The sequence below is a fragment of the Paenibacillus nanensis genome (assembly GCF_003583765.1).
Classification (GTDB): Bacteria; Bacillota; Bacilli; order Paenibacillales; family Paenibacillaceae; genus Pristimantibacillus; species Pristimantibacillus nanensis.
On sequence record NZ_QXQA01000014.1, the window covers coordinates 57,672 to 115,342 of the forward strand.

At 53.6% G+C, this 57,671-nt stretch carries 50 protein-coding genes and 1 tRNA gene (2 of these 51 cut by a window edge); 49 read left to right on the plus strand and 2 right to left on the minus strand.

Annotated features, from left to right (window positions below; translation table 11 throughout):
• Positions 1-713, minus strand: partial view of a COG1470 family protein gene (locus D3P08_RS19715; protein ID WP_119601741.1) — the 5' portion only. It extends 448 nt beyond the left edge of the window; the window shows 713 of its 1,161 coding nt (coding positions 1-713); the start codon lies at positions 711-713; its stop codon lies off the left edge, out of view.
• A 176-nt stretch (positions 714-889) separates the two neighbouring features.
• Between D3P08_RS19715 and D3P08_RS19720 the strand changes: the two genes are divergently transcribed.
• Both D3P08_RS19720 and D3P08_RS19725 read left to right on the plus strand, forming a co-directional pair.
• Positions 890-1,513: an RNA polymerase sigma factor gene (locus tag D3P08_RS19720; RefSeq protein WP_240647661.1), complete on the plus strand. Its 624-nt coding sequence runs from the start codon at positions 890-892 to the stop codon at positions 1,511-1,513.
• Positions 1,507-2,307, plus strand: a complete 801-nt coding sequence (locus D3P08_RS19725) for an anti-sigma factor (protein WP_119601743.1) — start codon at positions 1,507-1,509, stop codon at positions 2,305-2,307. Before D3P08_RS19720 ends, D3P08_RS19725 begins: the two co-directional genes overlap by 7 nt.
• 455 nt (positions 2,308-2,762) lie before the next feature.
• On the opposite strand, the gene D3P08_RS19730 is transcribed toward D3P08_RS19725, so the two are convergent.
• Positions 2,763-2,839 (minus strand) — tRNA-Arg (locus tag D3P08_RS19730).
• Positions 2,840-3,011: 172 nt separating this feature from the next.
• On the opposite strand from D3P08_RS19730, the gene D3P08_RS19735 reads away from it, so the two are divergent.
• The 47 genes from D3P08_RS19735 to D3P08_RS19970 form a co-directional block, all read left to right on the plus strand.
• On the plus strand, positions 3,012-3,947 hold the full coding sequence (locus tag D3P08_RS19735; RefSeq protein WP_240647662.1) for a hypothetical protein: 936 nt from the start codon (positions 3,012-3,014) through the stop codon (positions 3,945-3,947).
• An 88-nt stretch (positions 3,948-4,035) separates the two neighbouring features.
• Entirely contained in the window at positions 4,036-5,325 is a 1,290-nt protein-coding gene (gene tig, locus D3P08_RS19740; protein WP_119601745.1) for a trigger factor, read from the plus strand.
• Positions 5,326-5,562: 237 nt separating this feature from the next.
• On the plus strand, positions 5,563-6,153 hold the full coding sequence (gene clpP, locus D3P08_RS19745; protein ID WP_119601747.1) for an ATP-dependent Clp endopeptidase proteolytic subunit ClpP: 591 nt from the start codon (positions 5,563-5,565) through the stop codon (positions 6,151-6,153).
• A 24-nt stretch (positions 6,154-6,177) separates the two neighbouring features.
• Positions 6,178-7,434 carry an ATP-dependent protease ATP-binding subunit ClpX gene (gene clpX / locus D3P08_RS19750; protein ID WP_119601749.1) on the plus strand — a complete coding sequence of 419 codons (1,257 nt, stop codon included), beginning with the start codon at positions 6,178-6,180 and terminating at the stop codon, positions 7,432-7,434.
• Between the two features lie 159 nt (positions 7,435-7,593).
• Entirely contained in the window at positions 7,594-8,703 is a 1,110-nt protein-coding gene (gene ispG, locus D3P08_RS19755; RefSeq protein ID WP_119601751.1) for a flavodoxin-dependent (E)-4-hydroxy-3-methylbut-2-enyl-diphosphate synthase, read from the plus strand.
• Between the two features lie 1,081 nt (positions 8,704-9,784).
• A complete protein-coding gene (gene lonB / locus D3P08_RS19760) occupies positions 9,785-11,488 on the plus strand; it encodes an ATP-dependent protease LonB (protein WP_119601753.1) in 1,704 nt (567 codons plus the stop codon).
• A gap of 37 nt (positions 11,489-11,525) precedes the next feature.
• Positions 11,526-13,907 (plus strand): endopeptidase La, encoded by a 2,382-nt coding sequence (gene lon / locus D3P08_RS19765; protein WP_119601755.1) that lies wholly within the window; start codon positions 11,526-11,528, stop codon positions 13,905-13,907.
• Positions 13,904-14,518 carry a ribosome biogenesis GTP-binding protein YihA/YsxC gene (gene yihA / locus D3P08_RS19770; protein WP_119601757.1) on the plus strand — a complete coding sequence of 205 codons (615 nt, stop codon included), beginning with the start codon at positions 13,904-13,906 and terminating at the stop codon, positions 14,516-14,518. The genes lon and yihA overlap by 4 nt, the downstream gene beginning before the upstream one ends.
• Positions 14,519-14,709: 191 nt before the next feature.
• Positions 14,710-15,300 carry a non-ribosomal peptide synthetase module gene (locus tag D3P08_RS19775; protein ID WP_119601931.1) on the plus strand — a complete coding sequence of 197 codons (591 nt, stop codon included), beginning with the start codon at positions 14,710-14,712 and terminating at the stop codon, positions 15,298-15,300.
• Positions 15,301-15,643: 343 nt separating this feature from the next.
• On the plus strand, positions 15,644-16,042 hold the full coding sequence (speD, locus tag D3P08_RS19780) for an adenosylmethionine decarboxylase (RefSeq protein ID WP_119601759.1): 399 nt from the start codon (positions 15,644-15,646) through the stop codon (positions 16,040-16,042).
• A 197-nt stretch (positions 16,043-16,239) separates the two neighbouring features.
• Positions 16,240-17,622, plus strand: coding sequence for a glutamyl-tRNA reductase (gene hemA, locus D3P08_RS19785; protein ID WP_119601761.1), 1,383 nt, complete (start codon positions 16,240-16,242; stop codon positions 17,620-17,622).
• An 11-nt stretch (positions 17,623-17,633) separates the two neighbouring features.
• Complete coding sequence (locus tag D3P08_RS19790) at positions 17,634-18,446, plus strand: cytochrome C assembly family protein (protein WP_119601763.1); 813 nt, start codon at positions 17,634-17,636, stop codon at positions 18,444-18,446.
• A 26-nt stretch (positions 18,447-18,472) separates the two neighbouring features.
• On the plus strand, positions 18,473-19,153 hold the full coding sequence (locus D3P08_RS19795) for a precorrin-2 dehydrogenase/sirohydrochlorin ferrochelatase family protein (protein WP_119601765.1): 681 nt from the start codon (positions 18,473-18,475) through the stop codon (positions 19,151-19,153).
• Positions 19,134-20,096: a hydroxymethylbilane synthase gene (hemC, locus tag D3P08_RS19800; RefSeq protein WP_119601767.1), complete on the plus strand. Its 963-nt coding sequence runs from the start codon at positions 19,134-19,136 to the stop codon at positions 20,094-20,096. The genes D3P08_RS19795 and hemC overlap by 20 nt, the downstream gene beginning before the upstream one ends.
• A gap of 3 nt (positions 20,097-20,099) precedes the next feature.
• A complete protein-coding gene (cobA, locus tag D3P08_RS19805; RefSeq protein ID WP_119601769.1) occupies positions 20,100-21,653 on the plus strand; it encodes a uroporphyrinogen-III C-methyltransferase in 1,554 nt (517 codons plus the stop codon).
• The gene (hemB, locus tag D3P08_RS19810; RefSeq protein ID WP_119601771.1) at positions 21,650-22,645 is read left to right on the plus strand and encodes a porphobilinogen synthase; all 996 of its coding nucleotides are present in this window, start codon (positions 21,650-21,652) and stop codon (positions 22,643-22,645) included. Before cobA ends, hemB begins: the two co-directional genes overlap by 4 nt.
• 5 nt (positions 22,646-22,650) lie before the next feature.
• Entirely contained in the window at positions 22,651-23,952 is a 1,302-nt protein-coding gene (gene hemL / locus D3P08_RS19815; protein WP_119601773.1) for a glutamate-1-semialdehyde 2,1-aminomutase, read from the plus strand.
• 29 nt (positions 23,953-23,981) lie between these two features.
• On the plus strand, positions 23,982-24,959 hold the full coding sequence (locus D3P08_RS19820) for an RluA family pseudouridine synthase (protein WP_119601775.1): 978 nt from the start codon (positions 23,982-23,984) through the stop codon (positions 24,957-24,959).
• A gap of 167 nt (positions 24,960-25,126) precedes the next feature.
• A complete protein-coding gene (locus tag D3P08_RS19825; RefSeq protein ID WP_119601777.1) occupies positions 25,127-26,587 on the plus strand; it encodes a LysM peptidoglycan-binding domain-containing protein in 1,461 nt (486 codons plus the stop codon).
• A gap of 1,512 nt (positions 26,588-28,099) precedes the next feature.
• The gene (locus D3P08_RS19835; RefSeq protein WP_119601781.1) at positions 28,100-30,742 is read left to right on the plus strand and encodes a valine--tRNA ligase; all 2,643 of its coding nucleotides are present in this window, start codon (positions 28,100-28,102) and stop codon (positions 30,740-30,742) included.
• Positions 30,743-30,771: 29 nt separating this feature from the next.
• Positions 30,772-32,160, plus strand: a complete 1,389-nt coding sequence (locus D3P08_RS19840; protein ID WP_119601783.1) for a bifunctional folylpolyglutamate synthase/dihydrofolate synthase — start codon at positions 30,772-30,774, stop codon at positions 32,158-32,160.
• Between the two features lie 7 nt (positions 32,161-32,167).
• Positions 32,168-33,568 (plus strand): UDP-N-acetylmuramate--L-alanine ligase, encoded by a 1,401-nt coding sequence (gene murC / locus D3P08_RS19845; RefSeq protein ID WP_119601785.1) that lies wholly within the window; start codon positions 32,168-32,170, stop codon positions 33,566-33,568.
• 141 nt (positions 33,569-33,709) lie between these two features.
• Positions 33,710-35,038 carry a hypothetical protein gene (locus tag D3P08_RS19850; protein WP_119601787.1) on the plus strand — a complete coding sequence of 443 codons (1,329 nt, stop codon included), beginning with the start codon at positions 33,710-33,712 and terminating at the stop codon, positions 35,036-35,038.
• 58 nt (positions 35,039-35,096) lie between these two features.
• Positions 35,097-35,342, plus strand: a complete 246-nt coding sequence (locus D3P08_RS19855; RefSeq protein ID WP_338068731.1) for a DUF4321 domain-containing protein — start codon at positions 35,097-35,099, stop codon at positions 35,340-35,342.
• 45 nt (positions 35,343-35,387) lie between these two features.
• Entirely contained in the window at positions 35,388-36,020 is a 633-nt protein-coding gene (locus D3P08_RS19860) for a Maf family protein (protein WP_119601789.1), read from the plus strand.
• Between the two features lie 53 nt (positions 36,021-36,073).
• Complete coding sequence (gene radC, locus D3P08_RS19865) at positions 36,074-36,763, plus strand: RadC family protein (protein WP_119601791.1); 690 nt, start codon at positions 36,074-36,076, stop codon at positions 36,761-36,763.
• Between the two features lie 41 nt (positions 36,764-36,804).
• Positions 36,805-37,836 carry a rod shape-determining protein gene (locus tag D3P08_RS19870; RefSeq protein ID WP_119601793.1) on the plus strand — a complete coding sequence of 344 codons (1,032 nt, stop codon included), beginning with the start codon at positions 36,805-36,807 and terminating at the stop codon, positions 37,834-37,836.
• Positions 37,837-37,894: 58 nt separating this feature from the next.
• Positions 37,895-38,758, plus strand: a complete 864-nt coding sequence (gene mreC / locus D3P08_RS19875; protein ID WP_162848539.1) for a rod shape-determining protein MreC — start codon at positions 37,895-37,897, stop codon at positions 38,756-38,758.
• Positions 38,755-39,279: a rod shape-determining protein MreD gene (gene mreD / locus D3P08_RS19880; protein ID WP_119601795.1), complete on the plus strand. Its 525-nt coding sequence runs from the start codon at positions 38,755-38,757 to the stop codon at positions 39,277-39,279. The genes mreC and mreD overlap by 4 nt, the downstream gene beginning before the upstream one ends.
• Positions 39,280-39,365: 86 nt before the next feature.
• Positions 39,366-40,010 carry a septum site-determining protein MinC gene (gene minC / locus D3P08_RS19885; RefSeq protein WP_119601934.1) on the plus strand — a complete coding sequence of 215 codons (645 nt, stop codon included), beginning with the start codon at positions 39,366-39,368 and terminating at the stop codon, positions 40,008-40,010.
• Positions 40,011-40,013: 3 nt separating this feature from the next.
• Positions 40,014-40,805 carry a septum site-determining protein MinD gene (gene minD, locus D3P08_RS19890; protein WP_119601797.1) on the plus strand — a complete coding sequence of 264 codons (792 nt, stop codon included), beginning with the start codon at positions 40,014-40,016 and terminating at the stop codon, positions 40,803-40,805.
• A 7-nt stretch (positions 40,806-40,812) separates the two neighbouring features.
• Positions 40,813-41,952, plus strand: a complete 1,140-nt coding sequence (locus D3P08_RS19895) for an FtsW/RodA/SpoVE family cell cycle protein (protein WP_119601799.1) — start codon at positions 40,813-40,815, stop codon at positions 41,950-41,952.
• A 229-nt stretch (positions 41,953-42,181) separates the two neighbouring features.
• Positions 42,182-43,132 carry a M23 family metallopeptidase gene (locus tag D3P08_RS19900; RefSeq protein ID WP_119601801.1) on the plus strand — a complete coding sequence of 317 codons (951 nt, stop codon included), beginning with the start codon at positions 42,182-42,184 and terminating at the stop codon, positions 43,130-43,132.
• Positions 43,125-44,006, plus strand: coding sequence for a M50 family metallopeptidase (locus D3P08_RS19905; protein ID WP_240647663.1), 882 nt, complete (start codon positions 43,125-43,127; stop codon positions 44,004-44,006). Before D3P08_RS19900 ends, D3P08_RS19905 begins: the two co-directional genes overlap by 8 nt.
• 41 nt (positions 44,007-44,047) lie before the next feature.
• On the plus strand, positions 44,048-45,295 hold the full coding sequence (locus D3P08_RS19910; protein ID WP_240647664.1) for an Rne/Rng family ribonuclease: 1,248 nt from the start codon (positions 44,048-44,050) through the stop codon (positions 45,293-45,295).
• 928 nt (positions 45,296-46,223) lie between these two features.
• Positions 46,224-46,535: a 50S ribosomal protein L21 gene (gene rplU, locus D3P08_RS19915; protein WP_119601803.1), complete on the plus strand. Its 312-nt coding sequence runs from the start codon at positions 46,224-46,226 to the stop codon at positions 46,533-46,535.
• A 12-nt stretch (positions 46,536-46,547) separates the two neighbouring features.
• Entirely contained in the window at positions 46,548-46,883 is a 336-nt protein-coding gene (locus tag D3P08_RS19920; protein WP_119601805.1) for a ribosomal-processing cysteine protease Prp, read from the plus strand.
• A gap of 45 nt (positions 46,884-46,928) precedes the next feature.
• A complete protein-coding gene (rpmA, locus tag D3P08_RS19925; protein WP_119601807.1) occupies positions 46,929-47,240 on the plus strand; it encodes a 50S ribosomal protein L27 in 312 nt (103 codons plus the stop codon).
• A gap of 124 nt (positions 47,241-47,364) precedes the next feature.
• Positions 47,365-48,102 (plus strand): Spo0B domain-containing protein, encoded by a 738-nt coding sequence (locus D3P08_RS19930; RefSeq protein ID WP_119601809.1) that lies wholly within the window; start codon positions 47,365-47,367, stop codon positions 48,100-48,102.
• Positions 48,103-48,115: 13 nt separating this feature from the next.
• Positions 48,116-49,441, plus strand: a complete 1,326-nt coding sequence (gene obgE, locus D3P08_RS19935; protein WP_119601811.1) for a GTPase ObgE — start codon at positions 48,116-48,118, stop codon at positions 49,439-49,441.
• 116 nt (positions 49,442-49,557) lie between these two features.
• Positions 49,558-49,995 carry an ACT domain-containing protein gene (locus tag D3P08_RS19940; protein WP_119601813.1) on the plus strand — a complete coding sequence of 146 codons (438 nt, stop codon included), beginning with the start codon at positions 49,558-49,560 and terminating at the stop codon, positions 49,993-49,995.
• A gap of 24 nt (positions 49,996-50,019) precedes the next feature.
• The gene (locus tag D3P08_RS19945) at positions 50,020-51,306 is read left to right on the plus strand and encodes a homoserine dehydrogenase (protein ID WP_119601815.1); all 1,287 of its coding nucleotides are present in this window, start codon (positions 50,020-50,022) and stop codon (positions 51,304-51,306) included.
• Positions 51,307-51,309: 3 nt separating this feature from the next.
• A complete protein-coding gene (gene thrB, locus D3P08_RS19950) occupies positions 51,310-52,308 on the plus strand; it encodes a homoserine kinase (RefSeq protein WP_119601817.1) in 999 nt (332 codons plus the stop codon).
• On the plus strand, positions 52,305-53,183 hold the full coding sequence (pheA, locus tag D3P08_RS19955; RefSeq protein ID WP_119601819.1) for a prephenate dehydratase: 879 nt from the start codon (positions 52,305-52,307) through the stop codon (positions 53,181-53,183). The genes thrB and pheA overlap by 4 nt, the downstream gene beginning before the upstream one ends.
• 68 nt (positions 53,184-53,251) lie before the next feature.
• Positions 53,252-54,133: a branched-chain-amino-acid transaminase gene (gene ilvE, locus D3P08_RS19960; RefSeq protein WP_119601821.1), complete on the plus strand. Its 882-nt coding sequence runs from the start codon at positions 53,252-53,254 to the stop codon at positions 54,131-54,133.
• Positions 54,134-54,470: 337 nt separating this feature from the next.
• Positions 54,471-57,050 carry a LysM peptidoglycan-binding domain-containing protein gene (locus D3P08_RS19965; protein WP_119601823.1) on the plus strand — a complete coding sequence of 860 codons (2,580 nt, stop codon included), beginning with the start codon at positions 54,471-54,473 and terminating at the stop codon, positions 57,048-57,050.
• Positions 57,051-57,186: 136 nt separating this feature from the next.
• Positions 57,187-57,671, plus strand: partial view of a BofC C-terminal domain-containing protein gene (locus tag D3P08_RS19970; RefSeq protein WP_162848540.1) — the 5' portion only. 151 nt of this gene lie beyond the right edge of the window; 485 of the gene's 636 nt are visible here — the first part of the coding sequence; its start codon is at positions 57,187-57,189; the stop codon falls past the right edge of the window.

Below are 57,671 nucleotides of genomic sequence, written 5' to 3' on the forward strand. Positions count from 1 at the left end.
TTCGTATTGGTATTGGAAGCCATGATCGGGATTTTGTATGAGCCTGCGGCTACTTGATCCGGCGGAAGCACCTCGATCGACAAGGTCTGCGACGCGTTCGGCTCAACCGTCACCGACGTTACGCCGCTTCCTCCTGAATTGAACCGCACCTCCCAGCCTGTATCCGGCGCCGCGGCCAGGGCATAGGTTTGCTCTTCAGCCGTTTGGTTGGTTAACGTAGCCGAGAACGTAAAGTTAGAGTCCGAGTGGCCTTGAATGTTAGCCTGTTCCATCTCGAGCTTCGAAGTAAAGGTGCCTTTCTCCGCAATAAAAACGCGCAGAGGAAGTCTTGCGTCGCCCGCTGTTACGGCAAAGCTGTATTCACCCTTGTCGATCTCAAGCGGAACGTCCAGTCGAAGACTGAGCGATTGCGTGCCGTCCGGCCTGACGGCAAGCTGCTTGACGGCGCGTCCTCCCGCCGTCAGCTCGTAGGTCCAAGGCGTTTTTGCGTTTTCGAACCCGATATTGGCGGCGACGATTCCTTCGCCGTTATTTATCACATCGATCGTATAGTTGACGGATTCCCCCGGCGCCGCGTCGACGGCCGTATAAGGGGTATACAGCTCGAGCGGCCCTGCCGCATGAACGGCTTCGGGCTTAAGCCAGCTGCCTCCCGTCCACAGAATGGCGAAAATCAGAGCCAGGATGCCTGCCTGGCGGCATGCTTTGCGCATGATGATCAACCTCCCTGAATGGTCTCTTTATTGGCGTTGGCGCGCCTTTTCAAAAGGAGTACGCGCCAGAAACCGAAATGGATTTATCAAGCTCTAAAAATTTTTTTTTGGAGTTTTCAATCGGCGATTTTTTTGATAAATAAAAAATGAATGACACATTCAGGAGGGAGATTCTTGTGCGTCAAGAGAAGGAGAACGGGGCCTATGACGACATTCTTTCGAATGAGAGGATGGCCTCGGTGCTGCGGGAGATGTGCGAAGGGTCGAGTGTTGCTTTTGATCAATTTTATACCCGGTATGCGCCCTTGGTGCTCCGCGTCGCGCTCCGGATGCTTGGCGACAGGATGGAGGCTGAGGATGTTTGTCATGATATTTTTTTGGAGGCGCTCCGGAAGGGAGACCGCTATGAGCCGGCCAAAGGCTCGATCGAAGCCTGGCTGGCGGTCATGACAAAGAGCAGGTGTCTGGACCGGCTTCGAAAAAAACAAAGAACGGTCGCTTCGGGTGGTGCCGAGCATGGAGAGCTGCTAATCGAAACAACGCCCGAGGATAAGGCGATCGGTTTGATGGAGAGGCTGGCAGTAAGGGAGGCGCTTGATGACCTGCCGCTGCCGCAGCGGAATGCGGTGGTAACGGCTTATTTCGGCGACAAATCGCAGCGTGAACTTGCCGAGGAATGGCAGGTTCCGCTTGGAACGGTGAAATCGTGGATTCGTTACGGGATCGGGAATTTGCGTAAAGGTTTAGCCAAAAGAGGCTGGGCCTCGGACAACGGCGGAAGGAGGGAAAGCGAGTGGTGACGGCAAGGCATCGCATTGGAGATGGTTCTGATGGGCGCGGCGCTTGCTCGAAGGGCTACACGGAGCAGGATTGGATCGATGTGCTGCTGGGCAATGCGGACGGATGGAGACGGCAGACGCTTGAGCGGCATGCGGCGGAATGTGCGGCGTGCGCTGCGGTTAAGCGGGAATGGCGTGAATTGTTAGCTGACGAGACGGTCAGCCTGGGTCCGGCGCATGAGCCGGCTGCGCTTTCCCCTCGGCTGCGCGCGTCGCTGGATCGAGAGGTTCGCTGGCTCGGAATGAAGCGGAAGCTGCGGCGGCTGCGGAAGCGGGCGCTTGCCGGAGCTTTGCCGGTTGCCGCGGCGATTATTCTTTTGTCGATCGTAATGAACGGGGTGCCTGACGTAACGTCTAAGCATGAGCAGGAGCCGTATTTGACCTATGTGGAACGTCAGGAGCCGGGTGCCCTTAAGATCGTCCAGGCCGCGGATACGTCCCGCTACCGCATCGTCGCGCAGGACGGCCGGTCGGAGAACGGCTACCTGTGGCTTAGCGGGGACAGCAGCGAGGCTTTTCTGCTGATCGATCATTTGCAAGGGCTGAACGAAACGGTCTATCAAGCGTGGGCTGTCGGCGGCGGCAGAAGCGACTCGCTTGGGGTCGTGAAGCTGATCGGCGAACGCGGACATTTGCACATGAAGACGGAGACGCTGCGCACGGCGGACATTATTACGATAAGCGCCGAGCCCCTTGGCGGCAGCCTCCAGCCCACCACCCGGCAAATCGTGCTGCTGCTTCTGCAGAACCGGTGACGGGCAGGGCTTGCCTTACCGGGATGTCCGGGTGGCTGCCGGGCGAGGCGGGGCAGCTGCTCGTAGCAGCGATGACGGTATTTTGTGGCGGTAACTTTTCGGAAAGTTGCAGATGCGGTGCTTGCAGATTAATGCGCAATGATAGAAATGTCGCCTAGTGCGGGAGAGTCGGTCGAGTGGTGCAATAACGATGAAAAAAGCGGTTACCGGTGCGTCAGAGTCGGTCGCATCGCCTGCCTGATGCATAGATGGGATGCCAAGCGCGCAATCTCATGGTAAGAGGAACTATTTCGAAAAAAGCAGGTGAGAACAAGTAAAGCAGCCTCGTCTCCAGAAGAGAAATCGCGCAGTTCGCTGACCCCGTCTTTAAAGAACAAAAAAAACCTCCGAGCCTGGCAAAATCAAGGCTTCGGAGGTTTTATGTATCGGATCGATCTTCATCTTCAGGAAGTAAATGGCGTCCCAGGAGGGATTCGAACCCCCGACAACTCGCTTAGAAGGCGAGTGCTCTATCCAACTGAGCTACTGGGACGCGTGATTAATACTATAGCATGGAGATAAATCGTTTTGCAAGTGGCTTTTTAAAAAATCGCAAAAAATGTGAAACTTTTTTTATTGTGCCGCCTCATGGTATAATCGTTCGCAAGATTATTGGGTGTATTCCTAAGCTTTTGCAGGAGTTGCACGAAGGCGGTGAAAACATAATGACTCCTGAAGACACTCGGACCGAGGGGAAGGACAATGTCTATTTATTCCCCAGCATGCTGGATCAATACCAAATTCAGTTAACTCGCATGCTTGAGGCGGAGCAATACCGGGACGCGAAAAATCTTCTTCGTTTTCTGCTGCAGTGCCAAGGCCAGGAGAAGCGGCATTATGAAGAGTGGGAAAGCCTGCTCGGCTGGCTAGAGATGGCTTTTCCGGACGGCGAAGGCATCGAAACGGAAGAAGAAAGCAAGGATATGGACGACGAAGCGTCGATCCGGGAGCAGCTGCTGAAGCCTCCGCATCAGGATGAAGCTTATATCAATCAAGTGATGTATATTATGCAGCATCATCCGATGATGGACCAACAAATGCTGGCTCTCGAGAGAGCCGCCTATATCGAAGACGACCAAGTTACAGACATGATCAAGGAATGGCTGCAGCGTGATCCGGTTCATCCTTTGGTGCAGTTCAAAGCGCTGCAATGCTTACGCAAGAGGGGCGCAACCGGAAGGATTGCCTTAAACCGGCTGGACGAACGCGTAGAGCTGGAAATCGAGGAAACGCCTCTGTCCATCGACCAATTTCCGGAGCCGATTACGCGCATTCAGGAGAGGACCGAGTCCGTCGTAGAGATCGATGATCCGACACTTCCTCATTTTGCCAGAGAGCTTTGGAAAGAGAGCCTGCAATATTTGTATGGGACGGCCGCCTACCGCTGGATGCTTGACGACAGCGAGGAGACGGTGGATTGTTTCGCCGCAGCTTTGCATTTGACGCTGAATTTAACGGTCTACGGAACGGCGAACGATGATGATATACGCGATACATACGGCATTACGGACAGCATAAGGTTCCGCTACGAACAAGCCTGCAGAACGCTCAGGAGCATTGCCATGCTGCTGCAGTCGGGAGGCGGCGAAAGCGAGCCTTGAAAAGCTCGTCCAACTTGATTATACTAGAATGGTTTATGTAACGTGAAAACAAGAGATGCAAGCGCATTTTTGGAGGGGAAGGCATAAAATGAAAGCTACTTGGGAAAAAATAGACAAGAACATCGTTTCGATCGATGTTGAGGTTGATGCGGAAAAAGTATCGGCAGCGCTTGACCAAGCCTTTAAGAAAGTTGCGGCTAAGGTTAACGTTCCGGGCTTCCGCAAAGGCAAAGTGCCGCGCGGCATTTTTGAATCCCGCTTTGGCGTGGAGAGCCTGTATCAGGACGCAATCGACATCCTGCTGCCGGAAGCTTACTCCGAGGCGGTAAGAGAAAACGATATTCAGCCGGTTGACCGTCCTGAAATCGACGTAACGCAATTTGCAAAAGGTCAATCTTTCAAATTCAAAGCAAAGGTTACCGTTAAGCCGGAAGTGAAGCTTGGCGAGTACAAAGGCCTTGAAGTGGAAAGCCCTGCGGTTGAGGTTACGGAAGAAGAAATCAACGCGGAGCTTAACCGTCTGCAACAGCGCCATGCTGAGCTGACCGTCGTTGAAGAAGGTCCGGCGCAAGAAGGCGACATTGCTGTCATCGATTTCGACGGTTATGTTGACGGCGAGCAATTCGAAGGCGGCAAGGCTGAGCGTTATTCCTTGGAGCTGGGCTCCGGTTCGTTCATCCCTGGCTTCGAGGAGCAAGTTGTGGGTATGGAACTGGGCGACTTCAAAGACGTAGAAGTAACATTCCCGGAGAGCTACCACGCTGAGCATCTGGCTGGCAAGCCTGCGGTATTCAAAGTGAAGCTGCATGAGTTGAAGCGTAAATCGCTTCCTGCGCTGGATGACGAGTTCGCCAAAGACGTCAGCGAATTCGACACGCTGGAAGAGTATAAGCAAGACCTGTCTGCTAAGCTGAAAGAGCGCAAGGAAAAAGAAGCCGAGCAAGCACGCGAAGTCGCTGTTGTCGACAAGGCGACTGCAAATGCTGAAGTTGAAATTCCGGAAGCAATGATCGAGACCGAAACCGACTACATGCTGAAGGATTTCGAAAACCGTCTTCGCGCGCAAGGCATGAACCTGGACCTGTACTACCAGTTCTCCGGCCAATCCGAAGACATGCTTCGCGGTCAAATGCGTTCCGACGCCGAGAAGCGCGTACTGAACAATCTGGTCCTTGAAGCAATCGCGAAAGCTGAAGGCTTCGAAGCGACTGAAGCCGATCTGACAGAAGAGCTGGAGAAGATGTCTTCGCAGTACAACCGTCCTGCTGAAGAGCTTCGCAGCATTTTCGAGAAGAACGGCAATATCAGCAATCTGCAAGAAGATATTTTGCTGCGCAAGACGATTCAGTTCTTGCTTGACAACAGCAAAGCCGTTTAAGTATCCCCGGCCGTTCGCCGGTATAGAAGAATATGCAGTACCACAAGATAAGGCGCGTGCAACATACGTGCCTTATTTTTACCCTACATAATGGATTAAAAGAAATTTAGCGGGGAAACCGCACACATATCGCATAACCGTTGCCGTATACATGTAGTAGCGGAAATGACAGCAATTCGCATACATGGTACAATATAAGAGCATCAAACAGTCCAAACAAGAAAAGAGGTTGGTCGCATGAATCTGGTACCGATCGTAGTAGAACAGACGAATCGCGGTGAACGATCCTACGATATTTACTCTAGGCTGCTGAAGGATCGTATTATATTTCTCGGAAGCGCGATAGATGATGACGTCGCGAACTCTGTTATTGCTCAGCTGCTGTTTCTGGCGGCCGACGATCCGGAGAAGGACATCCATCTTTATATCAACTCCCCTGGCGGTTCCGTTACGGCGGGAATGGGGATCTACGATACGATGCAATACATCAAGCCTGACGTGTCCACCATTTGTATGGGCATGGCGGCGAGCATGGGGTCGCTGCTGCTGACAGCGGGAGCGAAAGGCAAGCGGTTTGCGCTTCCTAACGCGGAGGTCATGATCCATCAGCCGCTTGGCGGCGTAAGAGGCCAGGCGACGGATATTAAAATCCATGCCGACTGGATTCTGAAAACAAAGCAGAAGCTGAATCAAATCTACGTCGAACGCACAGGTCAGCCTTATGAAAAAATCGACCGCGATACCGATCGCGATTACTTTATGAGCGCGGAGGAAGCTTTGGCCTACGGATTGATCGATAAGGTCATTACTTCACCTGGCCTAGTGTAACGACTTAATAGAAGGGGTGAGCGCATGTTTAAATTCAATGACGAAAAAGGCCAATTGAAATGCTCTTTCTGCGGCAAATCGCAGGATCAGGTTCGCAAGCTTGTAGCCGGTCCTGGCGTCTATATATGTGATGAGTGCATTGAGCTTTGCACGGAAATCGTGGAAGAGGAGCTTGGCAATGAAGAGGAGCTGGATCTGAAGGATATTCCGAAGCCAAAGGAAATCCGCGCGATTCTGGATTCCTACGTTATCGGCCAAGATTTCGCTAAAAAATCGTTGTCCGTAGCGGTTTACAACCACTACAAACGCATTAATTCCGGAAGCAAAATCGAAGATGTCGAGCTGCAGAAGAGTAACATTCTATTGCTCGGTCCTACCGGCTCCGGTAAGACGCTGCTCGCTCAGACCATGGCAAAAATTCTTAACGTACCGTTTGCGATAGCGGACGCGACGTCGCTAACCGAAGCGGGCTACGTCGGCGAAGATGTTGAGAACATTCTGCTCAAGCTGATTCAAGCTGCTGATTACGATGTTGAAAAAGCCGAACGCGGCATTATTTACATCGACGAAATCGATAAAGTTGCGCGCAAGTCGGAGAATCCGTCCATCACTCGCGACGTGTCCGGTGAAGGCGTGCAGCAAGCCCTTCTCAAAATTTTGGAAGGCACGGTTGCTTCCGTTCCTCCGCAAGGCGGCCGCAAGCATCCGCATCAAGAGTTTATTCAAATTGATACGACGAACATTTTGTTCATCTGCGGCGGCGCCTTCGACGGCCTGGAGCAGCTGATCAAACGCCGGATCGGCAAAAAAGTGATCGGCTTCAGCTCCACAGGCGAAGCGCAGAAGGATTTGAAGCCGGGCGAATACCTGTCCATGGTGTTGCCGGAAGACCTTCTCAAGTTCGGTCTGATTCCGGAGTTTGTCGGACGTCTGCCGGTTATTTCGACGCTGGAGCCTCTTGATGAGCCAGCGCTCGTTCGTATCCTGTCCGAGCCGAAGAACGCGCTGGTGAAGCAATACCAGAAGCTTCTTGAAATGGACAACGTGAAGCTGGACTTCGAGCCGGCTGCTCTTGACGCGATCGCGAAGGAAGCGATCAAGCGCAATACCGGAGCGCGCGGTCTCCGCGCCATTATCGAAGGAATTATGCTTGACGTGATGTACGAGGTACCTTCCCGTGACGACGTCAGCACTTGCCTGATTACGGAGAAATCGGTGCAGGATAAGATTATGCCTGAACTGTCCGCGAAGAAGGGCAAGAAGAAAGAAGAAAGCGCGTAATACGGCGATATGCCTCACCGTTCCACCCCATGGCCTGCGTCCTCGCAGGCACATGGGGTGGACTTTCTTTTGCTTATGTACGATAATAAGAAAGATTGAAACGTAATTGGATTTCATAACGTAAATAGGTCTTATTAGCTAGGGTGGGAGAGATCGATTATGTATTTGCGTCATCAAACGGTTCCTGTCAAGGTTGGCAATTTGACGATCGGCGGCAGCAACGAAGTTATCATACAGAGTATGTGCACAACAAAGACGGCGGATGTTGAGGCGACGGTTGCGGAAATTTTGCGGCTCGAGGAAGCGGGCTGCCAAATCGTGCGCGTCACCGTCAACAACAAGGAAGCCGCAGATGCGATTAAAGAAATTAAGAAACGCATTCATATTCCGCTCGTTGCGGATATCCATTTTGATTATAGGCTAGCGCTTGCGGCAATAGAGAACGGGATCGATAAGGTTCGGATCAATCCCGGCAATATCGGGCGGCGCGAGAAGATAGAAGCCGTTGTTAAGGCGTGTAAGGAGAAAGGTATTCCCATTCGTATCGGCGTAAATGCCGGCTCGCTGGAGAACCATCTTCTTGAAAAATACGGCTACCCGACGCCAGAGGCGATGGTGGAAAGCGCGTTGTTCCATATCGGCATTTTGGAGGAGCTGGACTTCCACGATATTATCGTGTCGCTGAAGGCATCGGATGTGCCGATGGCCATTGCCGCTTACAGCATGGCGGCTGAGAAGATTAAATACCCGCTGCATCTCGGCATTACGGAGGCCGGCACGCTGCACTCCGGAACAATCAAGAGCTCGGCGGGAATCGGCGCGCTGCTTGCGATGGGCCTTGGCAATACGGTGCGGATCAGCTTAAGCGCCGATCCGGTTGAAGAAGTGAAGGTCGCCCGCGAGCTGCTGAAGACGTTTGGACTCATTACAAACGCTGCGACGCTTATTTCCTGTCCGACATGCGGACGTCTCGATATCGATCTGTTCTCGATCGCTAACGAAGTCGAGGAATACATTTCGAAGATCAAGGTGCCGATCAAAGTATCCGTGCTGGGCTGCGCCGTTAACGGTCCGGGCGAGGCGCGGGAAGCCGATATCGGAATCGCGGGCGCGAGAGGCGAAGGCATGCTGTTCCGTTACGGCGAAATGATTCGGAAAGTGCCGGAGGCGGAGCTGCTGAACGAGCTGAAACGCGAGATAGACGAAATTGTGCGTGTATACGAAGCGACAGGCGAAATTCCCGGACGCAAGCATCACGCTCATTCATAAGCGCTGACAATGACGAGGCGAGCCCTCCTGCACAGGAGCGGACTCGCCTTTTTTGCTGAACGAAAAATCGGAGGGCGAGTAGGAATGTAGCTTTGTACGAAAAATCGTACAAAATGGGCCGCTTAGGGCACGGAGGGCATTGTTTTGTATGAGAAATCGTACAAAATTGTTCGCTTGGGGCGCAGTGTGCATTGTTTTGTACGAAAAAACGTACAAAAGTGGCGCTCAAAGCGCGATGTGCATTGGATTTGTACGAAAAATCTTACAAAATGGGCCGTTTAAGGCGCGGTGGGTATTGTTTTGTGTACAGAAGGGGGGCTCAAAGCGCGATGTGCATTAGATTTGTACGAAAGATCGTACAAAAAGGCCCGCTTAAGGTGTGGTGGGCATTGTTTTGTACGAAAGATCGTGCAAAAGGAGCGCTTAAGGTGCGATGTACATCGGATTTGTACGAAAAAACGTACAAGACGGCCTGCTTTGAGCGCGGAGAGCATTGTTTTGTACGAAAAATCGTACACGATGGCCTTCTTTGAGCACGATGGGAATTGTTTTGTACGAAAAATCGTACAAAATGGGCCGCTTAGAGCGCGGAGAGCATTGTTTTGTACGAAAAATCGTACACGATGGCCTTCTTTGAGCACGATGGGAATTGTTTTGTACGAAAAATCATACAAAAGGGTTCGCTTGGGGTGCAGTGGGCATTGTTTTGTACGAAAAAACGTACAAAAGGGGCGCTCAAAGCACGATGAGCATTGGATTTGTACGAAAAAACGTACAAGACGGTCTGCTTTGAGCGTATTGTTTAACGTAAAAAAAGGCCCGCGCAGATCGCGAGAGCATTATCTTTGTACGAAAAATCGTACAAATGCCCGCTCAGGCAACGCGCGGCAGTACCTCACAGCAGCGCCGAATTGGTATAGGTTCATCGCTTTCCTGCTAATTTCAGATAAGCGGCGATTATTCCGTATGGCAAGAGGCAATACTGACTGAATACGGATAATTTTAACGAATGGGCATGATAATGGCTTCGTAGAATCGGGCCGCCTGTAGACGTTATTCGCTTGAAAGGAGCGGGAGAGTTATGAATTTAAGTCTTGTATTAATGTTGGTTCAGGTGTTTTTTGCGGTAGTGATCGGCCTCTACTTCTGGAATTTGCTACGCAATCAGAAGACAAACCGCTCAGCGGTGGACCGCGAATCGAAAAAAGAGATGGATAAGCTTAGGAAGCTGCGCTCCGTGTCGCTAACCAAGCCGCTGGCGGAGAAAACAAGACCGCAGACGATGGGGGATATTATCGGGCAGCGCGACGGCTTACGCGCGCTCAAGGCCGCTTTATGCAGCGCGAATCCGCAGCACGTGATCATCTACGGTCCGCCGGGCGTAGGGAAGACGGCGGCGGCGCGCGTTGTGCTGGAGGAGGCCAAAAAAAATCCGGCGTCTCCCTTTCTGCCGGAGGCGAAATTTACAGAAATCGACGCGACCACCGCTCGCTTCGATGAACGAGGCATTGCGGACCCGCTGATCGGCTCTGTGCATGATCCAATCTATCAAGGCGCTGGCGCAATGGGGGTAGCGGGCATCCCGCAGCCGAAGCCGGGCGCAGTTACGAAAGCTCATGGGGGCATTTTGTTTATTGACGAGATCGGTGAATTGCATCCTGTGCAAATGAATAAGTTATTAAAGGTGCTTGAGGACCGGAAAGTATTTTTAGAGAGCGCGTACTACAATTCCGAAGACGCGAACATCCCTCTCTATATTCATGATATTTTCCAAAACGGCTTGCCAGCCGATTTCCGCCTCGTGGGCGCAACGACACGGTCGCCGCAAGAGATCCCTCCAGCCATCCGCTCGCGGTGTATGGAGGTGTTTTTCCGTCCGCTGCTGGCCGATGAGATCGCTTTGGTGGCCGAGAACGCGGTGAAGAAAATCGGGTTCGGTCCTTGTCCGGAAGCGATAGATGTCGTGAAAAAATATGCGACGAACGGCCGCGAAGCGGTCAACGTGGTACAGCTTGCCGCCGGTGTCGCGCTTTCGGAGAAGCGGGATCAAATTACGGCCTCCGATATCGAATGGGTTGTCAACAGCAGCCAAATTCCGCCGCGTCCTGACCGCAAGGTGCCTTCCGAGCCGCAAGTCGGCTTTGTGAACGGGCTGGCTGTTTACGGACCGAATATGGGCACGCTGCTTGAGATCGAGGTCAGCGCGATTAAAGCGGTCAAAGGGAAGGGCCAGTTTACGATTACAGGCGTTGTGGACGAGGAGGAGCTGGGCGGCGGATCGCGGACGCTTCGGAGGAAAAGTATGGCGAAGGGCTCCGTTGAGAACGTGCTGACGGTGCTGCGCCGCATTGGTCTTAGTCCGCAGGATTACGACCTTCACATTAACTTCCCCGGCGGAACGCCGATCGACGGACCTTCGGCTGGGATTGCGATGGCGACCGCCATTGCTTCGGCTATTACCAAAACGCCGGTTGACAACAAGCTCGCAATGACAGGAGAAGTCGGCATTCACGGCAACGTGAAGCCGGTGGGCGGCGTTCTCGCCAAGGTGGAAGCGGCTTTCCAAGCCGGCGCCCTGCAAGTTATAATTCCAAGGGAAAACTGGCAGGCTATATTCGCCGACCTTGACGGTCTTAAGGTCATTCCTGTGGACCGGATCGAAGAAGTGTTTAACCATGTATTCCCGCATTCGATCCTCCAGGAAGAGAAGGCGGAAAAGCCGGTAGCGTCGGATGCGTTTATTTCGGCGAACGTCCCCTATTTGCAGGCGGATTCCGCAGAATGATAAAATAGGCTAGATGGATAAGAATGGAGGTGCTGGCATGGGACCTGGCAAATCGAAGGGTCGACGTCTGCCCTTGCTTCCGCTTAGAGGGCTGCTTGTTTATCCCAGCATGGTGCTCCACTTAGATGTGGGCAGGGATAAGTCCGTTCGCGCGCTCGAACGCGCGATGGTCGAAGACCATATGATTCTGCTTTGCTCGCAGTCGGAAGTGAATATTGAGGATCCGACCGAAGAGGATATTTATAAAGTCGGCACGATCGTAAAAGTGCGCCAAATGCTGAAGCTGCCAAACGGCACGATCCGTGTGCTCGTTGAAGGCGTCGTTCGTGCGGAGGTGCAGAGCTACGTTGCGAATGAGCAATATTACGAAGTGCTTGTGAAGGAGCTGCCGGAGGAGGAAACGGACGATCCGGCAGTCGATGCGCTGATGCGTTCGGTGCTGAATCAATTCGAGCACTACATCTCCTTGTCGAAGAAGGTGACGCCGGAGACGTACGCTGCGGTATCGGACATTGATGAGCCTGGCAGGCTGGCCGATGTGATCACGAGCCATTTGTCGCTCAAAATTAAAGATAAGCAGGAAATTCTCGAAACGATCGACGTCAAGCAAAGGCTCGAGAAGCTTCTAGATCTGCTCAACAACGAACGCGAGGTTCTCGAGCTGGAACGCCAGATTAATCAGCGCGTGAAGAAGCAGATGGAGAAGACCCAGAAGGAATATTATTTGCGCGAGCAAATGAAAGCCATTCAGAAGGAGCTTGGCGAGAAGGAAGGCCGCGCCGGCGAAGCGGAAGAGCTGCGCAACCAGCTGGAGGAAGCCGGCGTTCCCGACAGCGTGCGCGAGAAGATCAACAAGGAGATCGACCGGCTCGAGAAAATGCCGCCATCCTCGGCTGAGGGAGGCGTCATCCGCAATTATATCGATTGGTTACTCGCGTTGCCTTGGAGCAAGGAAACGGAAGATGATCTGGTATTGTCGAAGGCCGAGGCCATCCTGAACGAGGATCATTACGGACTGGAGAAACCGAAGGAGCGGGTACTGGAATATCTCGCCGTTCAAAAGCTTGTCAAGAAGCTGAAAGGTCCGATCCTCTGTCTAGTAGGTCCGCCGGGAGTAGGCAAAACCTCGCTTGCAAGGTCGATCGCCAAATCGCTGGGCCGCAAGTTTGTCCGGATATCGCTTGGCGGCGTCAGGGACGAAGCGGAAATTCGCGGACACCGGCGCACTTATGTCGGCGCGATGCCGGGACGGATCATGCAAGGCATGAAGACGGCCGGAAGCTTGAATCCTGTATTTTTGCTTGACGAAATTGACAAGATGGCATCCGATTTCCGGGGAGACCCGTCCGCGGCGCTGCTCGAGGTATTGGATCCAGAGCAAAACAGCACGTTCAGCGACCACTACATCGAAGTGCCGTTCGATTTGTCCAAGGTTATGTTCGTGACGACCGCTAACGCGATGCACAATATTCCGCGGCCCCTTCTCGACCGGATGGAGGTTCTTTACATTCCGGGATATACGGAGCTGGAGAAGGAGCGGATCGCAGAGCGGTACCTCCTGCCGAAGCAGAAGAAAGAGCATGGCCTCAGCGAAGAGCAGCTGGAGGTAACCGATGAAGCGCTCCGACTGCTTATCCGGGAATACACGCGTGAAGCAGGCGTCCGGAATTTGGAGCAGCAGATTGCGGCAGTATGCAGGAAGGCGGCCAAACATTTTGTCTCGGAGGAGAAACAAGAAGCGGAATCGGAAGCTCCGCAATCGATCCGGGTCGATGTCGACCGGGTAAAAGAATGGATCGGACCTCCGAAGTTCAGATTTGGCCTTGCGGAAAGCGAAAATCAGGTCGGCGCTGTGACCGGGCTAGCATGGACGGAGGTAGGCGGCGATACGCTCGTTATCGAAGTAACGGTTATGCCAGGAAGCGGCAAGCTGACGTTAACGGGCAAGCTGGGCGATGTGATGAAGGAATCCGCGCAGGCGGCCTTTAGCTTCACCCGTTCGAAGGCGGAGGAGCTGGGCATCGATCCGGCTTTCCATGAGAAGAATGACATTCATATTCATATTCCGGAGGGCGCAATACCGAAGGATGGGCCATCCGCCGGAATTACAATGGCGACGGCGCTGATCTCGGCCCTGACGAATCGTTACGTCGACAGGGAAGTGGCCATGACGGGCGAGATCACCCTGCGGGGAAGAGTGCTGCCAATCGGCGGTTTAAAGGAAAAGTCGCTTGCGGCGCACCGTGCCGGCATTAGGAAGGTTCTGCTTCCGAAAGATAATGAACGGGACCTTAGAGATATCCCGGACAGCATCAGAGAAGAGATGGAGTTCGTTCCCGTCAGTCATATGGACGAAGTTCTGCGCCATGCGCTGCTGCCGGCTGCATCAGAGGAGAGGGCAGGTACAACGATTTCATGAAGATATTAGACGTACAATTTGTTATAAGCGCGGTCAGACCGTCGCAATATCCTGAGGACGCCTTGCCAGAGATCGCTCTGGCGGGGCGTTCCAACGTGGGCAAATCATCCTTGATTAATAAGCTCATTATGCGAAAAAACTTAGCAAGAACCAGCTCGCAGCCCGGTAAAACCCAACAGCTGAACTATTACCGCGTGAATGACATGGTGTACCTCGTCGATTTTCCCGGTTATGGGTATGCGAAGGTGTCCAAAACGAGACGCGAGCAATTCGGCGAAATGATTGAAACGTATTTGCGGGAACGAGAGCCGCTGAAGCTGCAGCTGCTCGTAATCGATATCCGCCACGAGCCTTCCAAGGACGACGTTTTGATGTATCATTGGCTGAAGCACTACGAAATTCCGACGTGTATTGTAGCGACAAAAGCGGATAAGATCCCTAGGTCGAAATGGGAGAAGCATATTAAAATGATTAAAACAACGCTGGAAGCGGATCCCCGCGATCCCGTTGTCCTATTCTCTTCGGAAACAGGACAAGGCCGTGAGCAGCTTTGGGATATTATTAACGAAGCGATTGCCGCACATCATGCAGAAAGCGCGGGAAGTTCCTGAATAAAGCGGAGAATTGTAGGCAATTGTAGCGGTTCCTTGTGATTTCCACCGTTTTTTCTTGAAATATGCGCAAATTTGAGGGCTGGCGAGCAGGAAACTATTTGGCAGATCACGTATAATAAACATAAGCAATGCTGAAAAGGCTGCCACTGGCGAAGCTGGTGGAGTCTCAAAGAATTGAGGAGATTTTTATGGCTAAGCGGCTAGCCACAGAGTATGTTAATGCCAAACTGCAATTGAAACACGAAGAGATGTCCCGATTTATAGAGCTTATGGAGGATGGGCAGCTAAGGCTGCAGGTACTGGTGCTCGATAACGGCAATCAGGAGCTTCTGCTTCGGGATACAGCAGGGAGGGAAGAAGTCAGACTGACCTTCGAGCGTCAAAAAGACTATTATGTATGCGAGCTTTCTTGCCGTATTGAAGAACCTCGACTTGCTAACGCGCTCCGTAAAGCGGTTTCCGCTTTCCGAGGCAACGCGATCGTTAATCGAATTTACAGCCATTATACGATGATCTATCACTATAGGAACGGCAAAGTGCAAAAGATTGTGGAGAGCTCGTCCTCCGGCGAGCGCGTCGTATTCGAGCACAAGGACACGCAGCTGCAGCTGGAGCGGGTATTCCGCAGCCGGCTGATCGAACGCGAGATCGGACTTGTGCAGGGCGCGGTGAACGAACTGCTGGATCTGCGCAATCAAACGACCGATCGAGCCGAAATTGCGACAATTGACCTGAAGCTGACGGAGCTGACCCGCAAGCTGTTTGTGCTGGAAGCATAGGAACGAATTGAAACAACTTTTTTAGTGGAGAAGCCGCTTATCGGCTTCTCTTTTTTATTGAAATGTAGCGGTAGCGGGACAAGTACGGCGCTCATACATTGTTACGTAAAAATCATGGCCGAACTCAAAAGCCAATTAGCAAAAAAAACTATTGCATTTATCCCGGATAGATGTTATTTTTATTTTCGTTGAAAACAATGACGTACAAGAAAAATTAGGAACCAGGATTCACTCAGGACATGGTTATGTTGCGAGAGATTAATCCCTCGGGAAGTGAATGACGTAGGTCCTAGCGGATGAAATTTTTTAAACATTTTATTCCTAGGAAGGGGGAACCGAAAGGATGGAATATTCAACTTTCGGAAGACACGTTGCTGTTGATGCTTGGGGTGTAGATTTTGATCTGCTGAACAGCGCTGAATTTTTGCAATCTCACATGGTAGAGGCTGCAGAAGCATGCGGCGCAACGGTTTTGTCGGTACAATCCAAACAATTTGAGCCTCAAGGCGCAACAGTGCTCGTGCTGCTGTCGGAGAGCCATCTCTCGATTCATACGTATCCTGAGAGAGGTTTTGCCGCGCTTGACTGCTACACCTGCGGTGAAACTGTTGATCCTCAGCTCGCGATCGATTACATGCTGGCAGTGCTGAAACCGAAGACTGCACATGCGAAGAAGCTTGTTCGCGGCATGGGCGAGCTGCAAGTAGAAGAGCCAAAAATGAAACAAATCGAGCTGGTCTAACCCGCTCAATGATGAACGATATGGAAATAACCATGGAGCCTATCCATGGTTATTTCTTTGTAGAAACAGGGAATAATGATGAAAGTATTTTCAAACATTATTCAAAAATGAACCCTTTATGAATGTCGAACTATGCTATAATAATCGATAACAACAAGGGAAATGGACTAGCAGAAGAGGAAGGCAGGTGATCGCGCATGCACATTATCGCAGTAGGTCTTAATTATAAGACGGCTCCAGTTGAAGTGAGAGAGAAGTTTACGTTCGCCGAACGTGATTTGCCGGCGGCTCTGCATGGTCTCATGGAAACGAAGAGCATTATGGAATGTGTCATCGTGGCGACTTGCAATCGTACGGAATTATATGCTGTCGTGGATCGGCATCATCTATGCGGCCATTATATCCGCAGCTTTATGGAGAAATGGTTCAATATGCCGCGCGAACAGTTTACGAATCATTTATATATGTACGAGGACGAGAAAGCGATTCAGCATTTGTTGCGGGTGACCAGCGGACTTGATTCGATGGTTATCGGCGAGACGCAAATTTTGGGCCAGGTAAAAAGCGCGTTCCTGCTGGCTCAAAGCGAAAAAACGACGGGTACCGTATTTAACATGCTGTTCAAGCAAGCGGTAACGATGGCGAAACGGGCGCATTCCGAGACGATGATCGGCGAAACCGCCGTATCCGTCAGCTATGCTGCAGTCGAGCTTGGCAAACAAATCTTCGGCCATTTTAATAAAAAAACGGTCATGGTCATTGGCGCAGGCGAAACCGGGGAATTGACGGCCAAGCACTTGTACGCCAACGGCGCGGAGCGCGTTCTTGTCGTCAACCGCACGTTTGAACGGGCTGCCCAGCTGGCCGACAAGTTTAACGGCATTCCGTGTTCGATGGATGAGGCGGTCAAGAAGCTGCCGGAGACGGATATTATCATTAGCTCGACCGGCTCGGAGAACTACGTGCTGACCCGGGATCAGGTGAAGGATGCGATGAAGAAGCGCAAGTCGAAGCCGCTCTTTATGATTGATATTGCGGTGCCTCGAGATTTGGATCCCGCGATCGCCTCGGTCGATAATGTGTTTCTGTACGACATCGACGATCTGGAGGGCATCGTGCAGAGCAACCTGGAGCAGCGGCGTCAGGAAGCGGCCAAGATCGAAGTGATGATCGAGGAAGAGCTGAAGCTATTCGACCAGTGGTACAAGACGCTGGGCGTCGTGCCTCTGATTCGCGCGCTGCAGACGAAAGCGTCCAATATCCATGAAGAGACGATGGCCAGCCTGACGAACAAGCTGCCGGATTTGAACGAGCATCAGCTGAAGGTCATTCGGAAGCTGACCAAAAGCATCGTCAATCAGATGATGCAGGATCCGATTCTAGGGATTAAAGAGATGGCGGGCGAGAAGAGGCCGGAGGAAGCGATGGATATGTTCGTGAAGCTGTTCGCGCTTGAGGAGCAGCTGGCGGAGTCGAAGAAGAAGGAAGAGCTTGCGGCCGTTACAGAAGCTCCGTCGGCGCCTAAGCATTCCGAACTGCTGCATCCCGGCGCTGCAGCGCCCGCATTCTCACGTCCTTAATTGGAGGAGCTATGGGATACGCGAGTTGGCTATACGATGCGATAATCTATATATACGCCCTGAGCCTTCTGTTTTATTTCTCCGACTTTATGAACGCAAGCCGGAGAGCGAAACGGATTGGAGCAGGGCTCCTTATTTTTGTGTGGGTGCTGCAGACTGTTTTCCTGGTGACGAAGCTCTACGCGAACATAGGGCTTCCTATCTTAAGCACGTTTGTCTATTGGCTTGCCTTTTCATGGCTCCTTGTGACCGTATCGCTCGTCATCAGCCGGTTTTTCAAAATCGACTATGTCGTTTTTTTCGTCAATGTGATCAGTTTCGCCGCACTGGCGCTTAACTTCTACAGCGGAACGGACAACGGGGAGCAGTATGCGGTAGGGCAGACGACGAGAGAGCTTTTATATGTACATATTAGTTTGGTGTTATGCGCGTATGCCGCGCTTACGATTGGCGCATTGCTTGCAGGCATGTACTTATTCCTCCATAATCGACTTAAAAGCAAGCGTTGGTCGCAGTCAATCCGGCGGTATCCCAGTCTCGACACGATTGAACGATACGCCGATCGGGCTGTCATTATCGGGGTTCCGCTGCTGGCGATGTCGCTGGCTGTGGCAGCCACTTCGCTTGTTGTCGAGGGAAGATTGGTTCTGTTGCTGGATTGGAAGGTACTGACGTCGTTTGCGTCGCTGATCGCTTACATCGCTTATATCTATCAAAGAGCGGTTAACAATCGGCCAGGACAGCAGCTTGCCAAGCTGTATATTTTTGCTTTCGGCATGTTGATTCTTAATCTGCTTACGAGTTCGTTCTCCTCGTTTCATTAGCGGCGCAGGGAAGGATAGAGGCGAAGATGGAAAAAAACGCGTCAAACGGTTATTATCCGGTTGCGCTTAAGATGGCCGGCAAGCGGTGTCTTGTGGCTGGCGGCGGGAAGGTTGCCGAGCGTAAGCTGATGGGGCTGCTCGAAGCCGGCGCCGACCGGGTTGTGCTTATAAGTCCTGCCGTGACGGAAGCGATCCAGAAGCTGTCGGACATTGGCGCCATCGAGTGGCTTCCTAGAGCCTGTTCGGTTAAATCCGATTTGTCCGGCGCATGGCTTGTCATTGCGGCAACGAATGATCGAGAGCTAAATGCGGCGATAGCTGAAGAGGCCGAGAGGCTAGGGATTCTTTCTAATATCGCGGATGATTACGAACGTGGGAGTTTTATTACTCCTTCCGTCATTCGGAAGGGCCGGCTGCTGATTTCCGTCACGGCTACCGGAGCTAGCCCGGTATTTGCAAAAGCCGTGAGCCGTGAGCTTGAGAGCCGGTATGGGCAGCGTTATGCGGATGCGCTTGAGCGGCTCAACGAGCTGCGCAGGCTGGCTCAAGAAAAAATAGAGGACCGCATGTTGAAAGAGAAGGTGCTGCGGCTTGCAGCGGACGAGTGTCTTACGATGAAGCATAGTATGGGGCATGCAGAAGATTGGCTCCATCGCTTAATAGATCGCACTAAAGGGGGGCTTCAAGATGAGCAGCAACAACAATAGGCAGCGCGTAATCGTTGTCGGTACACGTCAAAGCGCGCTGGCGCTGACGCAGACGGGCCAAGTGATCGACGAGCTGAAACGAATCAGCGAGCGTCAAGGTTGGAATTATACGTTTGAGATACGTAAGATCGTCACGAAAGGCGACCGTATTCTTGATGTTACCCTTTCGAAAGTGGGGGGCAAAGGCTTATTTGTGAAGGAAATCGAGCAGGCGCTGCTGGATGGCGAAATCGATCTGGCTGTCCATAGCATGAAGGATATGCCCTATGAATTGCCGGAAGGGCTGATGAACGGCGCGACGCCGAAGCGGGTCAACCCGCTGGACTGCCTGGTTACGCGCGATGGCGGCGGATTGGACAAGCTCCCGAAAGGCGCGCGGGTCGGGACGAGCAGCCTGCGCCGCTCCTGCCAGCTGAAAAACGCAAGACCCGATTTGAAGCTGGAGTCCATTCGCGGCAATATCGATTCGCGTATCCGCAAACTCGAGACGGAAGGCTTTGACGCCGTTGTGCTTGCGGCCGCTGGCCTGACCCGAATGGGATGGGAGGACCGCATTTCCGCCCTTATTCCGGAGGATGTCTGCATCCCGGCCGTTGGGCAAGGGTCGCTTGGCATCGAATGCCGAGAGAATGACGAGGAAGTTAGAGAATTGCTGCAATTGTTGAATGATAAGGAAACCGAGCTTGCGGTGCGCGCGGAACGAAGCTTTCTTGGTACGCTTCAAGGGGGCTGCCAGGTTCCGATCGGCGCTTACGCCACGATCGTGTCTCAAGGCGAAGAAGGCGCGCTGCTCGAGCTGACGGGGATGGTCGGCTCGCCAGACGGCGAAACGTTATTGAAGGAAAGGAAACAAGGAAAGGATCCTGAATCGTTGGGAAGAGCTGTAGCCGAAGCGTTAATCGCTAGCGGCGCGGACCGCATCCTAGCGGAGATCGGAGGCTGACCGATGAACAAGGGGAAGGTTTATTTGGTTGGCGCAGGACCCGGCGATCCGAAGCTGATGACGCTGCGGGGACTGGAATGCCTGAAGGCTGCGGACGTCGTCGTCTATGACCGGCTCGCCAGTCCGAGACTGCTTCGGCATGTCAAACAGGGCGCCGAGCTGGTCTACGTCGGGAAGCTGCCGGACCGGCACACGATGAAGCAGGAGGAAATTAATCAGCTGCTTGTCGATCTGGCTCTCGCCGGCAAAACCGTTACGCGGCTGAAGGGCGGCGATCCGACGATCTTCGGCCGCGTCGGCGAAGAAGCGGAGCTTCTGTACGATAACGGGATCGAGTTCGAGATAGTGCCGGGGATTACATCGGCGATCGCGGTTCCGGCTTATGCCGGTATTCCGGTAACGCACCGCGATCTGGCTTCTTCTTTATCCATCATAACCGGACATGAAAGCCCGGATAAGCTCGACCGCTCGATCCATTGGGATAAAGTAACCAATGCGACGGGTACGCTGCTGTTCCTTATGGGCGTAGCCAAAATCGGTTATATTGCGGATCAGCTGATCAAGCATGGCAAGCCGCCGGAGACGCCGGTCGCTCTTGTGCGCTGGGGAACGAGAGTGGAGCAGGAAACCGTCGTCGGCACGCTGGCGACGATCGAACAAATTGTGAGAGAGGCGAACTTCCAGCCGCCGGCTGTTATCGTGGTCGGAGAGGTTGTGCTGCAGCGGGAGAAGCTTCGTTGGTACGAGAACAAGCCGCTGTTCGGGATGCGCATCCTGGTGACGCGCGCCAGGGCGCAGGCCAGCGAGCTTGCCGACAGCATTGAAGCGCTGGGCGGAGAGCCTTGCGAGTTCCCTGTCATTGACATCCGGGAGCCATCGGATGCGGATGCGGTGGAGAAGATCCGTCTGCGCTTGGAGGAGGCGGAGAGCTATCAATGGCTCATGTTTACAAGCGTGAACGGAGTCGAATATTTTTTCCGTTTTCTGCGAAAGTTCGGGATTGATATAAGAAGGTTTCATGCGGCGCGCATCGCGGCTGTCGGCCCCAAAACGGCGGAGGCGCTTATCGCCAAAGGGTTAATCGTAGAGGAGCTTCCGGTCAAATTCCACGCGGAATCGTTGCTGGAGAAGCTTGAGGGCATGGTGGAGCCGGGGACGCGCGCTTTGCTGCCGAGGGGAGATTTGGCGCGCGAGGTGCTGCCGAAGGAGCTGGCGGCCAAAGGCGTTGAGGCGGTTGAAATTGATGTTTATGAGACGGTTCTTGCGGAAACGCAGGACGACCTTGCGCTTGCGTATATCCGCGAAGGCGGCATTCATATGGTGACGTTCACGAGCTCCTCAACGGTCACGAATTTGCTGGAATTAATGCGCCGTAAAGGCGCTGCGGATCCGGTGAAGCTGCTTGAAGGCATTCCGATTGCCAGCATCGGCCCGATTACAACAAAAACGATTGTCGATGCAGGTCTTGAGGTAACGGTTGAAGCGGAAGCTTCCACCTTGGATAGCTTAATCGACGCGATCATGAAGTATAACCTAGAGAGGAGATTGAAATCATGAGTTACCCCATTGTCAGACATCGCCGGCTGCGCAGAACGGCTGGCCTTCGGAGCTTGGTGCGGGAGACCGCGCTTAGCGTGGATGATTTGATCTATCCGATTTTTGTGACCCACGGTGAAAAGGTGAAGGAAGAGATTCCTTCGATGCCGGGCGTATACCATCTTTCGATGGATTTGCTGGAGGCGGAAATTCGAGAGGTTGTCGGACTAGGCATCAAATCGATTCTGCTGTTCGGCGTACCGAGCCATAAGGATGCGGAAGGCTCTTCGGCTTATGACCCGAACGGCATCGTGCAGGAAGCGACGCGCAAGGTAAAAAGCTGGGCTCCAGAGCTTGTTGTGGTTGCGGATACCTGCTTGTGCCAATTTACAGATCACGGGCATTGCGGCGTTGTGCACCAGGATAAAGCGACGGGCGTTGCGGTCGTGGACAACGACAAATCGCTGGAGCTTCTGGTGCGCACTGCAATTTCGCAAGCGGAAGCAGGGGCAGATGTCATCGCGCCGTCCAATATGATGGACGGATTCGTGCACGCGATTCGGTCCGGTCTGGACGAAGCCGGCTACAGCGACATCGCGATCATGTCATATTCCGTTAAATACGCGTCCGCATTCTACGGCCCGTTCCGCGATGCGGCGCATTCCGCTCCGCAGTTCGGCGACCGTAAGACTTACCAAATGGATCCCGCCAATGCGAGAGAAGCGCTCCGCGAGGCGGAGTCCGACGTAACGGAAGGCGCGGATATGCTGATGGTGAAGCCTGCGCTGGCTTACCTTGACATCGTGAAGACGCTCAAGGAGCAATTCGATCTGCCGGTTGTCGCGTATAATGTGAGCGCCGAATATTCCATGGTGAAAGCGGCGGCCGCTAACGGCTGGATCGACGAACGCTCCATCGTAACGGAGACGCTGCTCAGCATGAAGCGCGCGGGCGCGGACATTATCATTACGTATCACGCCAAAGATTTGGCCAAGTGGCTGAAGGGAGAATAAACGTAATGGCAGACAGCGGCAAAAAAAGAATCGATGCCCGCTCGGCGGAGGCTTTCGCCAGAGCGAAGAAGGTTATTCCAGGCGGCGTAAACTCGCCGGTGCGCGCATTTAAGTCGGTTGGACTTACTCCGGTCTACATGGAACGGGGAGAAGGCAGCCGCGTGTACGATATCGACGGGAACGTCTACATCGATTACGTCGCTTCCTGGGGACCGCTCATTATGGGTCACGCTCACCCCGAGGTCATCGAAGCGCTCCGCAAAACAGCGGAGAAGGGGACCAGCTTCGGCGCTCCTACCGAACTGGAGACGCTGATGGCGGAGCTGGTTTGCGAGCGCGTGCCTTCCGTGGACGTTGTGCGTATGGTGAACTCCGGCACGGAAGCGACGATGAGCGCGCTGCGCCTTGCGCGCGGCTATACGAAGCGGAACAAAATTATGAAATTCGAAGGCTCCTACCATGGCCACGCCGACAGCTTGCTGATCAAAGCGGGCTCCGGCGTCGCGACGCTTGGCTTGCCTGACAGCCCCGGCGTTCCGGAGCAAGTCGCTTCGAATACGATTACGGTTCCTTATAACGATATCGAATCCGTGAAGCTCGCTTTCCAGAAGTACGGCGAGGAGCTCGCCTGCGTCATTGTGGAGCCGGTTGCCGGCAACATGGGCGTCGTGCCGCCGCTCCCAGGCTTCCTGGAAGGGCTGCGCAGCATTACGAGCGAATATGGCAGCCTGCTTATTTTTGATGAAGTGATGACGGGCTTCCGCGTCGGTTATCACTGCGCCCAAGGCCTATATGGAGTAACGCCTGATCTGACCTGCTTCGGCAAGGTCATCGGCGGAGGGCTTCCAGTCGGCGCTTACGGCGGCAGACGCGAGATTATGGAAATGATCGCGCCTGCGGGGCCGATCTATCAGGCGGGCACCTTGTCGGGCAATCCGCTTGCGATGGCGGCGGGCTACACGACACTTAAGCTGCTCACGCCGGAAACGTATGAGCTGCTCGAGCGTCAAGCGGTCCGGCTGCAGCTTGGTTTTGAAGCCAACGCGGAGAAGCACGGTATTGCGTCGACCATTAACCGCGTCGGCTCGATGGTATGTCCGTTTTTCACGGACAAAACGGTCATTAACTACGAAACGGCTAAAACATCGGACCTGGATCGGTTCAAAAAATATTTTGCGGCGATGCTGGATCTTGGCGTAAGCATTGCGCCATCTCAGTTCGAAGGCATGTTCGTGTCCGCCGTTCACAGCGACGCGGATATCGATGAGACGATCGCCGCGCATGATGCCGCATTGCAGCGTCTGTAACGCGGTTTAATAAAAGGGGGCTTCGCCGCATGATCGAGAAATACGCGACGCGCGAAGGCGAGTGGCTGCTGTTGAATGTCGAAGATCTTATCAACGATCCCGACTATCCTTCTGCACCAGCCGCTGGAGCCGACAAGCCGCAGGCCGGCAGTCATCCGCATTTGGTGCGGAATTGGCTGCTGGCCTCTTCCTTGTTCCCGGCCAAATGGATCAACCGCTTATTCTCCGTCGGCGGGATACAGTGGCAGGGCCGCAAGGTCGGATTGCTTGCTTTTCCTGCCGCAGATTTGGAAAAGGACAAGCTGTATAGACAAGCTTCGGGCAGCGCGGGTGAAAACCAGCTAAAGCCGGAGGCGGTCTTATATGAAGACGATTACTGCCTTGTTTTAAACAAGGCCGCCGGCATGCCGGTTCACGCTTCCTACGAAGGAGAAGGCGGCACGCTCGATTTGGCTGCTTGCCGTCACCTGCTGGCGCAAGGAGATCCGCTGGCCGTACGGCATATCCATCGCCTTGACGACGATACGTCAGGCCCCGTCCTCTATGCGAAAAATGACTTGGCGCAATGGAAGCTCGATGAGGCAATGCGAGAGAAGGCGGTTGACCGGATATATTTGGCTGCCGTTCAGGGCCGTCTTCGGAAAGCGAAAGGCCTGATCGACGCGCCGATCGGCAAGGACCGTCATCACTCCGCCCGGCGCCGGGTGACACCGAACGGGGATGCGGCGTTGACGCGGTACGAGGTCGTCGCCGAGCTAAACGGTATCTCAATCGTGCGGCTTGAGCTGGAAACCGGAAGAACGCATCAAATCCGCGTCCATATGAGCCATATCGGACATCCTTTATTAGGCGATGCGCTATATGGCGGCGCGACCTCTCGTCTAAGTCATCAAGCGCTCCATGGCGAAAAGTTGTGTTTTCCTCATCCATTGTCAGGCAGCATCATCGAGGTTCCAGCTCCTTGGCCGGCATGGCTTCGGAATATGGTGAAGGACAAATCGTTTTAGAGCGAGTTCACACATTGGCTACCGCGATTTTCTAAGTGGTGGTATAGACTTTTTGGACAGCCTTTTCAAGTGAAAAAGACAGTCATGCTCCCGACTCTCCTGCCATATAGATAAGTAGTGAATGTATAGCTAGCCCAAGCATTCAGTACGAGAAGGGAGGAAATGGCGTGTCGAATGGGACGAACGGATTGCGCTTTGATGTGTATGAACGGGTACATCTGCCCGATGACGTCGCGGGAATTGACGAGCTGGAGGAGATTGAGCTAGTTCCCCGGATACAAGTCATTGACAGGGGGGAGCAGGCGATTTTAAAAGGCCAGCTGCTGCTTAGCGGCGTATATCGCGGACAAGAAGGGGCACCCGGTCCATACGCGCTTGAGCACTGGATTCCAGTCGAAATATCTTTGCCTATGAATCGGGTGACTAGGCTGGACGATATTTCCATTGAAATCGATAATTTCGACGTGGACCTGCTGTCTGCCCGCACGCTGAATATAACGGGCGTATTGTCGCTTCGCGGCATTTCCGTTGATCCGGTGGAGGAACAGCAGACGGAGCAGTGGGAGGAATCATTCACTGCTGTGCATCAAAGGGAACTGTATGAGCCGAACGAGCTTGAAAATGAGGAACAACTTGAACAGCAGGCGTTATACGCAAACAGCGCTGATGAAGCGGCGGAACCGGCGGTTGAGATCAGGGAAGAGGCTGAACCGGCGACTGAAGAGGTTTACATATCGGCTGTAGATCAGCCTGATGAAGCTGAAGAGCAGGAGGCTATTCAGCATGCGGAAGCTCTCCAGCAAGCGGAGGCTTCCCGCGAACAAGCGGAACTCAGCTGGCTGGAGTGGAATGCTCAGCAGGAAGCCAACCAAGCTGCCATCGAACAGCAGCAGGCATCCCAGCAGACGTACCAACACCATCAGGAAGCGCCGCCAACGTATCAGCAGCAGCAAGGCAGCTCGCCGTTTGCGTCGCTTTATCAGCCATACCAGCAACCGTCTTATGCGTCTCGCCCCATCCAGCAGCAAGCTGAGTGGGAAGAGACCATCGCGGAGACTCAAGCCATAGAAGCTCAAGCAGCAGAGCCTGAAAGCAGCGACGAACCGTATCGCCCTGAAGAGGCAAGCGAAATCGAGGAGCCTGCGATTTCCCTGCAAGAACAGGAGCCGCTGGAAGAGCGGGAGCCTTCGTTGTCGGCTGAGGTCATTGCGATTGAGCCGGAACCGGAGCTGGAAGCGAAGAAGCCGCAGGAAGTGCAAATCGCTTTTCAGAGTAAGCCGTCCGGAGGCTCGGAGGAGGCTTCGAACGAGCTCGGCTTCCGCACGCTGCTGCAGTCAAGCAGACGGGAGCAAGCCGCTCGACATGCGGCGGAGGAAATCGCGAATGTGAAAGCTGCTGAAGCGGAGAAGGCTGAGTCCACTGAGGATGAGATCGAATGGAAGCGCCTCTTCTTAAGCAAGCAGTCCGAGGATAATGAGTTCCGCAAAATTAGGATGTGTATCGTCCAACGCGATGAGACGCTTGAACAGATCGCAACACGATACAAAATGAACCCGCGTGAAATTTTAATCCATAACGGCTTGCATGAATCGGCGGTTGCGGAAGGCCAACTGCTGTACATCCCGTAAACGTTAGGATTGTAATTAATTAGAAAATGCCCGCCTTGGCGTGACATGCGCCAGGTTGGGCATTTTTTGTTTGGATTCGCAAGTAAATGCCCACCCGGAGCTGGGTTCGAGCAAATAGTAACGCCACACGCATGTAAAAGTCTGTCGGGAGCCGGCTTCGAGCAAATAGTAACGCCACACGCAAGTAAATGTCTGCGGGAGCCGGATTCAAGTAAATAGTAGCGCCACACGCAAGTAAAAGTCTGCCGGGAGCCGGATTCAAGTAAATAGTAGCGCCACACGCAAGTAAATGCCCACCTGGAGCCGGATTCGAGCAAATAGTAGCGCCACACGCAAGTAAATGCCCACCCGGAGCCGGATTCGAGCAAATAGTAACGCCACACGCAAGTAAAAGTCTGCCGGGAGCCGGATTCAAGTAAATAGTAGCGCCACACGCAGGTAAATGCCCACCCGGAGCTGGGTTCGAGCAAATAGTAACACCACACGCAAGTAAATGCCTGCCGGGAGCCGGATTCAAGTAAATAGTAGCGCCACACGCAAGTAAAAGTCTGTCGGAAGCCGGCTTCGAGCAAATAGTAGCGCCACACGCAAGTAAATGTCTGCCGGGAGCAGGCTTCGAGCAAATAGTAGCGCCACACGCAAGTAAATGTCTGCCGGGAGCCGGATTCAAGTAAATAGTAGCGCCACACGCAAGTAAATGCCCACCCGGAGCTGGGTTCGAGCAAATAGTAGCGCCACACGCAAGTAAATGTCTGCCCGGAGCTGGGTTCGAGCAAATAGTAACGCCACACGCAAGTAAATGCCCACCCGGAGCCGGATTCGAGCAAATAGTAGCGCCACACGCAAGTAAATGTCTGCCCGGAGCTGGGTTCGAGCAAATAGTAGCGCCACACGCAAGTAAAGCCCACCTGGAGCTGGGTTCGAGCAAATAGTAACGCCACACGCAAGTAAATGTCTGCCCGGAGCAGGCTTGGAGCAAATAGTAACGCCACACGTAAGTAAATGCCCACCCGGAGCAGGCTTCGAGCAAATAGTAACGCCACACACAAGTAAATGCCCGAGCGCAGATGGTTTTGACCATTCAAAATCAATCATTACAGGCTTCGCTTATAGTTCTAGCCTATATCCTCATAGGAGAGTTGACTCGAACGACCAACAAAGGTATGATTATACATATATCTTTGAGCAACAACGTTGAAGGGGAATTGTGCGCAGCATGCCTTCAGAGAGCGGAACCGTTACGCTGAGAGGTTCTGCAGGATGTAACTGCCTACTTGTCGCCCTGGAGTTGCCTGATTGAACCGCAGGGCGTATCCGTCCCTCGCTAGGTTAGGCCGGCAGCAGCCGTTATCTGTTTGAGTGCCGCGGGCATATGCGCCTAAGCGGAACAAAGGTGGTACCACGGAAGCAAGACCTTTCGTCCTTTATCGACAGGACGAGAGGTCTTTTTTGCATATTATTTCTTGCAAAAGTTTAAGCTTGTGCAGACGAAGATGTGGAGGAATGAACCTAATGTCAGATGACCAACAAAAAACGGCAATGCCGACGACGTACGATCCGAAGTCGGCGGAGAAGAAATGGTACGATTATTGGATGAAGGGCAATTACTTTGCAGCGGGCCAACGTCCCGATGCGGAGCCCTACACGATTGTTATTCCCCCTCCGAACGTAACGGGGATGCTGCATATCGGCCATGCGCTCGATTTTACCCTGCAGGATATCCTGATTCGGACGAAGCGGATGCAAGGCTATGACGCGCTGTGGCTTCCGGGGACAGACCATGCCGGCATCGCGACGCAGACGAAGGTCGAGCAGAAGCTCCGCGAGCAAGGCGTATCCCGCCACGATCTAGGACGAGAAGCCTTCCTTGCGAAGGTATGGGAATGGAAGGATACGTACGCGAACACCATCCGCGACCAGTGGGCGAAGATGGGCTTGTCGTTGGACTACTCTCGCGAGCGGTTCACGCTGGACGAAGGATTGTCGAAGGCCGTTCGCGAAGTGTTTGTCCGATTATATGAAAAAGGCTTGATTTACCGGGGCAAAAAAATCATTAACTGGGACCCGGCTGCCCGCACCGCTCTATCCGATATTGAGGTCGAGTACAAAGAGCTGAACGGCCATTTGTATCACCTCCAATATCCGCTGAAGGACGGCTCCGGCCATATTACGGTCGCGACGACGCGTCCGGAGACGATGCTGGGCGATACGGCGGTCGCCGTTCATCCGGAAGACGAGCGCTATAAGCATCTGATCGGTTCCATGATTGTGCTGCCGGTAACAGGCAGAGAAATCCCGATTATCGCCGACGAATATGTGGAGAAGGAATTTGGCTCGGGCGCGGTGAAGATTACGCCGGCACACGACCCGAACGACTTCGAAGTAGGCGAGCGTCACGGTCTGCCGCAAATTATCGTCATGGACGAGTCGGGCAAGATGAACGAGGAGGCCGGCCCTTACCAAGGCATGGACCGCTTCGAATGCCGCAAGCAGCTCGTGAAAGACTTGCAGGAGCAAGGCGTGTGCATTCGGATCGAGGATCATGTGCACCAGGTTGGCCACAGCGAGCGCAGCGGCGCCGTTGTCGAACCATACCTGTCCACGCAGTGGTTCGTTGCGATGAAGCCGCTGGCTGAAGCGGCGATTGCGGCCCAGAAATCGGGCAAAGGCGTACGGTTCGTGCCGGAGCGCTTCGAGAAAATCTATCTCAACTGGATCGAAAATGTCCGCGACTGGTGCATTTCGAGACAGCTATGGTGGGGACACCGGATTCCGGCTTGGTACGATGACGCAACCGGCGAGATGCATGTATCCCGCGAGGATATGAAGGGCGATCATCTTCGTCAGGATAACGATGTGCTCGATACTTGGTTCAGCTCCGCGCTGTGGCCATTCTCCACGCTCGGCTGGCCGGATCAAACCGAGGATCTGAAGCGTTATTACCCGACGAACGTACTCGTTACCGGCTACGATATCATCTATTTCTGGGTGGCTCGGATGATCTTTACCGCGCTTGAATTTACGGATGAGATGCCATTTAAGGACGTGCTGATGCACGGTCTTGTACGTGACAAGGATGGCCAGAAGATGTCGAAGTCGCTGGGCAACGGCGTCGATCCGCTTGATGTCATCGAGCAATATGGCGCGGACGCGATGCGCTTCATGATTTCGACAGGAAGCACGCCGGGTCAAGACTTGCGCTTCCGCTTCGAGAAGGTGGAGCAAGCCCGCAACTTTGCCAACAAGATATGGAATGCGTCACGGTTCGCGCTGATGAACCTGGAAGGCTTCACGGCAAGCGATATCGATATTAAGGTTAAGCTTGGCACGGCGGACCGCTGGATCCTGCACCGCTTGAACGAGACGGTGCGCGACGTTACGCGTCTGATCGACAGCTACGAATTTGGCGAAACGGGCCGTTTGCTGTACAACTTCATATGGGACGATCTGTGCGACTGGTATATCGAATTCTCGAAGCTCAGCTTGAACGGCGGAGACGAAGCGGCGAAGCGCGCGACCCAATCCGTGCTGGCGTATGTGCTCGACCGCACGCAGCGTCTCATTCATCCGTTCATGCCGTTCATCAGCGAGGAGATTTGGCAGCATCTGCCGCATGAAGGCGAGACGATTACGCTGGCTCCATGGCCGACCTATGACGCCGCTCTTGAGGCGCCGGATGCCGTGAAGGAAATGGAGCTGCTGATGGAAATGATTCGTTCGGTGCGCAATATCCGCGCTGAAGTGAACGTTCCGATGAGCAAAAAAGTCGAGCTGCTAATTAAGCCGGCCGGCGAAGCGGAAGCCGCGATTTTATCCCGCAACGAGGAGTTTATTAAGCGATTCTGCGGCACGTCGCTGCTTGAAATCGACTTGAATATGACCGCTCCCGATAAAGCGATGACGGCGATTATTACCGGAGCGGAGCTGTACTTGCCTCTGGCGGGGCTAATCGATATTTCGCAGGAAATCGCAAGGCTGGAGAAGGAGCTGAAGACGCTGATCTCCGAGGTCGAGCGCGTCGAGAAGAAGCTGGCTAACGAAGGCTTCGTCGCCAAAGCGCCAGCTAAGGTCATTGAAGAGGAACGCGCGAAGATGAACGATTACGCGGAGAAGCGGGACAAAGTGCTGGCTAGAATCGCGGAGCTGCGCGGCTAGCTTCTTAATAGGGAAGAAGGTTAATGAACATGACAGATCGAATGAAGCAACAAAGCGGGGAGAGCGCGACTCTCCCGTCCTATGAAGCGGCAGTGGAGTGGATTACCGGTTTGATTCCTTTTGGAATCAGGCCGGGACTGGATCGGATTGAACGGCTGATGGAGCGTCTCGGCAATCCGCACCGGAGGCTTAAATTTATCCATGTAGCGGGTACGAACGGCAAAGGCTCGACTTGCGCGTACTTGAGCAGCGTGCTGTTCCAAAGCGGATATGACGTGGGTACATTTACGTCGCCTTATATTACGAAGTTTACGAACCGGTTCCAATATAACGGCAAAGATATCGAAGAAGAAACGCTGCTCAAGCTGGCGAATGAGCTGAAGCCGCATGTCGAAGCGATTGCGGAGACCGAGCTCGGCAGCCCGACAATGTTTGAGGTGTCGACGGCGCTTGCGATTCTTTATTTTGCGAAGGTTACTTATCCGGATTATGTGGTATGGGAAACGGGGCTCGGCGGCAGACTGGACGTTACCAACATCGTGTACCCTGTCCTTTCGATTATTACGAATATCGGCCATGACCATATGGACCGTCTTGGCGATACGCTGGAGAAGGTTGCGGAGGAGAAGGCGGGCATCATTAAGCCAGGTATTCCAGTCGTCAGCGCCGCTACGCAGCCGGAGGTCGTGGAAGTGCTGAAGCGGGTTGCCTCCGAAAAGAAAAGCACGATTTATATGATTGGCGAGCAATTCGGAGAGACGGCGATCGAGACGAAGGAAGACGAGCAAACCTTCCGCTTCTCCGGGCTGTTCCGCGATATCGAGCCTTTGACGATCCGTCTGGCCGGAGCGCACCAGCGCACGAACGCGGCCGTGGCCGTTATGGCGATCGAAGTGCTGCGGCAGTACAGCGCTCTTGTCGTTGAAGATGAGGCGCTGCAGGCGGGCCTTGTAAAGGCCGCCTGGCCCGGCCGGATGGAGATGGTCTCGCGGGAGCCGCGAATTTTGCTCGACGGCGCGCATAACCCCGAAGGGGCGGAAATGCTGGCCGATACGCTGAAAAATACCTATCAGTTCGAGCGTCTGCATGTTGTGATGGGGATGCTCGAGAATAAGAATCATCGGGAGACGTTTAAGCATATACTACCAATAGTGGATACGCTTATCTTAACCGAGCCCGATTACCGCATGAAGATGAATGCGGAGGACTTGGCCGAGATTGTGCGGGAGATGCGTCAGGAAACACCGGAAAACAAGCCTTTTGAGCTCGTGGTGGAGAAAGATTGGAAGCAAGCTTTGCAAACATTACAACAGATAACCGGGTCCAAGGATCTTGGGGTCGTGACGGGGACGCTTTATTTGATAGCGGATGCTCGCGCCCGTTTGCTGTACAACTCGGATTCTGAAAAAGGTTGGTGAACCGTCTTTGAATACGGCAGAACACGTTCATTTCATCGGAATCGGCGGTTACGGGATGAGCGCTATCGCCCGGGTCATGCTGGAGATGGGTTATAAGGTGTCCGGCTCCGACGTCGCGCGCCAAGAGCTCACGGAGAAGCTTGCCGCGAAAGGGGCTGATATTTACATCGGCCATCAACCCGAGCATGTAAAAGGGGCCGACCTCGTCGTATACTCAACGGCGCTGACGAGCGATAACGTCGAACGAAAAGCAGCGGAGGAGCTCAATATTCCCGTGCTGCATCGCGCCCAAATGCTGGCAAGGCTTATGAACGCCGGCAAGGGCGTAGCGGTAGCGGGCGCCCACGGGAAAACGACAACATCGTCGATGATCGCTCTTGTTATGGAAGCATGCGGAACTGATCCTACCTACATTATCGGAGGCGAAATCGTCAATGTAGGTACGAACGCAAAAGCGGGGAAAGGCGAATATGTCGTTGCGGAAGCGGATGAAAGCGACGGGTCTTTCCTGCAGTATCATCCGTCCATTGCCATCGTTACGAATATCGAGCCCGATCATTTGGAAAATTACGATGGCGATTTCGAAAAGCTGAAGTCGGCTTATGTCCAATTCCTCAGACAGGTGAAGGACGGAGGCAAGGCGATCGTATGCGCCGACGACGACACGGTAAAGGAGCTTCTTCCCCGCATCTATGCCGACGACGCGGACCGCGAGGCCGCTCAGCTGGTCACTTACGGAATAAACGGGAACGCGCAGTACAATGCGGAAAATGTCGTGCTAGGAGACCGCAAAGTATCGTTCGACATGCGTCATAACGGTAACCTGCTGGGCTCGGTCGAGCTTTCCGTCCCGGGTCGTCATAATGTATACAATGCGATGGCGACCGTCATCACCTGCCTGGAAGCGGGCTTGTCATTCGACGAGATCAAAGAAGCGATCAAATCGTTCCGCGGCGCCAAAAGAAGGTTCCAGGTGCTTGGCGAGGTGAATGATATTCTCGTCATCGACGATTACGCGCATCACCCTACCGAAATCCAAGCGACGATCAGCGCTGCGAAGGCGACAGGGAAACGGATCATCGCCGTCTTCCAGCCCCAACGGTATACGCGCACGTACTTCCTGTTCGAGCAATTCAGCAGGGCTTTTCCTGAGGCGGATCAGGTTATCATTACCGATATCTATTCGCCGGCCGGCGAAAAGCAGATCGAGGGCGTAAGCTCCGAAAAGCTGGTCGAGCTAATCCGGAAGAACAGCCATGCCAAAGCGGAATATATCGCGACAAAGGAAGAAGTGCTGGATACGCTGAAGGAGCGCGTGGCCCCTGGCGATCTGGTTATCACGATGGGCGCGGGAGATATTTGGAAAGTAGCGGACGCGTTGGCTGGTGTTTTGAAAGCGGAAGCGTAATCTGTAACTTGATAAGGGAAGGAGTCGTTCCAAGTGGAGCGGCTCCTTTTTTTTCTCTCTCTCGCTTCTCTTAATTTCCGTCATAACTCTCTCTTTCGATTCATAGACTAATAGCAGATACTAGGACGAGGAGAGATGGACATGAATCCTAACAATCGAATAACGTATCGTTTTGACCGTCAAGGTAAACAAGTAGCGGATCCGGAGGACAAGCGTCCGTCCGCTGAGCATACAAGGAAACAATCCCCAGCAAGCAAGGTGATCCCCTTATATCAGCCGCTCACAACGAATGCTCTAGATGAAGCCCGCCCATGGGACAGCGCGTTTCAGGAGGATGTCGGGGCGCTCGAGAAGCTGATTCGCGAGACCGAACAGCCGGATGCCGATCCGGAAGACAGGGAGAAGGACGGTTTTTCTAGCGAGCAGGAAGAAACGCTGCATGACATGGGGGCTTCGGAACGGACGGAGCGTTACTCTTCTTATGAATGGCAGGCAGATGACGAGGATACGGATAGAAGGGGCATTTTGATAGAGGATGAGCCCCATACCGCCGGCGTGTACCGGAGACGCTCGAAGGGTCCCTCTTGGTTTAATGTCTTTCTATCGGTTGCAGGGGCGTTAGCGACGGGCGCCCTGTTCGGTTATCTCATCTTAAACTTGTTTACCGGCGATCTGATATGGCCGGGGAGCGGTACGAATAACGCCGACAGCCAAGGCGAGCAGGGAGAGACGCCGATCAGCTTGGATGATATCGTCAGTCTGCCTATGGGGAACGCAGGCGATTCGGGAGAGCAGGCGGGTACGGGTACAGCTCAAGAAGACCAAGAGGCGGTCGCCGCGGCTGCGGTCAATATCGGCGGCTCATATAACTATACTTTCTTGCAATATGGCGTTTTCAGCGGAACGAAGACGAGAGATGAAGCGATGAAGCAGCTGGCGGATAAAGGACTGCCGCGTTCCTCCACACAATCCGGTGAAAAATATCCCGTCTATGCCGGCCTTGCCGCTGACCAGACGCAAGCCGGGGCGCTTGCGCAAGCGATGCCGGGACTGCTGGTCTATAAAAAAGATATCGCGATTCAGCCGCAGAAGCTCCTATTTAACGGCAGTGAAGAGACGGCCAAACGGTTTTTTGAACAAACAAACGGGCTTGTCTCGTCATGGTCGACGCTAATCGTCGCTCAGCTGGAGCAGCCGGAATTATCTCCAATCGGCAAGGCGGCTTCTGAAGCATGGAAAGAAAAACATAAGGCATGGACGGAGACAGCGGCTGAGATGAAAAAGGGCGTAACGGACGAAAAAGGAATCTCCTATTTGACGAAGCTTACGGAGGCGATAGAGTCAGGGGCTGAATCGATGCTTGCCTATGAGAAGCGGGCGAGCAAAGAAAGCCTGTGGAAAGCGCAAACTTCTCTAATGGAGGCGGTGCTTGCACAAAAAGGATGGTTTGAGTCTATGAGCGCATTGTAATGGAGAAAGAACCTGCGTATAATAGATACAGGTGTCAAAACGTGGCGAAAGGGATTGAATGATGAAGAAAAATGGGTGGATCCTATTCTTATTTATCATACTTGGATTGGTAGGCGGAGCGCTTATTGCAAGGTGGCTCGAGCCTGTTCCGGGAATATCCTTTTTGACGAAACCGATCGAAACGACCTGGTCGCCTGCGCTTGATCTATATGTGCTGAGCCTCCAGTTTACGATGCAGCTTCAAATTAGCTTATTCAGTATCATCGGAGCTGTCGCTGCGATTTGGCTGTATCGCCGCATGTAAGTTGTGGAAAGCTATCGTTAACGTGTCCTTTAAGGAGAATCAATTATGACAAAGGAAGATAACGAATCGATAAGCCGAATCGTACTGGCTTCATCGTCACCGCGCCGGAAGGAACTGGTCGCAGCTTTAGACCTTTCCTTGCCGGTTTATATTTTGTCTACGGACTCGGACGAGACGGTCGAGTCGGGCTGGACTCCTGTGCAAACCGTAGAGACGTTAAGCTTGCGCAAGGCGCGGGCAGCCTTAGACATGCTTCGTCAGAACAAAGCGCATGAGAGTACGCCGGGCGACCTTATTATCGCGGCGGACACAATCGTTGCGTTAGACGGCGAGATTTTGGGCAAGCCGGCAAGCGACAGCGAAGCGGAGGAGATGCTCAGAAAGCTATCCGGCCGGACGCATGAGGTCTACACAGGCGTCGTATGCCTCTCTGCCCGGTCCGAGAAGACGATCGTGCAGCATCGAAGGACAAGCGTTCAGATGCGGGAGTTGAGCGACAAGCGAATTGCGCGCTACGTGGCGACCGGCGAACCTCGCGATAAGGCAGGGGCCTACGGGATTCAGGGCTTTGGCGGGGCGCTTGTCGAAGGGATTGAAGGCTGCTTTTTCAACGTCGTAGGCCTACCTCTGGCGCTGTTATCCGATATGCTTGCGCAATACGGCATTGAAACGAGTTAGAATCACAAAATTTGAGCAATCTTCTAGATAATGGTGAAAAGGCGGAATGGGACATGGTATTGCACTCAACCAGCTTGCGTAATGTCCCCCATGAAGAACGTCCAAGAGAGCGCATGATGAAATATGGGGCTGAAGCATTAAGTCACGCGGAGCTGCTGGCCATCTTACTGCGGACGGGCACAAGGAGCAAGTCCGCGGTCCAACTGGCTGGCGCCATATTGAAGGAATGCGGCTCTCTCCGCGGTCTTATGGATATGAGCATGGAGGAACTGACGTCCATTTCAGGCATAGGGCCGGCCAAAGCGCTGCAGCTTCGGGCAGGCATTGAGCTTGGAAGACGGATTACGAGGAGCAAGCTGGGTGAGACGGTCACGGTCCGGAGACCGCAGGACGCTGCCGACTATGTGATGGAAGAGCTGCGATATTTGAAGAAAGAACATTTCGTATGCCTTTTCCTCAATACCAAAAATCATATTATTGCCCGGGAAACATTATCGATGGGCACGTTGAACGCGTCGCTTGTCCATCCGCGGGAAGTGTTTCGCGCGGCCATTAAATACAGCAGCGCGTCTATCGTATGCGCGCACAATCATCCAAGCGGCGACCCGACCCCGAGTCCGGAGGACATCGCATTGACGAAAAGACTTGTGGAAGCGGGACAGCTCGTAGGGATCGAAGTGCTGGATCATATTGTTATCGGCGACGGACGGTTTATCAGTTTGAAGGAGCATGGCTATCTGTAATATAATAAAATGGATTGTCGCAATGAGAAGGGAGCAAGGTTATGTTTGGAAGTTTTTCGAAAGATTTGGGAATCGATTTGGGTACGGCGAATACCCTTGTATATGTAAAAGGCAAAGGAATTGTCGTAAGAGAGCCTTCCGTGGTTGCTCTTCGTACAGATACAAAAACGATCGAAGCGGTCGGTGAGCAAGCGAAAAAAATGATCGGCAGAACCCCTGGCAACATCCGGGCGGTCAGACCGATGAAGGACGGCGTAATCGCCGATTTCGAAACGACGGCGACGATGATCAAATATTTTATTCGTTCCGCTCAAAAGCAGCGCTCCCTGTTCCCTCGTCATCCGAATGTGATGGTATGTGTGCCTTCCGGCATTACTGCGGTTGAGCAGAGAGCGGTGGAGGATGCGGCTAAGCAGGCGGGCGCACGCGAGGCTTATACGATTGAGGAGCCGTTTGCAGCGGCAATCGGCGCGGATCTTCCGGTATGGGAGCCAACCGGCAGCATGGTTGTCGATATCGGAGGCGGCACGACGGAAGTAGCCGTAATTTCGCTTGGCGGTATTGTAACAAGCCGCTCGATCCGGGTTGCCGGCGATGAAATGGATGAAGCGATTATTCAATATATTAAGCGCTTGTACAACCTGATGATCGGGGAGAGAACCTCTGAACAGCTGAAGATGGAGATTGGCTCGGCGCTTCAGCTCGATCAGCCGGAGACCCTTGAAATTCGCGGACGCGATCTTGTCTCGGGCCTGCCTAAGACGCTGCCGATTACTTCGGACGAAATTACGGATGCATTAACCGACACGATTAACGCGATTGTGGATGCGGTGAAGGTTACGCTGGAGAAGTGTCCGCCGGAGCTGTCTGCGGATATTATGGACCGCGGTATTGTGCTTACGGGCGGAGGAGCGCTGCTGCGCAATTTGGATAAGCTGCTTCAGCGCGAGACAGGCATGCCTGTCATCGTAGCGGACAATCCGCTGGACTGCGTGGCGATCGGCACCGGCCGCTCCCTGGACCATATCCACCTGTTCAAGAGCAGAAGCTCCGCTGTCAGATCGAAGCGCTAATGCTTTGTGCAATTAATAATGGATTAGTGACGGGCGGGTGATCGGACTGTTAAATCTCATGAGAAATAAGCGCGTATTCATGCTTATGATCGGATTAATCTGTTTCATTGCGATCATCGGCTTCTCGCTAAGCGATCGCAAGAATTTGACATGGCCGGAGATGTTCCTGAAGGATACGACCGGCTTTGTGCAGCAATGGTTCTACAAGCCCGCTGGTTATATAGCGGGCTTCTTTGAGGATTTAAGAGAGCTTCGCGACGTATACGAGGAGAATGAGCAGCTCAGATTGACGGCTGCGGCTTACGCGAGAGACAAGGTGAAGTATAACTGGGTGGAGAAGGAAAACGAGCGCCTGCAAAGAGAGCTGAACTTCACCGAGCAGCAGAAGCAAATGTACGATTATAACTATCTCATCGCTCAGGTTATTTCCGTCAGCAATGACGCCAATAACCGGACCATGGTCATTAACCTCGGCTCCAAAAATGGCGTAAAGCCGGATATGGCCGTCACAACAGTGGATGGACTAATCGGCATTGTGAGCTCGGTCACGCCGTTTACGGCTGCCGTGACGCCAATTACGGAGCTGAACGAAGCATCGCCTACCTTCGGCTCAATAGCCGCTACGATCGAGGGACGCGAGACCGAGTCGTTCGGTATTCTAAGCAGTTATAACAAGGAAACGGGCAGGCTGGTCATGACGAAAATCGCCGAAACCGACAAAATGGCCATTGGCGACACCGTCATTACTTCAGGCCTGGGCAACACTTACCCGCGCGGATTGCGAGTCGGAACGGTGGAGACGAAGCAGGTCGGCGATTTCGGACTCACGTATACGGCGACGGTCAAGCTGTTCGCAAGCTTTGATCATTTGACAGAAGTGTTTGTCGTTCAGCCTCCTGAGACGGAGGAGCAGGCGCAATGAGCATGAACAGAATCGTTGCATGGATGCTGCTTCTGTTTATGATGGAAGGCGGGCTTGTCCCGTGGCTGATTCCCGAAGGTTTCGGGGATCGTATTATTCCGCACTTTATATTCGTTATCGTGATGTATTCCGCGCTTTACGGCAATCGTCATCAAGCTTTGATGCTTGGAGCGGGCTTCGGTCTGCTTCAAGACATCGTGTATTACGGCCATCTGATTGGCGCGCATGCCTTTATTATGGGGCTCATCGGCTATTTCGCGGGCGTGCTGCTTGAACGCAAGCGGCCGACTGTCATGATGGCATTGACGATGATTGGGTTCGGGTGCATCCTGTACGACACGACTTTATTTTATCTCTACAAAGTGTTCCGGATTACCGATGCCGCTTATGCTTGGGCTTTGCTCAACCATATTTTGCCTAGCTTGTTTCTTCAGCTTGCGTTCGCGCTTGCTGTCTACATTCCGGCCCGCCGGATATTTGAATCGCGAAGCAAGACGGCGCCTGAAGGGGAAGAGGAATAAATCGGTCGGCCTAGGCAGGAATTCGCAGCGGCTAGCAAGAATTCAATAGGTTGGGAGGGACGGTCGTGACCGAGAAGCAACATATTATGATAAAAGGCGTCAAGGAAGGTCTTCTGTTCCTTCTCGACGATCAATGCGAATTTGAAGTTTTGCTGGCCGAACTGCAATATAAGCTGGAGAAGACGCACCAGCAGCTGCTGACGGGGCCGCTTGTCCATATTCATGTAAAGCTTGGCTCTAGGGCTGCGACTGATGAACAGAAGGAGCAGCTGGCCGCCATTATCCGTTCGCAAGGCAATTTGATGATTGCATCGATGGAGTCCGCGCCGCCAAGCGTTGATTCGGACCAAAAGAGCGTGAACAACCTGCAAGTTGTTACCTCCATAATCCGTTCGGGCCAAACGCTTGAGCATGACGGCGATCTGCTGCTGATTGGGGATGTCAATCCCGGAGGCACATTGTTATGCTCGGGGGATATTTATGTTCTGGGCGCGCTTAGGGGGATGGCCCACGCCGGAGTGGCTGGGCGGCAGGATGTTGTCATAGCCGCGTCGCTTATGCGTCCGACTCAGCTCCGAATCGCGGACGTCGTCAGCAGACCGCCGGAAGAATGGATGCTCGGCGATGCTGCAATGGAATTCGCATATTTGGAAGATGGCCAAATGCAAATCGACAAGCTGTCGCAATTATTCCGAATCAGGCATAATCCTATCATGTTTAAAGGGGTGTAGAGCATGGGAGAAGCGATCGTTGTAACATCAGGCAAAGGCGGGGTTGGCAAAACAACGACCTCGGCCAATATCGGCACGGCGCTTGCGCTACTCGGCAAAAAAGTCTGTTTGGTCGATACCGACATTGGACTCCGTAACCTTGACGTCGTTATGGGTCTGGAGAATCGGATTATATACGATTTGGTTGATGTGGCTGAAGGGCGCTGCCGTCTAGGTCAAGCGCTCGTGAAGGATAAACGGTTCGACGAGCTGTATATGCTGCCCGCGGCGCAGACGAAAGACAAAGACGCCGTGAAGCCGGAACAAGTGCGCAACATGATTGTGGAGCTGAAGCAGGATCACGACTATGTCATTATCGACTGCCCGGCGGGCATCGAGCACGGCTTCCGCAACGCAATTGCGGGGGCGGATCGAGCGATTGTCGTAACGACGCCGGAGAATGCGGCGGTTCGCGACGCGGACCGGGTCATCGGCCTGCTGGAAGGCGAGAAGATTCCTTCCAAGCTCGTTATTAACCGGATTCGCCAATCGATGGTGAAAAGCGGCGAGATGCTGGATATCGACGAGATCTGCCAGGTTCTTGCCGTTGATCTGCTCGGCATCGTGCCTGATGATGAGAAGGTCATCTCTGCGGCGAACAGCGGCGAACCTACGGTTATGAACCCGGCTTCCCGCGCGGCGATTGCTTATCGCAACATAGCGCGGCGCATTCTGGGCGATATGGTTCCGCTAATGCTGCTCGATGAGAAAGCGGGCGCTTTTAAGCGGTTCCGCAAGTTTTTGGGAATAGGATGATTGCCTTGTGCTTAACAAATTAAAAAAGCTGGACTGGGGCATTCTGCTTATTCTGATATGTCTGATGGCGGTCAGCGCCGTTGCGGTTTATAGCGCGACATCCAATACCTCGGTATTTTATACAAGACAGCTGATGTACTATGGGATTGGATTTGCCATTGCGATATTGGCCGTGCTGTTCGATTATCGGATCGTGTTGAAAAGCTGGTATGTGCTGTACGGCATTGGCATTGCGTTATTGATACTTGTTTATTTTGCAGGCGCGGAAATCAATGGAGCAAAAGGCTGGTTCCAATTCGGCAGCTTGTCTTTCCAGCCTGCCGAGTTCATGAAGATTATTCTAATCATAGGCATTGCGTTTTTGCTGGGCAGGCGCCAAGGAGACCGTTTGAACTTCTCCACGGATATATTGACCATAGGCGCTTTCTCATTCCTTCCGTTCCTGCTCGTAATGATTCAGCCCGATCTCGGCAATGCGATCATTTATATCGTGATCGTCATCGGGATGCTGTGGATCGGCAACGTCAAATATACGCATGTTGCGATTGGTCTTGCCATAGCCGTTGGCTTTATTATGCTGTTCATGTTTCTGTTCAGTACGTTTAATACGGAAATCAAGGATTATTTAGTAGAGCATGAGAAAAAACACTGGTATGAGCGGATTAACACGTTCGTAAATCCGGAAGAGGCGGATCCGGACGCGAAACGCCAGTCCGAGAATGCGCAAATCGCCGTCGGTTCAGGCGGTTTAAGCGGCGACGGTTTCCTTAAAGGAGATATGAAGAACGGCGGGTTTGTTCCATATACGTATTCGGACTCCATCTTCGTCGTTATCGGGGAAGAATTCGGCTTTCAAGGCTCCGCGATTTTGCTTCTCCTTTATTTCCTGCTGATCTATCGGATGATTATAATCGCTTTCAAGTGTTACGACAGGCGGGCGGCATTCATCGTAATCGGGATCGTGTCAATGTTTGTGTTCCAAGTGTTCCAGAACATCGGCATGATGATCGGGCTAATGCCGATAACCGGCATTACGCTTCCTTTCGTCAGCTACGGCGGCACTTCACTCGTGCTGAACATGGCCTCCATTGGGCTAGTTTTCAGTATCAAGGCGCATCAGGAAGTGTATGAGCTAGCCGATAATTAGAAACGTAGATAAGCATTCCCCAGCTTCGGCTTGCAGAGGGAATGCTTTTTTTGTTTCAGTGCGGGAAGAACGAGTTGGCGTTACCCGTTCCGCTCCACCGCGCGCTGGAAGCTTTAAAGTGACATATTGGCAGACAAAAGGGTACTTGGACATACTCTTCCCCTTGTCCACATAACTTGGTAATAGGAGAAATGGCTCCAACGGAGTTTAAGGGCGGGGAGGAAAGCGTATGGGATTACGCAACGATGTAAAGCAGCGCAGACAGGAAAAAATAAAAAGCTTGATTCATCAATATCAGGAATCTGCTCATGAACATAACGCGATAAACAGGGGGATTCCGAGCGAGCCCGTGAAGCCCGAGCCAAGGGCTGCTCAAACGAAGGAAAGCAAGCCTGCGCCGGCGAGCCTTTCGCCAGCCCCTGCGAATCATCCGCTTGATCCGGAGCTGGCTTGGAAGAGGAATCCAAATCCATGGTCGGGCTGGGAAGACCGCGACCGCGAACAGCCTCCGGGATCGCGAAGCTTTGTCAAGTCGCAGCATACCGATGACTTCCAGCCACCGGACAAGAGCTGGGGCAGGTTCCGCAAGGAGCTGACTTGGAAAGTGATTGTATCGGCTTTGATGTTCGGGGCCGTCTGGGCCGTGTTTGAAGTAGAGCATCCCTTGACGCAGAAGGGGCAAGCGTTCGTCAAGGAAGCGATGACCGAGGAAATTAATTTTGAAGCGGTGGCGCTTTGGTACAATAATGTGTTTGCCGGTGCCCCGTCTTTTATTCCGTTATTTGACGGCGGAGGAAGCGCGGAGCTGGTGGACGGGAAGCCGATTACGCCGGTTGTCGCTCCGCTTGAGGACGCGGCGGTCGTTCGAACGTTCGCGGAATTGCTGAACGGTATCGAGCTTGCCGGCGCTTCGGAAGCGGAAGTCATGGCGGCTGAGACGGGAAGAGTAATACAAGTGACGGAGCGGGGGGACAGCGTCCTGATTCAGCATGCCAATAACCGGATTACGATTTACGGCAAGCTAGAGAGCGCGTCTGTTGCGGTGAACGATTGGGTCGAAGCGGGACAGCCGATTGGCAAGCTGCCGGCTTCGCAGGATGGTGACCAGAGCTTCCTTTATTTTGCCGTCAAACAAAACGATCGCTATATGGATCCGCTGGACGTGATCCCGCTTGATTAGATGGCGGGGTATTCGCTGGTCCATACATCCACTGTTCGTCATCATTATGCTGGCTTCGGCGATGACCGGTTATTTTGCCGAGCTGCTTACGCTATTTATTATCGTTCTTGTGCACGAGCTCGGTCATGTCTTCGCGGCCAGAAGCTTTGGCTGGACGATACGGGAGGTTAAGCTGCTGCCATTTGGCGGCGTCGCGGAGGTTGAGGAGGCAGGGGGGATATCCGCCAAGGAAGATGCGCTTGTGGCGATAGCGGGTCCGCTGCAAAACGTATGGATGGGGCTGCTGGCATGGGGGCTTGGCGCATGGGGGGTATGGGACGCCGCATGGAGCGACTATATCGCGCAGGCCAACCTTATGATCGCTCTGTTTAATTTGCTGCCTATCTATCCGCTCGATGGCGGCAAGCTGATGCAGGCACTGCTCAGCTATTTCCTCAACTACTATAAAATGCTTCAATTGACGGCGCGTATCAGCCTATTGTTCAGCGCGTTAATGATTATAGGCGCTTTTCTGCCGATGCTGCTGGATGGAAAAGGGATTCAGATCAATTTGGTCATTGTAGGCACTTTTCTTTTTATGTCGAACTGGACCTACCACCGTAATATTCCATTTTTGTTTTACCGGTTTTTGACGTATAGGGAGAGAGCTTCGGAAGAGGAGCTTGGCTTAGGCAAGTCGGTAAGCCCGCTCATTGTGAACGGCAAACAATCCTTATTGTCCGTGGCCAAGCTGTTCAACCGGGAGCGTTATCACCTTGTATACGTTATCGATTCGCTCGGGGCGGGGCTGCAGGTTATTCCGGAGAAACGGATCGTGGAGGGCTGCTTATCCGGACTGAACCCTAACCGTGCAGTTCGGGAGCTTTTCGGGTAAAATAAAAAGAAAAACACGCGAGCGAAAGGAACAGTACTTAGATGAAGCAGATGCTGATGCATGTAAATGGTGACGCTTTGCAGACAGCCGTGCTGCAGGACGGCAAGCTTGTGGAGTTTTTTATGGAGCGGACCGGGGGCGCCAGTCTCGTCGGTAATGTGTATAAGGGCAAAATTGTAAATGTGCTGCCTGGCATGGAAGCCGCTTTTGTCGATATTGGACTTGGGAAAAACGCTTTTTTGTACATAGACGAAATGCTGCACCCGAATGCGGATAAGCAGCCGAAGCATAAACCGTCGGTAACCGAGCTTGCAAGGCCGGGCCAGGAGCTTGTTGTACAAGTCGTCAAGGATCCGCTGAGAGGCAAAGGCGCGCGCGTAACCACGCATTTCAATCTCGCGGGCAGATGGCTTGTGTATATGCCGCAAGCGGATTATGTCGGCGTCTCCAAACGAATCAGCAACGAAGCGGAGCGGGAACGGCTAAGGACGCTGGGAGACCGGCTTCGTAGGAACCACGAAGGAATCATCATGCGAACGGCCGCGGAGGGCGAAGACGAGGCCGCTCTTGAATCGGATGTCATTCGGCTTCGGGATCTGTGGCAATCGGTGGAGGAACGCGCCGCGGAGCTCCAGGCTCCCGCCCTGCTTCACAGCGAGGCCGGCTTGCTCCAGCGGGTGATTCGCGATACGCTAACGCCTGATGTCGATGAGATATGGATCGATAATCCATCGGTTTTCCCGGAAGCGGCCAAGCTTTTGAAGCGAATGGCGCCGGCTCTAGAGGATCGTCTCCGCTTATATAAACATAGCGGGAACCAGGGGCTTTTTCAGGAGTTCCGGGTGACGAGCCAGGCCCAAGAGGCGTTCTCCAGGCGGATTCCGATGGAGAATGGCGGCTATCTCATTTGGGAGGAAACCGAAGCGCTTACCGTAATCGATGTGAATACAGGGAAGTATACAGGAACGGATAACTTGGAGGATACCGTGTTTCGGACAAATCTGGAGGCGGCGGAGCTCATTGCGAGGCTGCTGCGCGTACGGGACGTCGGGGGCATCGTCATTATAGATTATATCGATATGCAGCAGGAAGACAGCCGCGCCAAAATACTTGCGAGGATGGTCGAGGAAGCAAGACGGGACAGCACCAAGTGCACGATCGTCGGCTGGACAAAGCTCGGCCTAATGGAGCTGACCCGCAAGAAGGCGCGGGAAAGCGGCAGCTTGGAATCGAATGAAGTGTGCAAAACATGCGGCAGAAGTCTACAGGAGCATAGCCATCGCGGGTAGCCGGCATGATGGGGAAAGGCAGCTTATGGAGTAACAGGAGACACTCCGCATATGCAAGATGCTCAGAGCGGAAGAACGAGTGACTGCGGAACATTTAAGCAAGTCAGACGAGCTAGAATGCTCGGGGAGCGGCAATGGGGACGAATAGTTACGCCACACGAGCTTAAAAGCTCGGGGGGGGGGCGGCTGTGGAGCAAATAATAGCGTCACACGAGCTTAAAAGCTCGGGGGGTGCGGCTCTGGAGTAAATAATAGCGTCACGCGAGCTTGAAAGCTCGGGGGGTGCGGCTGTGGAGCAAATAATAGCGTCACGCGAGCTTAAAAGCTCGGTGGGTGCGGCTGTGGAGTAAATAATAGCGCAACGCGAGCTTAAAAGCTCGGGGGGTACGGCTCTGGAGTAAATAATAGCGCCACGCGAGCTTAAAAGCTCAGAGGTGCGGCTGTGGAGCAAATAATAGCGTCACACGAGCTTAAAAGCTCGGGGGCTGCGGCTCTGGAGCAAATAACAGCGCCACGCGAGCTTAAAAGCTCAGAGGTGCGGCTCTGGAGCAAATAATAGCGCCACGCGAGCTTAAAAGCTCGGTGGGTACGGCTGTGGAGTAAATAATAGCATCACACGAGCTTAAAAGCACGGGGGCTGCGGCTCTGGAGCAAATAACAGCGCCACACGAGCTTAAAAGCTCGGGGGCTGCGGCTGTGGAGCAATTACGCATGGCAGCCAGGCAAGTTCTTGCATGAGCGATATTATTTCTACAAAAAGCTTGAACTAGGCGTTTCAATATGATAAACTGTTCGGGTGTATGTTCCGTATCTCTGCAGATGCGAATATGCAGGTACCGCTCCGATCGGGTTACTTAAAAGCGCGGCTGGCAATCGCCGGCAGCCACCTACATAGGGCGAGTCTTCGAAAACAAGGAGGTGCACCACAATGTTCGCAATTATCGAAACTGGCGGCAAGCAATACAAAGTTCAGGAGGGCGATGTCATCTACATCGAGAAACTGAACGGCAGCGAGGGCGAAAGCGTAACGTTTGATCGCGTTCTGGCCGTTTCCGGCAAGGACGGTCTTGTAACGGGAGCTCCGGTTGTATCCGGCGCAACTGTAACTGGCAAAGTCGAGAAACACGGCAAAGGCCAAAAGATCATCGTTTACAAATACAAAGCTAAAAAGAACTATCGCCGCAAGCAAGGCCATCGTCAACCTTACACGAAAGTAACGATCGAGAAAATCCAAGCGTAAGAGGTTTTTTCTATGATCACCATTACCTTCGTCAGGAAGACGGAAGACAGGCGCATCGTATCATTTGCTGTCGAGGGACATGCCAAATATGCGAAACCCGGCAAAGACATTGTCTGCGCCGGCGTGTCGGCGGTATCGGTCGGCACGGTTAATGCGATTGAAACATTAGCGGGAGTCGAGCTTCCCGCCCAGATGAAGAACGGCTGGCTGTCATCGGATATTCCGGTTCTGATGGACGCGAAAGCGGACGAAAGAATGCAGCTGCTGCTCGAATCGATGGCGGTTATGCTTGGGACGATCGCTGCATCATACGGTAAACACGTTGTAATAGAAGAGCGGCTTGTGTAAGCTGCTCCTCCTGCAAGGCACAAATTCAGAAGGAGGGAATACACCATGTTGAAACTGAATCTTCAGCTATTCGCTTCGAAGAAGGGCGTAGGTTCCACAAAGAACGGACGCGACTCCCAGGCGAAACGTCTTGGCGCTAAGCGCGCTGACGGCCAAGTGGTAACAGGCGGAAGCATCTTGTACCGTCAACGCGGAACGAAGATCCACCCTGGTACGAACGTAGGCATCGGCAAAGACGACACGCTGTACGCGAAAATTGACGGCGTCGTGAAGTTCGAGCGTTACGGACGCGACCGCAAGAAAGTGAGCGTATACCCTGTTGCTCAGGCTCCTGTAGCCGCTGCAGTTGAAGCTTAAGTAAAGTACTCGCCCCGGCCGGCATAGCTAGGCCGGGGTATTTTTGTTTTTAGCAGATGACCCGAGAAGTGCAGCATGATATACTGGATAAGCTAGGAAATCAGGCAAAGGCAGGTTCTTAGGTATGGGACGCTTTACGACGGCCAAGCATTATGCGGCGGCCTCCATCTTGCTGCCGGGAGTCGCGGCGTTGATCTGGCCCGGCATGGTTTGGCTTATCGCTCTATTTCTTGTATGGTGTGCCGCGGCGGCGGCTTTTTGGATTCGGGAAGAGAGGAAAGAGCATCGGGAACGGCTGACTCGGACGATTGGGGCCATGCAGCACGCCAGCGTGCGTACGCTGAACCATCATCGGCATGACTGGATGAACGATTTGCAGGTGCTATTCGGGTACATTCGATTGGGCAAGCTGGATAAGACCATTCAATATGTGGAGAGAATAAGAGAGAGAATGGCGGCGGAGAGCGCGGTTTCCAAACTAGGCGTGCCATCCTTGATCAGCTTTATTCAATCCTTCCGGACGATTACTAATACGATGTCGTTAGAGGTGGAGATCGAGGGGGACCTGCATTTGAATGAATTGTCTCTGGACGGTGAAGCCGTTGCGGAGGCGCTTATACATACAATTAACGCGTACCGGTTTGCCGTAAAGCCGGACAATGCAGGATTAGCTGTGCTGCGGGTACGCTTAAGCGCGGATGAGGAAGCGCTATACGCGGCATTTTATTATGAGGGCGAATTCATTAACGAGCAGCAATGGAGTCAAAAAATGAATCAGCAGCTGGAAAGCGCGCCGCTTAGGCCCGTCGGCGATAAGCCAAGCTTCTCCAAATTGCTGCTGAAGGCGGAAATGCGCGCTTGAACGGAGGCAAGACATGTTTGTCGATAAGGCGAAAATATTTGTAAAAGGCGGAGACGGCGGAGACGGAATTGTCTCTTTCCGCCGCGAGAAGTATGTGGAAAACGGCGGTCCTGCAGGCGGAGACGGAGGCAACGGCGGAGATTTGATCTTCCGTGTTGACGAAGGCTTGCGCACGCTGATGGACTTCCGGTATCAGAAGCATTTCAAAGCGGAGCGCGGCGAGCGCGGCAAGGTAAAAGGCATGCACGGCGCCAGCGCGGAGGATACGATCGTTCGGATTCCGCCAGGGACGGTCGTCATTGACGATGATACAGGAGAAGTCATTGCCGATATGACGAGGCATGGCCAAGAGGTTGTAGTCGCCAAAGGCGGACGCGGCGGACGCGGCAATATCCGGTTCGCGACGCCGACCAATCCGGCTCCTTATATTTCGGAGAACGGAGAGGAAGGCGAGGAGCGCTGGGTTGTGCTTGAGCTGAAGGTAATGGCGGACGTGGGTCTTGTAGGCTTCCCGAGCGTCGGGAAATCGACGCTTCTGTCTGTCGTATCGGGCGCAAAGCCGAAGATTGGCGCTTACCACTTTACGACGATCACACCCAATCTGGGCGTTGTGGATGTGGGTGACGGCCGCAGCTTTGTAATGGCGGATTTGCCGGGACTGATCGAAGGCGCGCATGAAGGCGTCGGACTCGGCCATGAGTTTTTGCGCCACGTCGAGAGAACGCGGGTTATTATCCACGTCATTGACATGGCGGCGTCCGAAGGGCGAGACCCTTATGACGATTGGAAGAAGATTAACGCCGAGCTGGCGCTGTACAACGCGAAGCTGGCGGAGCGCCCTCAGATCATCGCCGCGAACAAAATGGACATGCCGGAGGCTGAGGAGCAGCTTGAGCTATTCAAGCAGCAGCTCGCGGAAGAGGACAGCGAGCGCATTTATGAGATCGTTCCGATCTCTTCTTTGACGAAGCAAGGCATTCAGGAGCTGCTCTATAAGGCGGCCGATCTGCTTGATACGGTTGCGGTGCAGACTGAGGTTGAAGAAGTTAAGGCGATCGAAGAGCGCAAGGTGTACAGCTACGAGAAGAAGGAAGACATCACGTTTACGATCCATCGGGAAGACGAAATTTTCGTCGTTGAAAGCGAAGGCATTGCCCGGATGATGAAACGAATGAATTTAAACTCTTATGACGCGGTCATGCGGTTCGCGCGGATTATGCGGAAGCTTGGGGTGGACGAGGCTTTGCGCAAACAAGGCGCAAAAGACGGCGATATGGTTCGAGTTAATGATTTTGCGTTCGAATTTTTTGAAGGCAGCGACTATAATCCTTACGAATAACACGAGACAAGAGACGACGAAAGTCGTCTTTTTCCATAGGGCCTATTGCCGGGGCGCTGCGATTCCGTTATAATGTCCACTATAGGTGTACATTTGTCTTTTTGAGGAGGACGCAAGTGGCTGATCGCTATTATGTCGTTCGAGAGGACATACTGCCGGAGGCGATACAAAAAACGATCCTGGTGAAGGAGCTGCTCGCAAGCGGCAGCGCGGCAACCGTTCATGAAGCCGTGGAGAGGGCCGGTCTCAGCCGCAGCGCGTTCTACAAATACAAGGACGGCGTTTACGCGCTGAATGAAATGAACCAGGAACGAATCGTGACGGTATCGATGGATTTGGCGCATCGGGCAGGCGTATTATCGAGCGTGCTTGGGCTGATTGCCGCTCAAGGCGGGAATGTGCTGACGATGAACCAAAGCATTCCGCTGCAAGGCTATGCGAATGTCGTGTTGTCCGTGGACGTATCGCAGGTGGCGGGCGACGCTTCCGAATTGGCGGAGCTGCTGCGGCGGGAGCCCGGCGTGCGCAAGGCGGCTATTATCGGCAGAGGATAACAAGTTTGGATGTGGAGGGATTATATGAAGCCGGTTAAAGTAGGTTTGTTGGGGCTCGGCACGGTTGGAACGGGTGTCGTGCGTATTGTGGAAGGCCATCAGGAGGATTTGCAGAGTCAAGTCGGTTCTCCCATCATGATTGAGAAAGTGCTGGTGCAAAATAAGAGCAAGGCGAGAAATATCGCTGTTTCGCCGGATAAGCTGACGGAGGATCCTTGGGAAGTGATCCGCCATCCGGAGATTGATGTCATCGTGGAAGTGATGGGAGGCATCGCTAACACGAAGGAATATATCCTCGAAGCGTTGTCTTTGGGCAAGCATGTTGTAACGGCCAACAAAGATTTGATGGCTCTTCACGGGCCGGAAATTTTGGCGAAGGCGCATGAGCATCGCTGCGACGTGTTATATGAGGCGAGCGTAGCCGGCGGCATTCCGATTATCCGCACGCTGGTGGAAGGCTTCTCCTCCGACCGGATTACGAAAATTATGGGTATCGTGAACGGAACAACCAACTATATCCTGACGAAAATGAGCCAAGAGGGCGCTTCGTATTCGGACGTGCTCAAGGAAGCGCAGGAGTTGGGCTATGCGGAGTCCGATCCGACGTCTGACGTCGAGGGACTTGATGCTGCCCGCAAAATGACGATTCTTGCGACGCTCGGCTTCCGCTCGAACGTGGCGCTGGAGGATGTATCCACGCAAGGCATTTCTTCCGTAAGCAAAGAAGACATTTTATATGCAAAGAGACTTGGCTATGAGCTGAAGCTTCTTGGGATCGCGGAGAGTCAAGACGATCAGATCAGCGTCAGCGTGCAGCCGACGATGGTTAGAAAAACGCATCCGATCGCTTCCGTTAACGGCGTATTTAATGCCGTGTATGTATTCGGGGAAGCGGTTGGCGAGACGATGTTCTACGGCGCGGGCGCCGGCGAGCTGCCGACGGCGACTTCCGTTGTGGCCGACCTTGTCGCCGTCGTGAAAAACTTGAAGCTGGGCGTGAACGGCAAGCAAGGCGCCGTCGCCTACAAAGAGAAGAAGCTCAAAACCGACGAGCAAATCTCCTCGAAATATTTCCTGCTTCTGCATGTGGCGGATCGTGCAGGGGTATTGGCTCGCATTACGCAGGCGTTTGCGGATTATGAGGTCAGTCTGGAATCCGTGCTGCAGCAGCCGAATCCGAACAATCCGGATGCCGAAATTATTATCATTACGCATGACGCCAGCAGAGCGGCGATTAAGAAGGTACTCGCGAACTTCGAATCCTTGGATGTCGTTTACAAAGTGAAAAGCGTCTACCGGGTGGAAGGATAAGCGATGAACAACCGACGAGTAATCGTGAAGGTTCCCGCCAGCACCGCCAACTTGGGACCGGGCTTCGATACGCTGGGCATGGCGCTGTCGCTGTTCGCATGGATCGAAATGTCCGTGCCGCAGACAGGCGGGACGACCTTTGAATTTTTTGGAGACGGTATGGACTGTTTGCCGCGAGACAAATCGAACCTGCTTTATAAAGTGGCGCAGCTTGTTTTTGAAGAGGCTGGCGCTGAGGTGCCGGAGCTTGCCATCGCGATGTACAGCGAGATCCCGCTCGCAAGGGGACTTGGCAGCAGCGCCTCGGCCATCGTCGGAGCATTGGCTGCCGCGAACGCGTTAATCGGCAGCCCGCTCAGCCCGATGAAGCTGTTCCAGATCGCGACCGAGCTGGAAGGGCATCCCGACAATGTCGGCGCCTCGCTGTTCGGCGGCATCGTCGTATCGGCTTGGGACGGCGAGGAGGCGCAGTATGCGCGGATCGAGCCGCCCAAACGGCTTGAGGCGCTGGTTGCGATTCCAGCGTTCGAGCTGCTCACGGAGAAGGCGCGCCATGCGCTGCCTTCCGCCGTGTCGATGGCCGACGCCGTCTATAACGTCGGCCGTAGCTCTTTGCTCGTCGCGGCGCTGGCCGGCGGCGAGCTGGAGCTGATCCGCCATGCGATGAAGGATCGGCTGCACCAGCCTTACCGTGCAGCCCTTATTCCCGGCATGGCGGAAATTTTGGAGCGCGCCGCGGACTTCGGCGCGCTTGGCGCGGCGCTCAGCGGAGCGGGGCCGACGCTGATCGCGTTTGTGGACGCGGCAAGCGGCGAGAAGGCGCAGCTTGAGAGCTTTTTGAAGGCGACGCTCGCGAAGGAAGGCATCGAAGCGGAGACATTATGGCTGGCGCCTTGCTTGAGCGGGCCGGAAATTACGGTGGAGGAGACGCAATCCGCAGGCACGGGGGCGGAACGGCGGTTAACCCTGCTGGACAGAATCAGAGGAGAAGTCAAAGCATGAAAACAATCGCATTGCTGCCGGCGGGCTCCGTCTCGGACGAAGCGGCCAAGCATTTGTTCGCCGGCGAAAACCAGGTGGAATGGAAGCATCATAGGCTCATTGCCGATGTATTCCTCTCAACCGTAAACGGGATTAGCGACTACAGCGTCATCCCGATTGAAAATACGATCGAAGGCTCCGTCAGCCTTCATATGGATTGGCTTGTCCACGAGGTGGATTTGCCGATGCAGGCGGAATGGGTATACCCGTCCATTCAGAATCTGATCGGAAGAAAGTCGGAGCTGCAAGGGGATACGGGAGCGACCCTCGACTTCTCCCGGATTAAAAAGGTGATCAGTCACCCTGTTGCGATGGCGCAATGTCTTCAGTTCCTGCGAACCTCTATGCCTAACGCGGAGATGGAGCATGTCAGCAGCACCGCCGAAGCGGTTCGAATTGTCCGGGATCATCCGGGCGAAGGAATTGCGGCAATCGGCACACGGATAGCGGCGGCAAACAATGGACTCGATTTGTTGGCGACGGAAATTACGGATCACGACAACAATTATACGAGGTTCATGCTCGTCGGCAAGGAGCCGTACGCCGCCCGCAAGTCGGACCGGATCAAAACAAGCATTCTTGTGACGCTGCCGGAGGATTTTCCGGGGGCTCTTCACCAGGTGCTATCCGCCTTCGCGTGGCGGCGCATCAACCTGTCGCGGATTGAGTCGCGTCCGACGAAAAAGAAGCTGGGCAGTTATTATTTTTATATCGAAATCGAGATGTCCCTGGATTCGGTGCTCCTGCCCGCGGCTTTGCAGGAAATCGAAGCGATCGGCTGCAGCATTCGCATCCTGGGATGCTACCCTAGTTTCACTTACGAGCAGCTATTATAATTAGATTGTGGGTTAGACGAACTGAGAGGTTCATGATCGACACATAATGCGGAGGTGTAAGGTTCGGTATGGCAGAGCAATGGATTTATTTGAATGGTGAATATGTAAAAAAAGAAGACGCGAAGGTTTCCGTTTACGATCACGGCTTCTTGTACGGGGACGGCATTTTTGAGGGCATTCGGATTTATGACGGCAACATTTTTAAATGCAAAGAGCATCTGGACCGCTTGTATGATTCGGCCAAATCGATCATGCTCGACATTCCTTTAACTTATGATGAGATGCAGGCTGCGCTTGTAGAGACAATCCGCCGCAACGAGCTGCGCGACGGTTATATCCGTCTTGTCGTCTCTCGCGGTCCCGGCAACCTGGGGCTGGATCCAAAGCGCTGCCCGGCAGCTTTTGTCATCATTATTGTGGAGCAGCTTGCGATTTACCCGGAGGAGGCATACAAGAACGGTCTCGTCTCCGTATCTGTATCCCAGCGCCGCAATATTCCGGATGCGCTTAACCCGAAGATCAAATCGCTGAACTATTTGAATAATATTTTGGTCAAAATTCAGGCGAACCTGGCCGGTGTGGGCGAAGCGATCATGCTGAACTCGCAAGGCTATGTGGCAGAGGGCTCCAGCGATAACATCTTCATCATTAAGAACGGCACTGTGTTTACGCCGCCTTGCTATATCGGCGCCCTTGAAGGCATTACGCGCGCGGCGATTATTGAGCTTTGCGACAAGCTCGGCTACAAGCTGAAGGAAGAGCCGTTTACGCTGCATGACGTTTACGTCGCGGATGAGGTGTTCTTCACAGGCACGGCAGCTGAAGTTATCGCGGTTCGCGAAGTCGACGGCCGCACGATCGGATCCGGACAAGCCGGTCCGATTACGACGCATCTGCTTCAAGAATTCCGTAAAATCGTTACCGTTGACGGCGTAAAGGTTTACGAATAGCTTATCCCGAATGCGGCACTTCAAGCGGAGCCGGCGCTCATGCAGCGCCGGCTTTTTGCGTTCATCTATTTTTTATGATAAATGCGCCCTCAGCAGCTCTCTTGTGCGCGGTTGTCCCGCTTAACCCTCACTAAGCGCTCAGTATTTCCTTCTGATGCGGCCGATTGGCTGTCAACTTATGACGAATATTCCGTGTTTTTGGGGGAGACTGGACATGCCTCGACGTTTTTTTCTAAAAAGTGGAGACACCTGCCCATGTTCTGCATAGGATGTAGAGATTGATAACAGGCATTAGCCGTGCCAAGTTATTCAGAACGTAACAGGAGGTCATCGGCGAGTGAAAATCCATATGGTCAAAAAAGGCGACACGTTATACTCCATTGGCCAGAAGTATAACGTTTCGCTGGAAGAAATTTTGGCGCTGAACTCGGATATTACGAATCCGGATGCGCTGGACGTTGGCATGAAGATCAAAATCCCTTCAAGCCACAATGCACAGAATGGAGTGAACGGAATGGAGATTATGCACCAGCATGTCGTCAAGCAGGGGGATACGCTGTGGAAGCTGTCCAAAGCTTGGGGGGTGCCGCTGGCCACAATTATTCATGCCAATCCTCATCTCAAAAACCCGAACGTGCTGCTGACCGGAGAGATCGTGAACATTCCGAAGGCGAATGCCCAAGTTCCCGCATCCTTCACCCCTCAGAGCACATCCGGCAAAACACCTACACATCCGCTAAGCCCGACTTCGATCATGCAGGGCGTACAGGGTGTCGTCGGAAAGCTGGCAACGGCTCCTTCGGTAGTCGGAAAAACGTTTACCGGTTTTGTTACGGACAAAAAAAATACAGCCCCTATCACAGGAAAAACGCCAACCGCTCCGATCGTGTCACCCGTTCCGCCCGCGCCGGCTCCTGCTCCGCCTGCCGCGAAGGTAGAGCCTGCTAAAAAAGCCGAGCCGGAGAAAAAAGTCGAACCGCTCGCCGAGAAGGCTGAACCGATCGCTTCAAAAGAACAGCCCGCCAAAAAGGAGCCTGCAGCTGAAAAAGTCGAGCCTCTTGCAGCCGAAAAAACGGCTCCGCTCTCGACGGGCAAAACGGCTCCGGCCTCTAAAACGCCGACGGGCGATATCTCGCCGCTCTCGACAGGAAAAACAGCGCCGGCTTCCAAAACGCCGACGGGCGATATTACGCCGCTTTCATCTAACGTTGCTCCAATGTCCAGCGGCAACGTGGCGCCGCTCTCGTCAAACGTAGCGCCGTTATCCGGCGGTAATGTAGCGCCGCTCTCGTCGAACGCAGCGCCGTTATCCGGCGGTAATGTAGCGCCGCTTTCGGAAAATGTGTCGCCGTATTCCGGAGGTAAAGTCTCGCCGCTTTCGGAAAATGTGTCGCCGTATTCCGGAGGTAAAGTCTCGCCGCTTTCGGAAAATGTATCGCCGTATTCCGGAGGTAAAGTCTCGCCGCTTTCGGAAAATGTATCGCCGTATTCCGGAGGTAAAGTCTCGCCGCTTTCGGAAAATGTGTCGCCGTATTCCGGAGGTAAAGTCGCGCCGCTTTCGGAAAATGTGTCGCCGTATTCCGGAGGTAAAGTCTCGCCGCTTTCGGAAAATATATCGCCGTATTCCGGCGGCAACGTCTCGCCGCTATCGGCGAATGTATCGCCGTATTCCGGCGGCAACGTCTCGCCGCTATCGGCGAATGTATCGCCGTTGTCCGGCGGCAACGTCGCACCGCTGTCGGCGAATGTATCGCCGTTGTCCGGCGGCAACGTCTCGCCGTTATCGGCGAATATATCGCCGTTGTCCGGCGGCAACGTCGCACCGCTGTCGGCGAATGTATCGCCGTTGTCCGGCGGCAATTTCTCGCCGCTTTCTGAAAATACTGCACCTGCGACGAAGACGACAGCCTATGCGAATAAAGCATTACCGTTGGAATATCAAGATAACTCGGAATACGGGCAAAGCATGGACCTGTTCCAACAATACAACGTGCCTGCCGTAGAGGCGATGTCCATGTACAATTCAAGCTATCCGGGCATAAACGCTTCGATGGTTCAACCATACTATGCTTCTCCGAATGATATGGCTCCTTACGGTTACGACACGGGTTCTAAATTCGGAGCGCTCGCGGACACAACGCAGCCTATGTATCCTTACGATTGTCCGCCAGGAACGTACCCATGGCAGGGTGTTATGCCGTATGCGGGAGGACCCGATTGGGGTTACGGCAATCCATCGTACGAAGGCCTAAGCGAAGCTTTGCCGAATAAGGGCTACGTCTCGCCGCTATCCGAGGGAGCAAACAAAGGCTACGTTTCGCCATTGGCAGAAAATGAAAGCATGGTCTCACCGCTGTCTGCAGGCCCTAACGCAGGCATGGTCTTGCCAATGTCTGCAGGCCCTAACGCGGGCATGGTTTCGCCAATGTCTGCAGGCCCTAACACGGGCATGGTCTCGCCATTGTCGGCAGGCCCTAACACGGGCATGGTTTCGCCGATGTCCACTGGAGCAAACACAGGCATGGTATCCCCGTACGCATTCGGAGCGAATGCCGGCATGATCTCGCCATACTCGGCTGGACCTAATACGGGCATGGCGCCGATGTCGATGGGACAATTGTCGGAGCTGTCGGCTATGTACCCGCCAACAGGCTACACGGGGAACATTAGCGGGTACCCGACCGGAACCCCTTATCCGATGTGGGGAAACAATTCGGCCCCCGTTGCGGGACTAAGCACAAAGGATGACTGCGGCTGCGGCGGTAAAAGAGACGACGAGGCTGAAGCGGTCGGAACAGCTTCGAAAGCCGGAGCTCTTAAACCGCGCAAAAAAGGAAAAAAAGCGGCTATCCGTACCGTAGTGCCGAAACCGAAGAGAAAGACGACAAGCGGCAGCCGTCCTTGGATCAACCGCTAGCCGTTTCGAATCGCTAATCGAACATGTAGAATATGAACGGGCCTCGCGCTATAAAAACGAGGCCTGTTTTTTGTTGAATAATTATACATACATGGAGCAGACTATCAGAAAAATGCAAGTAAAGGGGGCTTCCTCAATGATGACATTCAGCTTGTGGAAGCAATTGAAAAGACGGCTTCGGCGAAGCCGAAAGCCGCTTTGGACATTAGGGGCAGTCGCGTTTTGGATTACGGCGAGCATAGGTTGCGGAGCGGCGATAACCGCCGTGCCGCCCGTCCTTTACGCTAAGGATCAGCCCTCGATCAGCGAGGCTTTGGCGAACAGGACAGACGCGATACCGGTTATCCTTCGCCGTATTTATGTTTGCGGCGAGGAGACGGAGTCGTTAGGCCGGCTGGAGGGAAAAGGGATTGTGCGGCTTCTTATGGAGCATCCGGAGTGGAGCGCATCGCTCGACCGTGACGGCGAATCCGTAACGGTTGTTGAGCATATCGAGGACTTGTCCGATTATTGCAAGTCGCATGCTTACTTCGGCATCGATAAAAACGGCAATTTCTCCTTATTCGACGGCGCGCCAAAAGAAGAAAAGGTGCTGCGAACCTTCTTTCAGCTCGACATTCG

Bases quoted from the DNA above. Each gene is read 5' to 3' on its own strand.
- hemB (WP_119601771.1), top strand. From the start codon at position 21,650: ATGAGTTACCCCATTGTCAGACATCGCCGGCTGCGCAGAACGGCTGGC.
- D3P08_RS19735 (WP_240647662.1), top strand. From the start codon at position 3,012: ATGACTCCTGAAGACACTCGGACCGAGGGGAAGGACAATGTCTATTTA.
- obgE (WP_119601811.1), top strand. From the start codon at position 48,116: ATGTTTGTCGATAAGGCGAAAATATTTGTAAAAGGCGGAGACGGCGGA.
- cobA (WP_119601769.1), top strand. From the start codon at position 20,100: ATGAACAAGGGGAAGGTTTATTTGGTTGGCGCAGGACCCGGCGATCCG.
- D3P08_RS19795 (WP_119601765.1), top strand. From the start codon at position 18,473: ATGGAAAAAAACGCGTCAAACGGTTATTATCCGGTTGCGCTTAAGATG.
- D3P08_RS19930 (WP_119601809.1), top strand. From the start codon at position 47,365: ATGGGACGCTTTACGACGGCCAAGCATTATGCGGCGGCCTCCATCTTG.
- D3P08_RS19860 (WP_119601789.1), top strand. From the start codon at position 35,388: ATGACAAAGGAAGATAACGAATCGATAAGCCGAATCGTACTGGCTTCA.
- D3P08_RS19835 (WP_119601781.1), top strand. From the start codon at position 28,100: ATGTCAGATGACCAACAAAAAACGGCAATGCCGACGACGTACGATCCG.
- hemA (WP_119601761.1), top strand. From the start codon at position 16,240: ATGCACATTATCGCAGTAGGTCTTAATTATAAGACGGCTCCAGTTGAA.
- D3P08_RS19855 (WP_338068731.1), top strand. From the start codon at position 35,097: ATGATGAAGAAAAATGGGTGGATCCTATTCTTATTTATCATACTTGGA.
- D3P08_RS19840 (WP_119601783.1), top strand. From the start codon at position 30,772: ATGACAGATCGAATGAAGCAACAAAGCGGGGAGAGCGCGACTCTCCCG.
- D3P08_RS19920 (WP_119601805.1), top strand. From the start codon at position 46,548: ATGATCACCATTACCTTCGTCAGGAAGACGGAAGACAGGCGCATCGTA.
- thrB (WP_119601817.1), top strand. From the start codon at position 51,310: ATGAACAACCGACGAGTAATCGTGAAGGTTCCCGCCAGCACCGCCAAC.
- lon (WP_119601755.1), top strand. From the start codon at position 11,526: ATGGGACCTGGCAAATCGAAGGGTCGACGTCTGCCCTTGCTTCCGCTT.
- clpX (WP_119601749.1), top strand. From the start codon at position 6,178: ATGTTTAAATTCAATGACGAAAAAGGCCAATTGAAATGCTCTTTCTGC.
- minC (WP_119601934.1), top strand. From the start codon at position 39,366: ATGATAAAAGGCGTCAAGGAAGGTCTTCTGTTCCTTCTCGACGATCAA.
- mreC (WP_162848539.1), top strand. From the start codon at position 37,895: ATGAGAAATAAGCGCGTATTCATGCTTATGATCGGATTAATCTGTTTC.
- rplU (WP_119601803.1), top strand. From the start codon at position 46,224: ATGTTCGCAATTATCGAAACTGGCGGCAAGCAATACAAAGTTCAGGAG.
- ilvE (WP_119601821.1), top strand. From the start codon at position 53,252: ATGGCAGAGCAATGGATTTATTTGAATGGTGAATATGTAAAAAAAGAA.
- D3P08_RS19775 (WP_119601931.1), top strand. From the start codon at position 14,710: ATGGCTAAGCGGCTAGCCACAGAGTATGTTAATGCCAAACTGCAATTG.
- hemC (WP_119601767.1), top strand. From the start codon at position 19,134: ATGAGCAGCAACAACAATAGGCAGCGCGTAATCGTTGTCGGTACACGT.
- D3P08_RS19870 (WP_119601793.1), top strand. From the start codon at position 36,805: ATGTTTGGAAGTTTTTCGAAAGATTTGGGAATCGATTTGGGTACGGCG.
- D3P08_RS19790 (WP_119601763.1), top strand. From the start codon at position 17,634: ATGGGATACGCGAGTTGGCTATACGATGCGATAATCTATATATACGCC.
- yihA (WP_119601757.1), top strand. From the start codon at position 13,904: ATGAAGATATTAGACGTACAATTTGTTATAAGCGCGGTCAGACCGTCG.
- rpmA (WP_119601807.1), top strand. From the start codon at position 46,929: ATGTTGAAACTGAATCTTCAGCTATTCGCTTCGAAGAAGGGCGTAGGT.
- pheA (WP_119601819.1), top strand. From the start codon at position 52,305: ATGAAAACAATCGCATTGCTGCCGGCGGGCTCCGTCTCGGACGAAGCG.
- D3P08_RS19945 (WP_119601815.1), top strand. From the start codon at position 50,020: ATGAAGCCGGTTAAAGTAGGTTTGTTGGGGCTCGGCACGGTTGGAACG.
- tig (WP_119601745.1), top strand. From the start codon at position 4,036: ATGAAAGCTACTTGGGAAAAAATAGACAAGAACATCGTTTCGATCGAT.
- radC (WP_119601791.1), top strand. From the start codon at position 36,074: ATGGTATTGCACTCAACCAGCTTGCGTAATGTCCCCCATGAAGAACGT.
- D3P08_RS19900 (WP_119601801.1), top strand. From the start codon at position 42,182: ATGGGATTACGCAACGATGTAAAGCAGCGCAGACAGGAAAAAATAAAA.
- D3P08_RS19820 (WP_119601775.1), top strand. From the start codon at position 23,982: ATGATCGAGAAATACGCGACGCGCGAAGGCGAGTGGCTGCTGTTGAAT.
- hemL (WP_119601773.1), top strand. From the start codon at position 22,651: ATGGCAGACAGCGGCAAAAAAAGAATCGATGCCCGCTCGGCGGAGGCT.
- speD (WP_119601759.1), top strand. From the start codon at position 15,644: ATGGAATATTCAACTTTCGGAAGACACGTTGCTGTTGATGCTTGGGGT.
- lonB (WP_119601753.1), top strand. From the start codon at position 9,785: ATGAATTTAAGTCTTGTATTAATGTTGGTTCAGGTGTTTTTTGCGGTA.
- mreD (WP_119601795.1), top strand. From the start codon at position 38,755: ATGAGCATGAACAGAATCGTTGCATGGATGCTGCTTCTGTTTATGATG.
- ispG (WP_119601751.1), top strand. From the start codon at position 7,594: ATGTATTTGCGTCATCAAACGGTTCCTGTCAAGGTTGGCAATTTGACG.
- D3P08_RS19910 (WP_240647664.1), top strand. From the start codon at position 44,048: ATGAAGCAGATGCTGATGCATGTAAATGGTGACGCTTTGCAGACAGCC.
- D3P08_RS19850 (WP_119601787.1), top strand. From the start codon at position 33,710: ATGAATCCTAACAATCGAATAACGTATCGTTTTGACCGTCAAGGTAAA.
- minD (WP_119601797.1), top strand. From the start codon at position 40,014: ATGGGAGAAGCGATCGTTGTAACATCAGGCAAAGGCGGGGTTGGCAAA.
- clpP (WP_119601747.1), top strand. From the start codon at position 5,563: ATGAATCTGGTACCGATCGTAGTAGAACAGACGAATCGCGGTGAACGA.